The organism is Patescibacteria group bacterium, assembly GCA_041645165.1.
In the GTDB taxonomy this organism is placed as follows: domain Bacteria; phylum Patescibacteriota; class Patescibacteriia; order 2-02-FULL-49-11; family 2-02-FULL-49-11; genus 2-02-FULL-49-11.
Map to the genome: position 1 here is coordinate 1 of JBAZQN010000014.1, position 42,778 is coordinate 42,778.

A 42,778-nucleotide genomic window follows, 5' to 3' on the forward strand; every position below is an offset into this window, starting at 1 on the left:
CGCTCCTCTTGGGTAAACTGATGGTGGGACGCCATAGGTGGTTAGGTTAATGGTAAATGAGTGTTTCTCATTATACCTAACCCTAGGCGTCTTTTTGCATTTTATGCACTTGCGGTTAGAATACACCTCGGAGCCTTTGACATTTCTGCGTTTTATGGCGTAGGATAACGTAATCGCCCTTTGACAATTCACTGAAACACCTAACAGGTTTCATAAAATACGAAAGGAGAAAAACGGAAAAGAAAAAATTTTAAATCACATTTTTTTAAATCAGTGTTGCTCACTTAATGTATAAGGAGAACAAGATGAGCAAGTACAAATTTCAACCACAACTACAGCTTCTCGTTGGGAGCTGGCATCTTCTGAAGCAGGTAATGGGGTTTGGAAACCCTAGTGCTGGAGGTGCTCTGACAATGAATGCAGCATTGGCAAGTGTTGCCGAGATGAACAAAGATTTAATGAGACTGTATGGACTGGAATTTGCAGTTTCTGGCCACCAGTGGCACGAAATTGTTGTGCCCTCAACTGAGGAGGAAATAGGGTATAGCGCGCAATGGAATAACCCTCGTGCAATCGAACTTCCTGAATGGATGGCTGGTGTGAAAACTGGGATTTTCCCACCAATAGGGAGAATAATTCCCCCAGGTTTTGGTATTGATGGGGCGGATGACGGCGCTTTCATACACCCTGATAAGGAACGCAGAAAGCTTATGCACGACATAATGGTTTACAGCTTTCGAAAATCACGTGAGGTAAAAGTAAGTTCCCCTCGAAATCAGGGTGACGTTATTTATTGGACCGGACCTGACGGCTTGAGGTGGCAGCGCATTGTTCGGGGTGATGATGTGCTGCTCGGATATGATTTGAACCCAGAACTCGAGGAGTGGAAATTAATTACACATGGAGTGGGATCCGCAGTTAAAGATGCCCTTGGTCTTGGTTATATTGTCCCTGGAGTTGATTCGCTTCTTGCTGAGTTCAAGGCCGCTGGAGATCCATGCTACCTCGATCCATTCACAGACCCTCATTTGGAGGTAAGAGGTATTGATGAAATGAACGAAATAGCAGGATCGAAGGTAGTGAGATGGCAGGGCGAATTATGTCATGAAAGGGGAGCCGGTTGGAAGTTTCATAAAGCCATGAAGGTTGCAGACCAAGGAGAGGTTTTTGATGGTGAGATCCATTTTAACGCCGGTGGGCTTGCGGCAGTAAACTTTAGTAAGTTACTTGCTAAACCCGGTGGTACAAAAATGTCATTATTCCCACAGTACGTCGACAATGATTACCTCCCCGGTGAAGGCCCGGAGGAATGGCTGGATGACCAGAAGGAGTCGATTGCGTATGGCGTAAGGTGGTCTGCAAGAACGGGCAAGCCCTTCAAAGTGGAATTTGATGCTCGGTTCTGTAGATACCATGACATGATCGAGCGGCTTTGGAAATCAGCAGTCTGGACGATCGAAGTGTTTGAGAGATATGCTGAAGCTCTGATGAATTAGTCGGCAAAGTTAGCCAATAATCAACAGCTAAAATCACAAAATCACCTATTAACCAAAAAAGCCCTCGTGAAATCCTGCGGCGGCTTTGAATTTATGGAGCGGGTTTATCACTATGAGAATATTTGCGTCTTCTGTCATTCTGACCCGCTATGCGGGGGAATCTCCGGCGAATGCCGGCCCGCATACGCGGGAGATGCTTCGGCAGGCTCACCCTGACATTGCTCAGGATGACATAGTATATTGTTGTATTTATCATCATTTTGAATATGTGCTAAGATATAGTACCAATTGTGGAACTTATCCACACCCTCTTATTATATATCCTTCCCTCATCGCGTAACTTCATAAAACCGTATTATATTCGCGAAATTCTGCTTAAGAATAGCGAATGTACGCGAAATATGAAGTCACGCGAAAATGCGCGAAGGTGTTAACAATTAATCATATGCCTAGACTCAATTATTATATAAAGAATACTACGATGGTCTTCGTTGCCGCACTGGCGCTCGCATTATTTGCCAAACCCGCGCTGGCGGCCGAGATCATCGTTGACGACGGCGATGCGGGATATGCGGACACGGGATGGAGCGTTGCCACGGATCAAGGATATCCCTTGGGTCCGGGGATGGATGTCCACTTTACCGCGGCTGGCGACGGATCGCAGACTGCCACCTCAACACCCACCATCCCTACGACAGGTAATTATCATGTGTATGTGAGTTGGACTACGCATCTGAACCGCGCGACCAATGCTCCGTACACGGTAAACTACTCCGGCGGCTCGCAGACATTTACGGTCAATCAAGAATTGCTGAATGATCAAGCCACTGTGGGCGGCCAATTTGGAGAATGGTCAGGCTGGTATCTCCTTGGCACGTTCGCGTTTGACGCGGGCACCACGGGCAATGTGGTTTTGAAAAATAATGCAAATGAATACGTGATCGCGGACGCGGTGAGATTTGTTTCCTCTACGCTCACTGTCCCCGGAGACTATCCTACCATTCAGGCTGCCATTGATGCCGCACTTCCCGGGGACACTATCCTTGTTGATACAGGAATTTATGCTGGCGATATTAATCTCAATAAAAACGTAATTCTCGCAGCAAGTTCTAGTCCTGTAATTGATTGCGGATCCACGCCAGTCAGTGGTATCACCGTCTCGTCCGATGGTGTTACGGTAGATGGGTTTGAAATCAAAAACTGCAACAACGGTATTTCGGGAGAGACCTCAAACTCCACATTGAAAAACAATACTATCCACGATAATTTAAATTTCACTGGTTCTGCAGGAGTCGGCATTCTCCTCTGGGGTGATAATGATGACAACCAGATTCTTAATAATGTGATCTATAACAACGATCGGCAAGGTATCTTTATTGGACACTGCGATTTCGCTGATCCCTCAGGAGGCTGCAGCGCCGCGACATCAGTGAGCATCAACAACGTGATAAAAGGGAATACGATCCATGATAATGGTCTCTACACGCAGGCAAATGGCCCAGACGCTTCCCAATATGGCATCCAGTTATGGAATGCGCAGAATAACACCATTGAAGAAAACGAAATATATAATCACAATACCTGGCTGTGGACACCTACCTACCCATTTGGTCAAGGTATCTACCTTTGTGCCGCGGGTGGAAATACAATCCAAAACAACAATATTCACGATAACCATTATAACATCGCGATCTGGGGCATGAACTGTGGGCCAAGCGCCACCTCGGGCGCGGGCAACCAAATTTTAGATAACGACATCAAGACTGCGACTGGCGTGGGGATCTATGGAGGACGGGGCGTGCAAATTTTTGGTTCTGCGCTTGAAGCTGGATACGCAGCTACGCAAGAAATACACAATAACGATATAGTAGGCAATGCGAACTATGGCGTGAGAAATACAGATTCTGGCATTGCTGATGCCGAAAATAACTGGTGGGGCGCGTGTGATGGGCCATCAGGAGCGGGATTGGGAAGCGGCGATGCGGTATCGGCGAATGTGGATTATGACCCGTGGACAGGATGCTTGGCGCGGGTGTCAGGGATGAAATTTGACGATGTAAACGGCAATGGCGTGAATGACACTGAACCTGGACTTGAAGGCTGGACCATCTATGGCGCAGAGGAGGTCGAAACCTTGAGTGTGGATTCGAGCAATGGCGCAGGCATGACTACCAGTAATATTCTGGGAATCGGTGAGTCTTACCTTGTGCGCGTGTCAGGTACGTATACCGCCGGAGATTCCATAACCGCGGACGCGAAATATTCTGTGAGACCGCCGAATGCGCTATGGACTGATTCAGTACAGAATTATGAAGTCTATGGCCCTGCGCTTCTTGATCTTCAGATTGACGGCGCATCACCGAACTGGGGATCATATAACGCGAACCATGTCTATTGGTATCCCCTGACCGGCGCGGGTGCTACGTTAAATTTCAAAGTGAATGACATTTATTATCCCGGCAATAGCGGCTTCTTCACGGTGACACTTTATAAGGTCTTAGGGCAGACGCTCACCGGCAGCGACGGCACGTATTCGTTCTCATTCACTTCTTACGTGAATCAGATTATCGTTGCGGAAGAAACGCAAATGGGATGGACCCAAACCGCGCCTATGCCAGACGGCTACTATACACTCACTCCTCCGGGTTCATTCCCTGACCTTAACTTCGGCAACTTCCGCTATGGCACGATTGAGGGAATGAAATATGAAGATATGAACAATAATGGTGTTCATGATGAAGATGAGCCGGGCTTGGAAGGATGGAATATCAAACTTACACCCACCAATCCTGTCGGGCCAGCGATGACTTATCTTACAAATCTTGACGGCACCTACTCATTTGTGAACCTTGTTCCCGGCGAGTACTTCGTGGAAGAGACTCCGCAGACGAATTGGTTCAAGAGTGAGCCATCAGCGGCAGGCTATACCGTGACGATCTCAACCTCTGGGCAGATAGAGCAGCTCAATTTCGGCAATTACCGCTTAGGCGCGCTCTACGGCGTGAAGTTCAAAGATGTGAACGGCAATGGTGTGAAAGACGTAGGCGAGCCGGGCATGTCTGGCTGGACGATCACACTTAATCCTGGCAATCTCACGACTACTACAGGCGCGGGCGGCGCATATGCGTTTACCGATCTTACCCCGGGCATTTATGAGCTCACAGAGATTATGCAGCCGGGATGGTGGCAGACGCTGCCCGGCGATACCGGCATCCAGGAAGTATTTGTGCACTCGGGAGAGAATTTGGGAAGCGTGGATTTCGGCAATTTCCAGCTGGGGAAGATCGTGGGAGCGAAATACAACGACCGCAATAAAAACAAACGGTATGATCTTGGCGAACCAGGGTTACCCGGGTGGAGAATCCAGCTCATAAATCTGCAAAACGGCCAGCAGCAGTATACGACGACTGGCGCGGGCGGACTGTATCAATTTGCTGATTTGAAACCCGGAAGATATATACTCCGTGAAATTCTACAGCCCAAGTGGATTCCCACGTTTCCTGCCGGGGGTATCTATAATCCAGTCATCATTTCTGTCAGCGGTGACGTGCAAACGAGAAATTTCCTGAATTATGAGCTAGTGCCGCCTGTGTTCCGAAGACGCTAAATTGAGACCTCCTCTTCCGCGATCTGCAAATTTAATCTCATACTCAAGAATGCCCCCTAAATTGGGGGTATTCTTATTATCCACTCCTTTTCCACAAGTAGCTCATTTTCTCTCATTGTGCCCTCACCAAGGGAGTGGTAAGGTTATCTTTCCTTAAAATTCTCTTTATTCAATGCTAACCGCAAAAAATATGCATAAAACCACTCTTTGGCGCGGCATTTTTGTCGTTGCTTTTTTGATTATTTCCCTACTTGGTTACCCCGCCCGTACGCCTGTATTTTCAGCAGTGAATTTGCCGTACCAGGACAGTTTTGTTGATACAGATGGCAATGATCTTACCGTCGATGGATGGGTAGATTCAGACGGAATAGGTTCTAATGCAAGACTGAGGACCACATCATCCTTGCCAGGTTCATTAACTCCTGAACACGTTCGTCTCCGATTAAGCCAATCTATTACTCAAACTATCGATACATCAGGTTTTGATGCTATTACACTTTCCTATTATTGGCGCGGTACAAGCGATGCAGATGCTGAAGACTATTTGAAAGTACTTTGGCGCGTTGCCGATACCGGGAACCCGAATTATAATGTGAACTTTACAGAACTTGCGAGCCGTTCTCTTAACACTACGAGTTGGGCCCAAGCGACAAGTACACTACCAATTTCTGCGTCACATACATTAATTGAGATTAGGTTTCTCGGGCAAAGCGACCATGTAACACAATTAGAAGAAGCATTAGTAGATGACGTATCTGTTACCGGCACCGCGTTTACTCCCGGTTCTGTTTCCATAGATAAAATTACCAATCCTTCCGGCGTTCCGCAGTCGTTTGATTTTACGCTCACAGGACCAGTTTCCATCGATATAACTTCGTTGGCGGATACGACACCAACTTCTACTATTTCCAACCTTCTTCCCGGTACCTATACGCTCGTAGAAACCGTACCCGCGGGTTGGGATTTCATGAGCCTGAATTGCACGGGTGCCGCAAGCGGATTTACCCAAACTGATAATTCCGTATCATTTACCCTTGCACAGGGTGAACAAGTTTCGTGTTCATTCACGAACACCAAAAAAGGGTCTATTACAGTAACCAAAGACATACTTTCATATAGCAGCATGATAAACCCAACAAATGATGTGACGCCATTCACCGTTAGATTAGATAACGGCTCTGCTATTGATCGAGATGTTGCAGAAGGAGCTCCCGTGACGTATCAAAATTTAATTCCCGGCAGTTATACGCTCACTGAAATATTGCCCACCGGTTACACCATTACTTCATTCTTGCCAGATAATGATCAAAATCCCAACAATGGTACACAGCTTATCGTGAACCCCGGGGAAGACGTTCAAATACTCATCACAAATACCCAGCTGCCCGGAACTATCACAGTGGACAAAAACGTGTTTGCATCCAACGGCACAACTGACGTAATTGATCCTCATCAATTTAACGTTACGCTCCATGGAGACAACGGGCACGAGGTGTCCGGCACGGTGATTGAAGGGCAAGGCACGCCATTCCCCGTGGACCCTTATGTGTATTACACAGTCACAGAGACTATAGATACGGCCTATGCCTTTGCGGGTTGCGATGCAGGACATCCGATATGCCAGGTAGTTACATCTCCTTTAAGCCAAGACAATGTAGTCCTTATCAATAATCAAAAGAATGGATCCATTACTGTAATAAAGAATGTGCTCAATCCGGACGGAGGAGAGGTCAGTGATAATCAGATGTTCACCGTTTTAATGAACAGTGAACAGAGGACAATAGCCGAGGGCCAGACAGGCATCTATGCCAATCTCACGCCGGGTACTTATACCATTGAAGAAATAAATATTCCTTCAGGATATACGTTTGGTGCGTTTTCTATTGATGAGGATCAAAATTCAAGCAATGGTTCACAAATCACGCTTACCTCAGGCCAGGTGATCACTTTGACGGCCACCAACAGGCAGCAGAAGGGGACGATTACTGTTCATAAGAATGTGATGAGTTATGAAGGCGTGGACATTTCAGATAACGCGCCGTTTATCGCTACGGTTATAGGGCAACCAAACCAGCAGTTTTCAGAAAATACACCAGCAGTTTTCAGTGTGAATCCTGGATGCTATGCAGTGGGAGAACTAGATCATCCGAACTATGACTTTGTTTCGATTGATCCATCCGGTGAAGTTTGCGTCACACCCGGCGGTTCTGTGAGTGTGACAATAACTAACAGACCTTCATCTGCGACTATTACGATTCATAAAGTAGTACAGAATCCTTTAGGGCAGTCGGTAGCAGATGATCCGAAAGAATTTAATGCAACCGTTACAGGCCAGACACCACAGCCACTTTCCATTAACCAAAATGCTGTCTTTGTGGTTGGTCCCGGCACGTATACGATAGGCGAACAGGATGCGCCCGGCTATGACCTTATAAGTATCACTGCTACGCAAGTGACGCTTTCATCCGGCAGTAGTGTGGATATCACTATCACCAACCGCCAGCGTTGGGGGACGATTATAGTACAAAAAAATGTGCTTAATCCAGACGGCGGCGAGGTGGATGATGATACTTCGTTCCCTGTCAACACGGACAACGGCCAAAACGGCATAGTCACAGAACTATTACAGCTCACGCTCACGGGTGTGACCCCGCGCGTACCGGTTACGGTGAGCGAGGGATCTGTACCACATTATGATGGTGCATTACCACAAACAGTTACCATTGCGCCAGGAGGCACCACAACCCCTCCACTCATATTTGTGAACAGACAACATAAAGCAACCATCACCGTTTTGAAAGACGTAAAAAATCCCCTTGGCGAGGAGACTGCGGATAATCATCAGTTCACGGCGAATATTTGCGGTCAGCAAATAACTATTGCTGAAAATTCGATTGGGATCGTGCAAGTGAATCCCGGCACCTGTGCGGTCGAAGAGCTGCCAGACCCGGACTATGACCAAGATCCCAATAACCCCACCTCCATTACCGTTGTGTCCGGAGAAGAAAAAACAATAACGTTTGTGAATCTTCAAAAGCGCGGGAAAATTGAAATCATCAAAGATGTGGTGAATCCTGATCTGGGGCCTGCCGAAGATGCCACGTTGTTTACTGTCACCATTGATGGTGTTGGCTCGCAGCCATTAGTCGAAGGGGCCACGACCACTTTTGATAACCTGCTCCCCGGTACCTATACGATTTCAGAAACAGCGCCCTCTACACATGATTTAGTTGATTTTTCACCAAGTAATACTATTACGATAGGTTCGCATGAAACTAAACCTGTTACCATCCGCAATCGCCAGCATCCAGCCACGATTATTGTGCATAAAGAAATTGTAGGTCCGGACGGCGATCCCGGCGTTGAAGATCCGCACACGTTCACTGCTTCTGTGGACACTGATCCGATAAACAGGCAAATATCCGAAGGGAACCCCGCCACATTCACCGTATATCCCGGGTTGCGTACGGTCACTGAACAGCCTAATTCTAATTATGAATTGGTTGATATCACTCCGAGCGCGCAGGTAGCGGTGGCACCTGATCAAATCGTAGAGGTGACGATTACGAACAAGCCCAAGTTGGTGATGATAAAAATCAATAAAATCGTGCAGGACGTGGATGGTGTCACCACCAATGACCCTCATGTATTTTATGTCACGGTTGGCAGTGAAACGAAGCCGTTAGAGCAGAGTACGACAACGGTATTCATGCTTCCTGCTGGCACGTATACCATCACGGAAATGGAAGACCTCGGTTATAGCGTCATCAGCGGGTCTCCGCAGACAGTGCAACTGAGCGCGGGACAAAGCACCACAAAAACAATCACCAACCGCCAGCGGACGGGGAAGATTGTCGTGGTGAAAGATGTCATCGGGCCTCATGGTGAGGATGTGCATGATACGACTCCATTCCAGATCCAATTCAATGGCGGCGCTGATCAGCCGATTGCGGAAAGTGCGACCACGACGTTTGATAATCTCGTGCCCGGGACTTATGCGCTCACGGAAACGCAAGGACAAGGCTATGACGCTCCTCTATTCTCCACGACCACGCCCATCATCCTTGATCCGGGAGAAACCGTTGAAGTAAAGATTACCAATCGCCAGCAGGAAGGGTCGATTACAGGGACCAAATGGGAAGACATTAACGGTGATGGCGTGAAGGATGAAGGAGAGTCAGGAATTCCTGATGTCACCATCGCGCTTGGCCGCGTGAGCGGACCCGAAACACCTGAAGGCCGCATCCCCATTGAAATTGTTGCTTTGAGCCTCACGAGTATAAACGGAGCCTTTACTATTCCTAACGTGGTTCCGGGACAGTACACGCTGTTTGAAGAACAAAGAAACGGCTGGCAACCAACTACTCCGTGGCACGTAGATTCCTTTTTTGACATAACCTATCGGATTGACCTAATCCCCCAACAGAAACCGCTCGTGAGTGATTCATTCTTTGATGTGTTTGTATATTCGGGCGAATCAGTCAGCACGGGAATACCCAGTGGATGCCAGCCAGCCGCGTTTGCCGGCAGCTGTGGGTTCGCGCCTCTTGAGTTTGGCAACTTCCAGTTAGGCTCCATTTCCGGCATGAAGTGGAATGACCTGAATGGCGATGGAATAAAAGATGAGAATGAGCCGGGGTTGCAAGGATGGACGATTACGCTGAACCCCGGGAACACTTCAACCACGACTGATGAGAATGGTAGCTATTCCTTTGAAAGTTTAATTGCCGGCACCTATACCGTTTCAGAAACCGTGCAATCAGGTTGGCAGCAGACTTACCCGGTAAATCCGGGCACGCATACTGTTCAAATCACGTCCGGTACGGTGGAGACTGGCAAGAATTTCGGCAATCGTTTAAGACTTGGTTCTATTATTATCAGAAAAATTACTATTGGAGATGATGGTACCTTTAACTTTAGTGGTTTGGGTGGATTTAGTATCACGACAATCAATGGAGTTAGCACTTCCACCCATGACGAAATTGAACCAGGAATATATGAAGTGTCCGAATCATTACCAAGTTTGTGGGATTTAACGAATATAGAATGCTCAGATGATAACAGTGAAATGGGCCCGGTTGGCAGCGGCATGGTATCCATCAATTTGGATCCAGGCGAATCGGTCACTTGTACATTCACGGATACTAAACGCGGTAAATTAATTGTACAGAAAACAACATATCCTGCAGGTGATCAGACTGAATTTCCAATTCAAATTCTCCGTGAATATCCCGGACAAGGAATTATTACCGATGGTCGTACCGGTATAATCACTGACACACAAGATAAAGAATTTGAAATTATTCCGGGTGGTATCTATTTTGTCAACGAAGAACCAATTCCGAACGGATGGGAAATAGTGAGTAATAATTGTGAAAATATTGTAGCTCAGCCAGGTGAGACTGTTGTGTGCGAAATTGTGAATAAAAAAGCTGCTCATATAAGTATTACGAAGACTTCAATTGGTGATTCAGGTGAGTTTTCTTTTACAGGTGATCTAGGGGAATTCAACATTGAAACCACGCAACCTGATACGCCCTCTACGACCTCCTTTGATGTATTTGTACCAATCGCCGGACAGACTATTACCATAACTGAAACCGTACCTTCAGGGTGGAGCGCAGACCAGCAATCGTGCGTCCTTGAGAATGTTATGCCGGGTGGATTGCAGCAATGTGCGTTCACCAATACCAAACAAGGCAGGATTATCGTTGATAAAGTAACAAACCCATCGGGTGATCCACAGTTATTCACCTTCACCCCCAGCTGGGGCGAACCGTTTACGCTCACCGACACAGATCTTCCGCACGACAGCGGTTATCTCACACCTGGATCGTATTCAGTGGATGAAACCGTACCTCTAGGTTGGGACCTCACGTCTGCAACCTGCGACGATGGAAGCAATTCCAATGCCATCCAATTGGATGCCGGAGAAACAGTGACGTGCACGTTTACAAATACTAAACGAAGTTCGTTGACGATTGTTAAAGCTACCATTGGAGGTGATGATGAATTCGGATTTAACGCTAATCTTTGTGAGCCTGTCATACAAACCTATCCAACTTTTTCTTTAATCACAGAAAATGGTAGTGCATCAGTTACTTATGAATTGCCCGGAAATTGTAACTATAGTATATCCGAGGATGTTATTCCCCAAGGTTGGGGTTTAACTACTGACCCACAATGCAGCGGAATACTTCAGCCGGGTGAAGAAAAAATATGCGAATTCATAAATACGAAACGCCCGACGTTAACCGTGAATAAGATTATTACGAATGATAATGGCGGCATCGTGACCATCCCTGATTTCACACTTCGCATTGATGGCAATCAAGTCACAAGCGGCCAGACCGTGGAGCTTGCATCGGGTATCCACACGGTCAGTGAAGACCCATTTAATGGTTACACAGGTGTCATAGGAGGCGATTGCGCACCGGATGGAACGATTACGCTCGCGCCTGGAGATACTAAGATCTGCACAGTGACCAATGATGACATTACGCCGCAGCTTACCGTTATCAAACAGGTAATCAAAGATAATGGCGGACAACTGGATCCTAACAACTTCACCATTCAGGTCACGGGAATTGACGTATCACAGCTGTCGTTCCCCGGTAGTGCCACTGGTACCATAGTCACCCTTGACGCAGGGTCGTATAGCGTGGATGAAATCGAAATTAGCGGTTACACAAAAACCTTGAGTGCTGATTGCAGCGGTACGATCGGATTGGGTGAACATAAAATTTGTACAATAACCAACAATGATGAACAAGGCGCTCTTCATGTTGAAAAAAATCTCCCGAATGATAATGGAGGCACCGCTACACCGGATCAGTTCTCATTTTCGGTTAACGGCGGCGAACCTATCCCATTTGAACCAGACGGGACGAATAACTTTACCGTGAATGCAGGGGAGTACCATATCGTTGAAGTGAATCCCTTATCAGGATATGCCGTGGGTTACCAGAATTGCGAAAACGCGACAGTATCCAACAGCGGCGAGGCGACGTGTATCATTACAAATGACGATCAGCAAGCGACGATTACCGTCACGAAAGTCATGGTCAATGACCACGGCGGCACGAAGCAGATAGACGATTTCCCTCTCTTCATTGACGGTAATCCGACCACTTCGAGCACCACAGTCCCAGTCTTGCCGGGCACTCATCTTATTACTGAAACAAACCAAATCGGTTATGCCGCATCATTCTCGGGTGACTGCGATGTGCAGGGGAATATCACGGTAGCATTGGGTGATCATAAAACATGTATCATCACCAATGACGATCTGCAAGCGACAATTACCGTTACGAAAGTTGTAATTAACGATAATGGTGGCACGAAACTGGTGGTAGATTTTCCACTCTTCATTGACGGCAATCCGACCACTTCGAGCACCACGGTGCCTGTCCTACCCGGCGCTCATCTTGTCACTGAAACCAACCAGCTTGGTTATGTCGCAACATTTACTGGCGATTGCGATGAGCAGGGGAATGTTACTGTTACGCTTGGAGAAATGAAGACCTGTACGATTACTAATGATGACATCGCACCTACATTAACGCTCATAAAAACCATAATCAATGATCATGGTGGTTCTGCAACAGGCACAGATTTCACCATTAGAATTGATGGGCAGCCTATCACGCTTCCTTCTGGCAGTAATCCTATAATTATGATTATCCAGCCGCCGTTAGACGCTGGTAATCACCAAGTAGGCGAAGATCCTTATCCTGGTTATGATGTAGTATTTAGTGGCGATTGTGCTTCTGATGGAACAATCACACTGGACATAGGAGATAATAAAACCTGCTCCATCACTAATGACGATCAGGCCGCTACCCTCACTGTTATTAAACATGTGGTAAATGACAACGGCGGTACTAAGGTAGCGTCTGACTTTACCATGAATGTTGCAGGCACGGATGTAACCAATCCATCTTTCCCCGGGGATGAACAAGGAACACAAGTTATTTTAGATGCAGGAACTTACAGTGTGGATGAGGTTGGATTGCCGGGGTATACGAAGATTATTGGAGAAAATTGCGCTGGAACTATTGTGAATGGCGAACATAAAATCTGTACCATCACGAATGACGACCAGCAAGCGACAATTACCGTTACGAAAGTTGTAATAAATGATAACGGCGGCACGAAACTGGTGGCTGATTTCCCGCTCTTTATCGACGGCAATCCGACCACTTCGAGCTCCACTGTCCCAGTTCTGCCGGGGAATCATATAATTTTCGAAACCAATCAATCAGGCTACACGGCGGCTATCAACGGTGACTGTGATGCGCAGGGGAATATCGCGGTAGCACTAGGTGAGCACAAATTGTGTGTGATAACGAACAATGACCAGCAAGCGACGATCACGGTGGTGAAGAATGTCATTAATGACAACGGTGGGACCGCGTCGACCACAGACTTTGCATTGTACGTTGGGCAAACACAGGTGGGGAATGGAGATCCGCTCACCGTGAATGCCGGAATGTATGCTATTTCGGAAAACGGACCTGCAGGTTACACAGCATCTTTCAGCGGCGACTGCACCGCAGGAGGTTGGGATATCACTGGCACGTGGTCCCTCACCTTGAATGCTGGCGCGACACCCTACGTCCACAGCATGACGGTAAATTCATTTAATCCTGCGACAGGCGCATTCTCCGGCACCGGCTTCTGGATCGCCAATCCCGCCTATACATGGAATGTGACTGGCACAGTTTCTGGAAGTACTATTTCCTACCATGTCGTCTATACCGGCATCAATGCAGGATATTCATTCGATGCGACCGGCACGATTGCGCCAGACGGCCTTTCCATGGGCGGCGCATGGGATGGAGGGACATGGACCGCAAGCGGATCTGCTGCCGCACTTCCTCCTTTTGTAGTGCTTGCACCGGGGGATATAAAAGAATGCACTATTACCAATGACGACCAACACGCGATGCTCACGGTACATAAGGTAGTAAACAATAATCATGGCGGCTTATTAACTCCTCAGGATTTTATCTTGAAGATAAATGGCAATCAAGCTACCTTCGGAGCTCCCAATACGCTTAACGCCGGCTCTTACACGGTGAGTGAAGATCAGGTATCCGGTTATCTCGGTACCATAAGCGGCGATTGCGCGGCAGACGGCAGCGTGACGCTGAATCTCGGCGACCATAAAACCTGTACGATAACGAACAATGACCAAAGCGCAACGATCACCGTGGTGAAGCAAGTAATAAACGACAACGGCGGCATAAAACTGGTGGCTGATTTCCCGCTGTTCCTTGACAGCTTACCTGTCATCAGCAGCTCAACCACTGACGTATTGCCGGGGGCCCATGTGGTATCTGAAACCAGCCAAACCGGTTATAGCGCGACATTGAGCGGCGATTGCGATGCGCAAGGGAATATCACGGTGGCACTGGGTGAACACAAAATTTGTTCAATAACCAATGATGATGCGCAAGGGATTCTTCATGTGGAAAAGATTATTACGAATGACAATGGCGGCACCGCCACCTCAACGCAATTCTTCTTTACCGTGAATGGCGGTGAACCTATCCAGTTCGAGCCAGACGGGATGAACGATCTGGCCTTGAACGCGGGTGAATATGATATCGTTGAGGTGAATCCGTTAAGCGGCTATGCAGTGAGCTATCAGAACTGCGATAACGCGATAGTATCCAATGGCGGCGAAGTGACATGTACCATTACTAACAACGATCAGCCCGCGAGTCTTACCGTAATCAAATTGATCATCAACGATAATGGCGGCAATGCTTCTACGACAGATTTTGCATTGTTCGTGGGACAGACACCAGTAGGCAATGGAGATCCGTTTGAAGTTGCGCCAGGAAATTATGTGGTGAGTGAGACAGGAGCATCTGGTTACGCGGCTTCCTATAGCGGCGATTGTGACATGCAAGGCAATGTTTCCATAGCGCTTGGCGAGCATAAGGTGTGCACGATTACGAATGACGATAGTGCCCCGTCCATCACTTTAATTAAGAATGTCATTAATGATAACGGTGGCAATGCGGAGGCTTCTGATTTTGACTTGTTAATTAGCGGCGTTGAGGTTGAGTCGGATGCCACCACAACTGTTGAAGCCAATGTGCCCATTGAAATTAATGAGCACGCACATGCCGGCTACTCATTCGTCAGTATCACCGGCGATGCAAAATGCCCTGCGGCATTGGGCGGCGTTGTGATGCTGGATGAAGGAGAGTATGTTACCTGTACCATCACCAATGATGACCAGCAAGCGACGATCACCGTGGTGAAGAAAGTGATTAATGATAATGGCGGGCAGAAGGGAGTTCAGGATTTCCCTCTCTTCATTGACAGTATAGCTACCACTTCTAGCTCCACCGTTCCGGTGTTACCCGGCACACACCTTATCACTGAAACCAACCAGACCGGTTATGCCGCCACGTTCAGCGGCGATTGCGATGCGCAAGGGAATGTCACGGTAGCGCTTGGTGAACACAAAGTTTGTTCAATAACGAATAATGATCAGCAAGCAATGATCACGGTGACGAAGCAAGTTATCAATGACAATGGCGGCTCGAAGCTCGTGGGCGATTTTCCATTATTCATTGATGGACAACCTGTGACAAGCGGTGTTCCTGTACCGGTTGATGCGGGTACGCATATGGCGACTGAATCCTCGGTCGCTGGTTACTCGCGCAGTTTCAGCGGTTCGTGCACCCTTGAGGCTTGGGATCTGAATGGGTTATGGGACCTTGATTTCACGCTCTCAAGCGACAGCTCGCATCGCTATCACGCAATGCACGTTACTTCGTTTGATCCCAATACCGGCGCATTCTCCGGCACTGGCACGACCACGGGTATCGTACCGCCTCCTGCGCCAATCCTTTATATCTGGACCGTTACTGGCACGGTATCTGGGAATAATATCACCATGACCATTGCGTATAATGAAATTCCCGGCTACACCGTGAGTATCACGGGTTTGCTCGACGGCTTAGGGCAGATGAGCGGCACGTTTACAGACAACGGGAGCGCGACTGGCACGTTCACGGGAACCGGGGCGCCCGAGCCTCTCTCAGGCAGCATTATCGTCGGGGTGGGAGAGAGCGCGACTTGTACCATTACCAACAATGACGAGCCCGCCACATTGACGATAGAAAAGACGGTACTCAATACCCATGGCGGCACGCTTAACGCTGATGCGTTTACATTGCGTATTAATGGAAATGTAGTACCGCGCAGCGTGGCACAAGCGCTTGCTCCCGGCACGTATACCGTGTCCGAGGATCAAGTGGCTGGTTATGCCGGTACCATAAGCGGCGATTGTGACGCGGACGGCAACGTGACACTGAATCTCGGCGACCATAAAACCTGTACTATAACGAACAATGATCAAGGAATAACAATCACCGTGGTGAAGAAAGTGATTAATGATAACGGCGGCACGAAGCTGGTGGCTGATTTCCCACTGTTCCTTGATAGCATACCTGTCACCAGTAGTTCAACAAATGAGGTATTGCCAGGGACCCATGTGGTATCTGAAACCAATCAGACCGGTTATGCCGCCACGTTCAGCGGCGATTGTGATGCGCAAGGGAATGTCACGGTAGCGCTTGGTGAACACAAAGTTTGTTCAATAACGAACAATGATCAAGAAGCAACGATCACCGTGGTGAAAAAAGTGATTAATGATAATGGCGGCACGAAGCTGGTGGCTGATTTCCCGTTGTTTATTGACGGCAATCCCACCACGTCAAGCACTACCGTCCCTGTATTGCCCGGCGCGCATACCATCACCGAAACCGGTCAATTAGGGTATGGCGCGACATTCACTGGCGATTGTGATGGAGACGGGCACATGACGATCGCGTTGGGTGAACACAAAAAGTGTACGATCACCAACAATGACGGGCAGGCGCAACTGACGATGGTGAAACAAGTGGTCAATAATAACTTTGGCACGGCGCAGCCGTCTGAATTTGCCTTCATGGTAGGCACGACACCTGCAGCGCATAATCAAACCGTCACCATTGATGCGGGCACTTTTGCGATTACGGAACAAGGACCTCAGGGCTATGCCGCGTCATTCTCTTCCTCCTGTGCGAACGGTTCAGTGACGCTCGCGCCCGGCGACCAAAAAACCTGCACCGTGACCAATGATGATATTCCGATCTTTGGGGAAATTTTCGGTGTGAAGTGGGATGACCTGAATCAGAATGGCGTCCGCGACCAAGGGGAACCTAGGCTACAGGGCTGGACCATTACCTTAAATCCGGGCAGCCGCGCGACCACCACGGATGAGAGCGGCAATTACCGCTTTAATCAAGTGACACCCGGCACTTACACTATTTCAGAAACAATACCGGCGAGCCTGCCTGGGCAGGCAGGCTGGGTACAAACATTCCCCGGCGGAGCAGGCACCCATGCCGTAGTGATAACGCTTGCGGGCGAAATAGTGACGGGCAAAGATTTCGGCAATTTCAAATATGGGACATTAAGCGGCTTTAAGTATGAGGACATGAATGCGAATGGCATGCGCGACGCAAATGAGCCGGGATTAGCGGGATGGACCATTACCTTAAATCCTGGCGGACAAACTACCACCACAGATGCGGACGGGCTTTATCAATTCTTAAACCTTAATGCAGGCGCATACACTATCACTGAAACCCCGCAGCCTCCCCTCTGGCACCAAAGTGAACCGGTGAGCGGCAACTATAATGTAACTGTTACATCAGGAACGAATGAAACGCATAATTTCGGCAATTACCGCTTAGGGTTAGTCTCTGGCGTAAAATTTGAAGATGTAAACGGCAATAGCGCAAAAGATACCGGTGAGCCGCTGCTCGCAGGCTGGACGATCACGCTCCTGAAAGGCACCACTACCGTGGTGACCACTATCACTGGCGCGGGCGGCGCGTACTCGTTTAATAATCTTATTCCCGGCGCGTATGAAGTGCGCGAAACACTGAAATCAGGCCTGCCTGCGCAGGCAGGCTGGGTGCAAACATTGCCGCAGAGGGGGACTCCTTATGCTGTTGATGTAGTATCCGGAACGAGAACCACTGATGTTGATTTTGGCAATTTCCGCATGGCAACGCTCAATGGCACTAAATACAACGACCGCAATAATAACAGGAGAAAAGATACGGGAGAGCCCGGCCTCGCGGGGTGGACCATCATCCTCGTGAATCTCACCACAGGAGAACAGCGCACTACGGTGACAGGGGCAAACGGCGCGTATCAATTTACCAACCTCGGGCCTGGGAAGTACTTGGTGCGGGAAGTATTGCGCTCCGGATGGCTTCCGACCTCACCCGCGAATGGCGTATATAATTCGGTCGATGTTTTCGTAAGCGGCGGCACGGTCACGCGCCACTTCGGCAACCGCCAGCTCATACTTCCGAGGAGATAAAGTTTGCAGGATAATAATCGAGGGCATCGTTGGAAAGCGATGCCCTCGTTGTGCTACAATGGGAAAAGAAGAGTATCATTAATTGCCATTTCTATGTCCTATGTAATTCACGGTCATAAGGTAGTCGTAGACAAAGGTGCCGAAAGCGGATATCGTCACCTCACGAGAGAACTCTCTGAGCCAGAATCATTAGTTTTTTTTCATGAAGCGAAGATGAGAGGACATGCTGAATTTGAAGATAGGTATAACCATAATTTCACGCTTACCCATAATCGCGCTGAGGCCACATACACCATTTCCCGCCGTTAACCATTCTCACTGTTTTCATATTGAGACGAAATTGCCGATGAATTCGTTTCATCGGTTTTTTCCGTTAAAAAAATTTACCCCCATATAGCACGATCGTGAATAATGGGGGTAAGGTTTGATGGGGGTGAAATCTAATGGAGGTGAGAGCTAATAGGGCGGGAGGGCGATGGAGGTTGGGCTATCCACATTGACCATCGAGGCGTTGAGGGAGTACTGCCCCAAATTCAAGAGGCTAAATCGCTGTTCTTTAACAGAAGGAGAAATACCATGAGCGTAATGATTGTCGTAGGGACACAATGGGGTGACGAGGGTAAGGGCAAAATCGTTGATCTGTTGAGCGAAAAAGCGAATATTGTCGCTCGCTATCAAGGAGGACCCAATGCCGGGCATACGGTGGTGATCGACGGTAAGAAAATTGTTCTGCATCAGATTCCTAGTGGGATTCTTCATCCGAATGTCGTCTGCGTCATGGGGAACGGGATGGTAATAGAGTCGGCTGCTCTCTTAGAGGAGATCAAACTCCTCGAGAACAATGGTATATCTATATCCGGTGGTCGGTTGCTGATTAGCCACCGCGCCCATTTGATCATGCCCTACCATAAGCTTTTGGATAAAGCGCGGGAGCAGGCAAGCGGCAGCAAGAAAATTGGTACAACAGGACGCGGTATTGGTCCTGCATATGTGGACAAATATGATCGTTGTGGTATACGCGTCGTCGATCTGTTGGACCGCAACAGTTTACAAGAAAAGTTGAGTAACAGGTTGAAGAAAGTTCGAAGAGAGCTTCTTAGCCTGGATTTCGATGATTTTTCGTTTGATGCGAAAGATATAATGGAGAAGTTGTTGAAGTTCTGCGCTGTAATTCAAATGACAGATATTTCTGTATGCCTCCACGAGGCTGTTAGTAACGGAAAGGAGATTCTGATTGAAGGCGCACAAGGCACGATGCTCGACGTGGATTTTGGGACTTATCCGTTTGTTACCTCCTCGAATTCGACTGTCGGCGGTGCGTGCACCGGTTTGGGAATCGGGCCGACGCAAATCAGCTCTGTACTGGGAGTTGTCAAAGCCTATACGACGCGTGTCGGAGAAGGGCCCTTCCCCACTGAACTGGATAACGCATTAGGAGATGAACTGCGTGAGGCTGGTGGAGAGTATGGCGCCACTACGGGTCGGCCACGACGTTGTGGTTGGTTCGATGCGGTGATCGCCAAACACGCTGTTCGCGTGAATGGCATCGATACACTCGCAGTGACTAAACTTGATGTGCTGGATCAATTGGCGGAGGTTAAAATCTGCACGGCATATAAAATAGGCGACACAACAATCGATACGATGCCGGCAGATTGTTCAACTCTTTCGAAGGTTGAGCCTATCTATGAGGCTCACCCCGGATGGATGACCAGCACCAAAAATGTTAAGACTTTTACCCAATTACCACAGAAGGCGTTAGATTATTTTCACAGGATAAGTGATTTAACTGAAATCCCAATTGATATCGTCTCTGTCGGTAAGGACCGTAATCAAACTATCTTTATGACTAAGTGATGTATCATAATAAAAGAGGACTATTGTTCACGTAACATTAACCCAAAGGGCGAGCTTCGGTTCGCCCTTATACTTTGTGAGCACGATTATGAGAGTTATTCCTTGTGTCTATTCTATTTCCTATCGTGAATAAGGGCGGACACAAGGAGTGACACGTATGGATATGATACGTTCAGTAAAGCAGTAAAAAGAGCAATTATTTTCACGATCGTGAAAATAATTGTCCTCAAGATAATATGTAAATTTATTGCCTTTCATGGAAGCTGTCTATATTTTTGCGGTCTACCTTTCTCTTAGTACTTATGCGAGTGCTAGAGAGGGATTCGCGCGCAGGTTTTGCCAGGGGGTGAAATCTTTTTTTTGTGCATGGAATACGGCGGCGACTGCAATCATGGCGGCGTTGTCAGTGGTGAATGAGGTATGAGGTATCAGGTAGTTGGCATCAGGTATTTGAATTGAAACTGTCTCAGCGAGCTGTTTCCGCAGTTGCGAGTTTGCAGCAACACCGCCGCCAAGGAGAATCGTTTTTGCATGATATTGCGTGGCAGCGCGGATGGTTTTCGCGACAAGGACATCAACGACCGCGGCTTGAAAAGAAGCGCACAGATTGGCTATAGTTTTTCGGTTTTTTAGTTTCTCGGTTTTCATTTTTTGTACGGTATAGAGTACGGCGGTTTTGAGGCCGGAAAAAGAGAAGTCGTAATCGCCGCTCTGCATCATGCCGCGGGGAAAGTCGAATGCGGCGGGATTCCCATGCCGCGCGAGACGGTCGATGGCAGGCCCGCCCGGGTAGGAGAGCCCTAAAAGTTTGGCTACCTTGTCATACGCCTCTCCTGCGGCGTCGTCGCGCGTGCGGCCGAGCAGTTTGTATTTAAGGTAGTCCTTTATGAGAATAAGTTCGGTGTGGCCGCCGGATACGATAAGGCCTATGGCGGGGAATTCTATCCTTGCGTTGTCATTCCGAGCGGAGCGAGGAATCCCCCGCGTATGTGGGCCCACATTCGTGGGAGATCCTTCGACAGGCTCAGGATGACGGAGTGTGCTAGTGGTTGGCAATAGCGCCGAGTAAAGGTGTCCTTCCAGGTGATTTACCGCAACGATCGGCTTGTGCCATACTGCCGCGAGCGTGCGCGCGGTTTCCACGCCGACCGAGAGCGCAATTTGCAATCCGGGTCCGACCGTGACGGCGAGAGCGTCGATGTGACGTATTACGTATTTCGTATTACGCATCATGGCAGCCGATTCCTTGATACCTGATACTTGATACTTACTACGAGACCCCTGTGAGCGATCTTGACTGTGAGATTGAATGAAAGATTGGGCAAGCGCCTTCTCTATCACAGGAATGATCAATTCCAATTGTTTTCGCGCGGCAACCTCCGGCACAACGCCGCCGAATTTTTTGTGGATATTGATTTGCGACGAGACGACGTTGGAGAGCACGGTAAAACCGCCGCGGGTATAGTCCACTACCGCAGCCGCGGTTTCATCGCAGGATGTTTCAATGCTTAAAATTTTCATGGCTATCTTATCATACCATAGGCAGAACAGATCCGTCAGCTCTTTCGTTATTTTTAGTATTCACTTACACTATACTGTATGCAACATATTATTCTTGCTTCCGCATCACCACGGCGACGCGCCTTATTGAGGCAGTTTGGGATTCCTTTTTCTGTCATCAAAAGCGCGTACCGGGAGAATTTGAAGCGGTATAAGAATCCTGTGGCATTAGTGAAGGCTTTATCTCTTGGCAAAGCGCGGGCAGTGGCAGCGCAGCATCGCGATGCCTTGGTGATCGCTGCTGATACGGTTGTGGTGGCAGGTCGCACTATATTGGGCAAGCCGCGCTCACGTGAGGAGGCGCGCCAGCAACTGCAGATGCTTAACGGTAAGGCTCATACTGTGCTGACGGGGTTTACTGTTATTGGCAAACAGGCACGTTTGATCGTGACACGGGCAGTACGCACCAAAGTGTATTTTAGGAAATTGAATCGTAAGGATATTGAGCGGTATCTCAAGAGTAATAAATGGCGTGGCTTTGCCGGCGCATATGCCATCCAAAATTATGGAGGGTTGTTTATAAAGGGCATTGAAGGAGACTATTACAATGTGGTCGGCCTTCCTCTTTGTCCGTTGGTGCAGGAACTGAAAAAGTTTGGAGTTACACTATTATAGGAAAATAATACACGCCTTTCAGCGTGTGAGAATGCTACTATAATTAGCCCCAAGGGGAATTGAACCCCTATTACCACATTGAAAGCGTGGTGTCCTAGCCATTAGACGATGGGGCCATGCAATTGATGTACCTTCACCATTGTGGGCGAAATATGCGCCATGGTCAAGGGGTATGAAATACATTATACTTATTGTATTAGAATTTCAATAATAAGCGTTAAGTAGCGTATCATGTGGCGACTGGTAGCTTCTATGCCCCAACTTATATAGAAGCCAGTGTACGCCAGCCCTACGCCAGTGTACGCCACTAACGTGCGGAGTTTATAATATTCATTTCTTCTGCGTAACGCGTATGTCCACATCGTTGATAGACCGTATCCTTGAGAAGAGCGCCTCGATGGATGATCTTTCGCAGGATTCGATGTTGGTTGCGCCGTCCCGGCCTGCGCCCGCGTCTGCGGAAAGCGTATGGATGCGCCCGGCCGAGGAAGGGGAGCTTGCGGTGGACGTCTATCAGACGCCTTCATCCATTGTCATCGTGTCTGTCATCGCCGGCGTAAAGCCGGAGGAGGTCTCCGTGGAGATCCAGAATGATATCGTGACCATACGGGGCGTGCGGCAGAAAGAGGAACAGATTCCGGACGAACACTACCTCTATCAAGAGTGCTACTGGGGCTCCTTCTCGCGCTCAATCGTATTGCCGGTGGAAGTGCACACGGAAGGAGCAAAAGCCACATTCCGCAACGGCATCCTGAAATTGGAAATCCCCAAAAATCTGAAGTCGCGGTCAACCGTGGTGGAGGTGATGGACGAGGGGGAAGAAAGTATATAAAATTTTCTCATAAGGAGTTTATGGAAATGTATGTCTGAACCTGAAGAATTAGAACGGTATTCACTACAGGCGGTGATAGACCGGTTTGAGGGAATGATGGCGGTGGTGCGTGTGGAAGGAGGGCAGGAGCTGAAATGGCCGGTGAAGAAGCTTCCTGACCATGCGAAGGAGGGCACGGTTGTGCGCCTTACCCTTTCCACGGCTGCAAGCGAAGACGTGGAGCGCGAACAGTTGGCAAGGGCAATGCTCACCGAACTGCTCAAACGCAATGAATAAGTGAGGAGTGGGATATTCGTTGTGCGGCGGTGCAGGGGATCCTTACGCTGCCTATTTTTTTACTCTATGGATGAGGTGAAAAATAAAAATGGGGATAAGCAACATACGCGATGGTCTGTCATCCTGATTAGTATGGTATGCGTCGCAGCGGTCGGGGTGGGTGGTTTAGTGTTGCTCTACCCCTCTTATTATCGGGGAAGAGTGTATCCTGGCGTATCGGTCGGCGGCATCCCCTTAGGCGGTCTTGCCCTTCAAGAAGCGAGGGGGCGGATAGAGGAGCGCGTGGAGGCCCTGAATCGGCGGGGCGTGGAGATTGAAGGCTTTGGAAAGCGCATTACCATACTTCCCACCGTATCGGCGATTGGCGATCCTGATCTCACCTATGACCTCATCGCCTATGATACCGACGCCATGGTGTCATCGGCAATGGCGCTTGGCCGTCCGTCTCGCCCCGGCGGATGGCTTACCTACTCATTGGCCGCGCTTGGCCTGCGTGTATCTCCTTTTAATATACCTGCGCGATATACGATTGACCAAGAGCGATTCATGCAGGTGGTTAGAGATGTATTCGGCGCATACGAGTCTTTGCCCCATGACGCGCAGTTGCGTGTAAATCCCGCGGGTGACGCTAATATTATTCCTGAATCATCCGGCGCGGTCATTGATATGGCGCGGGCGAGCGCGAATCTGGCCGCCATTCTCAGCCAATTCGAAAATAGCCCCATCACCCTTACTTTGGTGCCCGCTTCCCCCTCTATTACTGCTATAGAGGTGCAGCTTCTCGTCGCATCCATTCCTGCCATTCTTTCGCGTGCGCCTTTCGAAGTAATACTCCCTGCGAATGATAAAGAATCGGAAAAAGAGAACTCTTCCTCCTATATCTTTCTTGATACCTCGCTCACCAGGGAACGTGTGACAGAATGGCTCACGGCCGCGCGCGATGAACAAGGAGAGGTACGGCTTGCTTTTATACCGGAACGCATCGCGGAATTTATAAAACCTTACCAGCAAATGATTGATTCGCCTGCGGTTGACGCAAAGTTTGATATCAAGGACGGGAAGGTGGTTGAGTTTCAAGCATCGCGTGACGGGAAGGAGATAGACGTGGACGCGACCCGCAGGGCGTGGGAAGAAGGACTGCTTGCACACTCGCAGCAGAGCGTGGACGTAGTAGTGAGGGAAACGAAAGCAAAAATCAATACTGCGGAAGTCAACGAGTTGGGGATACGTGAATTATTGGGAGCAGGGCGTTCGAATTTCAGCGGGAGCCCCAAGAACCGCCGGCATAACATTGCCGTCGGCGCGGCCGCGGTCAACGGCACGCTCATCGCTCCCGGAGAAACATTTTCACTCTTGAAAACCTTAGGCAGCGTTGATGCGGAACACGGATATCTTCCCGAACTGGTCATTAAAGGCGACAGGACCGTGCCCGAATACGGGGGAGGGCTTTGCCAGATCGGCACCACCTCGTTTCGCGCGGCGCTCTCATCAGGCGTGCCTATCACCGAGAGGCAGAACCACTCGTATCGGGTCCGTTACTATGAGCCGGCAGGCACGGATGCCACGATTTATAATCCCAAACCGGATTTTGCGTTCTTCAATGATATGGCATTCCATCTTTTGTTCCAGACGCGCATCGAAGGCGATGAAGCAATTTTTGAATTATGGGGCACCCCTGACGGGAGGTTTGCCACCAGCACGACGCCGGTCATTTCCAATATCGTTGCGCCGCCTCCCACGAAACTCATCGAGACGACGGAACTCAAACCCGGAGAGAAGAAGTGCACGGAGTCACCCCATAACGGCGCGAACGCTTCTTTTACGTATACGGTGCGCTACCCCAACGGCGAGGAGAAGGTGCAAGAATTTAAAAGCCATTATCGCGCATGGCAAGAGGTGTGCTTGGTGGGGGTCGCAAAGGCGGAAACCACCGAATCTGCACCATAAAAACACCCCCGCAATTGCGGGGGGTGAAATATTCAGTATTCCTTAATCTTCCGCTGACATCTCTGTTTAAGCAGAGGAGGATTGGATCCCGCCTCATCGGCGGGAAACGTACTGCCCAAATAGGGTGTCAGCCAGAAGGTTGAGAAATATCAAACGAGTATCAGAGTGTATTTTTTAAATGAATTATCACGCAGATATACGCAGATATCAGCCGCATTACCTTTTTTCTGGAGTAGAGTTAAATGCTTATGCGGCTGAACGCAGATATTTTATTGTTAGTGAGTTTGAAGTGCCCTTCTCTCCCATGAGCCTGCAGGCAAGAAAACCGTGCGCAAGGACGTATCTTAGGATCGCTCCCGAGAATACCCTCACACAGGTCCCCATGCTCGTCGTGCCTGCAGGCTGACAAGAGAAAGGATCTATGGTTTTTAAGGCAGAAAGCTGCTTTTTCAAAACTGGCGCAGAAGTAGTTATTTTTTACCCTCTTTTACAGGTTTTTCCTAAAAACAGAGAAGTTTAGCATAGAGGGGTAAATTTGTCAACGGAAGCGGTGCAGTATAAAATGTGGGTATGGCCAAATTAACCGATAATGCACAAGAACGCGTGGTGAGCATGAAGGAGCGGCCCGAGGACCGCTCGCTTGATGCGCAGCTGCGGCCGCAAACGCTTGAGGAGTATGTGGGCCAGGAGCGCATCAAGGAGAACCTGAAAGTGTTCATGAGCGCGGCGAAGAAAAGGAAGGAGCCGCTCGAACATGTGCTGCTCTACGGGCCGCCCGGACTCGGGAAGACTTCCTTAGCCCATATCATCGCGCGGGAGATGGGAGTAAATATCCGGGTGACATCCGGTCCTGCGATCGAGCGCGCGGGAGACCTCGCGGCCATACTCACGAATTTAAGCGACGGCGACATTCTTTTTATTGACGAAATCCATCGCCTCAATAAGGTGATTGAAGAGGTGCTTTACCCGGCCATGGAGGATTACGCGCTCGACATTGTCCTTGGCAAAGGACCTTCTGCGCGCACTCTAAGGCTTGATTTGCCAAAGTTCACCCTGGTGGGCGCGACCACGCGGCTTTCGCTCCTTTCCTCGCCCTTACGGGACCGTTTCGGCTCGACATTCCGTCTCGATTTTTATACCCACGATGAAATCGAGCGCGTGGTCAGGCGGTCAGCACGCATTCTTGACGTGAGCATTGCCCTTGACGCCGCAGGAGCGCTTGCGCAGCGGGCGCGCCGGACTCCCCGGGTGGCGAACAGGCTTTTGAAACGCTTAAGGGACTTTGCCCAGGTGAAAGGTGATGGCAGCATAACTGGTGTGCTTGCGCTTGAAGCGCTTCACATGCTTGAGGTCGATGCGTTGGGGCTGGATGAGATTGACCGGCGCATCCTCGCGGTGATTATCGAAAAATTCAAAGGAGGCCCTGCGGGATTGAACGCGATTGCGGCCGCTGTCGCGGAAGAAATGGAAACTATCGAGGAAGTCTATGAGCCGTATTTGATGCAGATAGGATTTTTGCAGCGCACGCCGCGCGGCAGGAGCGTGACCGACTCCGCCTATCAGCACCTCGGCGTCGCCATACCCAAGGGCGCTTAAAAAATAACATTTCATTTTACCCATGGGCTTGTCTTATCTTTATGACGTACGGTTTTAAATGGTTGAATATGTTATTTTTACGGCGCCCAAGGGTGCGGTACAGGGCTCATCTAAAGAAATCATATGCCCAGCAATACAACATCCAAGAGGGAGGCGATACCTTTAAATAGTACAGAATATAATATGTGATAAACTCTATAAGTGTGCAGGAGAGGTATTACATGCCTCCCTCATCGATCGCCACACTCTTGTTCCTAACCTTAATATGTATTATTCCACCTTAGTCGCATTCATTCACCATAATCATACAACGCCAGCCGAGTGTGGCGTTGGATGTTGATATACTGGGTATGGAACTGCCCATTTACATATTCCTTGCCATCTACGGCGTGCTTGCGCTCGGGTTTCTCATTATGAGCTTTTTTCTCGTGTATCATGCGCTGCGGTTCGGCCAGACGACGTTTTTCAATTTCCTCACCCTTTCGCTCTATATCGTGATATCCGCATTCCTCCTCACTTCAGCGGTCCAATTTATCAATACGGTTGACTGGTCCCAGACGATCAATATATTTTCTTCACTCACGTCCGTCGTTTATTAATTTCACTTATAGGAATTTCAATAATAAGCGCAAAGTAGTGTACAATGTAGCGCAAAGTAGCTTCTACCCCATCAGTAGAAGCCACCTTACGCCAGTACAATGCTAGTTTACGCTACTAACGTGCGAAGTTTAATTTATGTTGAATATCCATCATCTCCCGAATCAGGCGCCCGATGAAGAGGTGGTACTGCTCTTGAGGAGGCACATATTCATTATTCTCCGCGAGGTGGCCATGTTCATAGTGTTTGCAGTATTGCCGCTGCTTGCGTGGTATCTTCTGCAGCGCAATCTGCCGACCTTTTTTGATGACGAAATCAGGGTGATTCTTGCTACACTATTGGTGTACATTTATGAGCTTTATGTATGGCTCTTTTTTTACCGCGCATTCATCGACTATTATCTGGACGTGTGGATTGTGACCAATAGGCGGATTATCAATATCGAACAAATGGGGCTTTTTAACCGCCGCATATCGGAACAAAAGCTTTTTCGGGTGCAGGATGTGTCTTCGTCACAGCAAGGATTTTTTGGCACCTTTCTTGACTATGGCGACGTATCCATACAGTCTGCGGCAGAAATGCAGCGGTTCCTTTTTGAGCAAGTGCCGCACCCGACCCAAGTGGCGTTGCGTATCACAGAACTGGTGGAGCATGATAAGCATGAACATCCCATGAATCCCTAAAACCCTTGACATAACCCCCACCTTCTGATAGGCTAGTGCGTTCGTAACAATTTATCCATTTTTCGTAAAGGATCGTAAGGTCCTTTTTTGTTACCCAAAATTTATGAACCATGGGCACCACAAATATATTACTGTAGTAGCCATAAGCGTATTGCTTTTTGAACTGATGGCGTTTCCGCACTCTGCGGCGGCATTTCCCGCGGACTTGCAGAAGAGCGATGAAGATGCGCTCATTGAGGCAAGTCAGATTAAAAATCCTGCATCGCTTTCGTGGGAGGAATATACTGCACGGCAAGGCTTTGAAACCTCTATTGAGGGAGTCTTGCCGCAACCCCTGCCGCAGATAGAATCTCTGGTTTTGAGCGCTCAGCACGCCGTAGTGATTACTGCCTATTCGTCCACGGTCGATCAGACTGACGGCGATCCTTGGACGACCGCATCAGGCACACGAGTGAAAGACGGCATCATAGCTGCGAACTTCCTCCCTTTTGGCACGCGTGTGCGAATCCCTGGGTTATTCGGCGATAAAGTGTTTTATGTCACGGATCGTATGCACCCGCGTTTTTCCGACCGTGTGGATGTATGGATGACTACGCGTGAAGAGGCATTGCAGTTTGGCGCAAAGGTTGCGACCATTGAGGTTTATAATTAGGAGGAGGTAACTTATTGAGCGATCATAGGCAGTCTGGTATAGTAGCAATAGTCATGCTACTATATTTTTTCGGCCTGGTAGCCAGCGGTATTATACTTACGTATTGTTAAGTATTAAGAATGGTGATATTTATATTGGGAGTACCGGCCATATACAAACTCGCCTTGGACAACATAATCGAGGAATGGTAAGGTCTACAAAAGGTTATAGACCTTGGAAGCTGCTCGAATACAAGGAGTTTAATACAAGAGCAGAGGCGGTGAGGTATGAGAGGTTTTTAAAAAATCATCAACAAAAAGAGATTATGAGGAAAAAATATGGCCTGGTAGCCAAGTGGTAAGGCATGGGTCTGCAAAACCCTTATACGGGGGTTCGATTCCCCCCCAGGCCTAGTTGTTCTCTATTGAAAAGTCTGTCTCGCTTCGCGAGATCCTGCGCAGCAGGACAAAACCGCTATTCGTGGGTGCGAATCCCACCATGGCCTAATAGGTTTCTGTTAAAAGTCTGTCTGGCTACGCCAGATCCCGCGTAGCGGGACAAAACCCTTATGCGGGGGTTCGATTTCCCCCCAGGCCTTTTATCAGCTTACAAGAATTGTATGCCAATGCCACATAATGGAGAGATTCCAGTAGAAGCTGGGGAACGTAAATATGCCGATGTCCCCAACTTGGAAGAGCTTAAAAGAGCGAGTCGTGAATTAAGTGAAAGGGGGTTATACGAAATCAGGCAGGAGACGTTTAATGCGCTAGGTGAAGTAAAGGTTTTTTTGAGAAACATCGGTTCAGATGCAGGCGTGTTAGTTGAGTTAGGTTGGACGAAGGAAGATCTTAGTAAGTTTATACACGGTTTAGATCTTATATCTAGCCTTAGGAGTAAAGAGATTCGTGAAGCAGGTGAATCTGGTTAGTTGTTACAATGGTAAATACAAAAAGGTGCTTATTCGTACGCCTTTCGCAGCGTGATGCCGGTATAGAAGTACTTGAGTATATTTTCAAAAGTTTTCCCCTCGCGCGCCATGGCGGCGGCGCCCATATTGGACATCCCCACTCCGTGGCCATAGAGCGCTCTTCCTTGATCCCAAGGGACAGGCACGGATACCAGGTGCGGTTTATTCCCCCCCAGGCCTCCGGACTAAGGTAGGTTTCGCCCCGTCATTCGACGGGGCGCCCGGTCGTATGACCGGGCGATTCCGGCCTAGGCCAAGTTTGATACCTGTTGACACGTCGTTTCCAATAGTATACTATTATAGTATACTATAAGAAATGATCTACATATTGAACATTCAGGAAATATGGCCAAAAAAAGAGACCCCCTCCTTGCTCCCCCTTCGCAAGGGGGAGACAATTACCGTATTCGTTCCAAAATCGGCCGTATCATGTCCCTCGTTAAAACGCTGCCTTACTTTAATTTTGCGCATTTAACAGGCATTGAGAAAAACAGGACCTATTTAAAAATTCTGCTTTCACGCTACGAGAAAGCTGGTAAAGTGGTGAGGATAAAAAAAGGCTTTTATGTTACGAGAGAGTATCTTGATGTCTTGGAAAAACATGGCAGACTCTCCGCGTATCTTGAATTCATCGCCCGTATCCTCTATGAGCCGTCCTATTTGAGCCTGGAATATGTGCTGGCGGAACATAATCTGTTGACGGAAATGCCGCGCAATTTCACTTTAGTAAGCAAAAATAAAACAACGCGAATAGTCAACGCATTGGGTAATTTTTTTTACCATAAAATAACGAGCCGGCTGTTCACCGGTTATACTATCATCAAATATGATAATTTAGACATCTTCAAGGCGACCAAGGCAAAGGCTTTATTTGATTATTTATATTTACGTAAAAATTTCCTGCCGGATGCATCAGCGATGGAAGCGCTGCGTTTGAATATGGGTAGTTTTAAAATAAAAGATCAGCAGGAATTGAAAAAATACATAGAACGAGAAGGATCAGAGAAAATGAAACAAATGTATCAATGGCTTACAGGAATATGGAAACGACAAAATTAATTCTCCAAAATTTATTAGACAAAACAGCCGCGCTGACCAATGTCTTCAAGAGGAATATTTTGAAAGAGTATCTGCAGGTGGTGGTTTTGGATTACCTCTATTCTCATCCCTCTTATAGTAAATTAGTTTTTTACGGCGGTTCGTGCCTTGCGCATTGCCATGGATTACCGCGCCGTTCGGAAGACCTCGACTTTGTTGATTTGGGAAAATCGGTTGTGCTGCCGGAGCTTGCGCGCGATATCGCCGATTATTTGAAAAAAAACACAGATTTGGAGGTGAAAGCCACGGTGCAGAAGTATCGGGTGTACCTTAAATTTTCCGTTTTGAGTGAATTGGGGCTGGCAACCCCGGGCGAATCCGATCTTTTATTTCTGAAGGTCGAAGTCTTCGACCGTTTCGATTATTGTAAAAATTATAAAATAGAGATGATTCCTCTTTTTAAGGAAGGGAAATCAATGATTATACGGACATTTGACTTGGCTACTTTGATGGCTACGAAAGTACAGGCGGTACTACAGCGCACATGGGAGAAGACCGACAAAGACGGACGCATTTTGATGCAGGTGAAGGGTAGAGATTATTTCGATTTGTTATGGTATTTACAGAAAGGAATCAAGCCGAATATAACGTGTATGGGAGATATCAAGACACGGGAGGAATTAAAGAAAGCGTTATTGATGAATGTGGAAAAGGTTAATGCGAGAAGTATCGTACTTGATCTTGAGCCGTTGATCGCAGATAAGGATTTCGTGAGCAACCTTAGTAAGAATATCAAGGATATTCTCCGGGCAGAAATTGCGAAATTATAGTTAGTGTAAACGACGGGAGCGCTTTGTGACCCATCGTTTCGTATGTAGAGATTTTAAGCAGAATATCACTCGTACGCCTTCCGGAGCGTGATGCCGGTGTAGAAGTACTTGAGTATTTCTTCAAAAGTTTTTCCCTCCCGCGCCATTGAAGCGGCTCCCATACTGGACATCCCCACGCCGTGGCCATAGAGCGCTCTTCCTTGATCCCAAGGGACAGACACGGATACCAGATGCGGTTTATTTCCGCCCCAGACCTCTGACCATGCGCGCGTGCGGCCATCGGATTGCGAAAAGTAAGGCGTCACTACCACGTCTTCTCCTATGGTCGCTACAATGCCGCGGGTGGCTTCTATCGCTTTCCCAAAATCAGTGAGGCGCTGTTCCGCTCCATAGCCGCGGTAGACCTGGTCGTATTTTGCGTCTACGTCAAAATGCCCGCCATGCTTATTTTTTGCGTACCAATGGTAAAGGGCATACGTGCGTGTCGCAATGGCGAGCGCTTTATGGTATTCCGGCGGCGCGCCTTGCGAGGTTTCTGCAAGACCTTTGAGATACTGCTCCATGGACAATTCATTCACTATCCAGTAGCGCTGGGTGTTGTCGGCATAGTAAAGCTCGAGGATGCCGCGGAAACGGTTGTCATTAATTTTTTTATTCCATTCTGCCCGTTGTTCAAGGCTCGGGATGTCAAGGACGCCGCCCAATGCCTCAAAGCGCAGGGAGGCATGGGTTTCCCGCGTGACGCCGTTCGGCAGGGTATAAGTGAAACGTGCGCTGTTGCCGGATATAGTTACGAGAGTGCCGGGACCAACGGTTTCGAGGAGCATCCCTCCAGAGGCGATAGACATCACGCTTTCCGCCGCAATCGTGATTGGCGCATCTGCCACAAAAAGTCCTACGCGGATGGTGGGTTCGCGGTCAAGAAGCGGTGCGGTGGATATTCCTGCGATAATGCCGCCGGAGGCGGAAGTCGTTTCATTCACAGAGGATGCCGGCTGAGGAGCAGGTTTCGGCCGCAGAATCTCCACCTGCATATCGAGTTCAATGCGGTCATGGAGTACATTTTTCTGCCCCAGGATAAGGTAGGGCGCGATCAGGTAATGGCCTTCCGCAGGAGGCGCTTGCACTGTCACCATAAAGGTTCCCACCTCGCCGGGTTTTACCGCGGTCTCTGACAACCGCGTCGGAATTTCTTGAGAAATCCAGGAAGCATGATAAAACGACGCGCCATACCCTTTAAACCGGAAACGAATAGGGGTAGCTCCGCTCGCGCGCCATGTAGTCGTGCCGGTATTTAAGAATTGGAACGCAAGTTTTTTCTCTTGTTCAGGCAGCAGGCGTATGACGCTCGCGCCCGCATTGGTCACGAGCGCGGTCGGCTGCACCGCCGCATTTGTCACGAATAAAGGAGCGGACCACAGTATTGCGAGGGTCACAATGAACCAGAATGCGTTAGAGCGATGAGTAAGCATGCGGTTTTTCCAATTTGTATCCGCGTTAATCCGCGTACTTATCTGCGTAGATCAGCGTCGGGGGGAGATGAAAAAAGACCGAATCAATCAGTCCCTGTAATGATAGTATATCATTTTTTGAAAATATTCACAATAAGAAATCCGCACGTACGGCGGATTCCTTATGAGAATAATTTTCGATATTATTTCAGCGCTTCTTTCAAATTTTTCCCTGCTTTGAATTTCGGGACCGTGACCGCAGGGATCTGGATCCTTTCTTCGGGATGTTGGGGATTGACGCCCATGCGGGCTTCGCGGCGTTTGGTCATGAAAGTGCCGAAACCAGTGAGGGTCACCTCGCCGCCGCTTTTGAGCGTGGCAATGGTAGTTTCTTCAAACGCATCGAGGACCGCTTCCACATCTTTGCGGGCAAGTGTTATTTTTTGCGTAATGGTTTCTATGAGTTCTGCTTTATTCATATACGTATAAGCTTGTTTATGCTACGTGATACGCGAGTTCACGCTATAAGTTAAGATCGACCTTTTGCGTATGATGGCGTACCGGTTACGTGAAGTCGCTTTTAGTTTACACTATCGAGATCTCTCGATCAAACCGGGTAATGGCAGTGGCGCGGCGGCTCGCGGGATCGATATCTATAAGCACGGCATTGATCTGCGCGACGCCGGATTCAAGCACTTCGAATTTTGTGGAGAGCTGGGTCAGGAATCCTTTTAAAGGGCCTTGCCGCTCAACCCCTATGACCCCGTCTCTGCCCCCTACCATGCCCACATCAGTCACGTAGGCGGTGCCATCGGTGAGTATTCGTGCATCTGCGGTGGGGATATGGGTGTGCGTGCCGAGGAGCGCCGATACGCGCCCGTCCGCGTACCATCCTAGCGCAGTTTTTTCTGACGTCGCTTCCGCATGGAAATCAACAATAATGGCATTTGATTGTTTCACCTCGGCGCTTTGGAGGAGTGTATCAAGGGTGCGGAAGGGGCAATCCAAGTTTTCTGACATAAACACGCGGCCCATAAGGTTAATAACCGTGAGTGTTCGTGATCCCACGGGGATGGTGCACATTCCCGATCCAGGCACTCCGGGAGGGTAATTTGCAGGGCGGATTACGCGGCTCTCGCGTTCGGTGAGAATGGCGGTGAACTCGTCTTTGTCGCTGATATGATTGCCGCTCGTCACTGCGTCAATGCCAAGGGTAAGGATTTCGGTCAGGGTTTTGCGCGTGATGCCCATGCCGTGCGCGAGATTTTCCCCATTCACGATAATCGCATCAGGCTGCAAGCTTTCACGCGCTTCAGGAATCACTGTGGCGAGCGCACGTCTCCCGAGCTTTCCTACAATGTCACCAAAAAATAAAATGCGCATACAACCTTAATGTAAAAATCAAAAGTCAAAAATCATGGTTCGACTCGGCTCACCATGACAAATAACGGTTGTCATCCTGAGCTTGTCGAAGGGTTGCATTTTGAGATTTGTCCCGCACATTATTATTAATCTCAGTGGTATGCGGGATCCCGCTTCTGCGGTGACATTTTGCATTTATTACCTGGCATATTCAATCACCCTTCTTTCCCGAATAAGTGTTACTCTTATCTCTCCCGGATATTTGAGCTCTGTCTCAATCTTATTGGCGACTTCGCGCGCTAGCTTCTGCGCGGCCCAATCATCAATGCGGTCAGGATTAGCAAAGACGCGTATTTCACGTCCCGCCTGGATCGCATAAGCTTTTTCAATGCCGTCAAAAGATGTCGCGATCTTCTCCAGCTCTTCAAGCCTCTGCACGTACTGTTCATAGGTGTCTTTGCGGGCTCCCGGCCTTGCGCCAGAGATGGCATCTGCCACTTTCACGATGATGCCTTCCAAAGTGGAAGGATTATCTTCATGGTGCGCGATGGCGATGTAGGATACTTCTTCAGGAAGCCCGAATTTCTTCATGATGTCCCGTCCTATTTCCGGATGGCCGCCCTGCACTTCATGATCAACTGCTTTTCCGATATCATGGAGCAGGCCTCCTTTTTTAGCGACTGACACGTTCGCGCCCAATTCTTCCGCCAGAAGCCCTGCGAGGAGCCCCACTTCTATCGAATGGGAGAGGACATTATGGCCGTAGCTGGTGCGGTATTTGAGGCGTCCTAGGATTTGGAGGAGCTTGGGGTCCAGTCCCGCCACCCCCACTTCATAGGCGGCATCTTCTCCCGCTTTTTTAATTTCTACCGAGAGCTCTTTTTTAGCTTGGTCGATTGCTTCTTCAATGCGGCCAGGGTGGATGCGGCCGTCAAGGACGAGTTTTTCAAGCGCAATTTTGGCGATCTGCCGGCGGATCATGGAGAAGCCGGAAATAACGATCGTCTGCGGCGTTTCATCGACGACGATTTCCACGCCGGTAAGCTGTTCAAAAGCTTTGATATTGCGCCCCTCGCGCCCGATGATTCTCCCCTTCAAATCATCAGAAGGGATTGAGATGACCGTGGTCGTCGTTTCCACGGCATGGGAGGACGCGCATCGCTCCATGGCGATGCTGATATAGTGCCGCGCTTTGCGCTCCCACTCTTCCGAGCTTTCGCGCTCGAGTTTCCTGACGCGGGACAGCAGTTCTTCTTTGACGGAATTTTCCGTGTTATCCAAAAGAACCCGTTTCGCATCCTCACGGGTGAGTCCCGCGACAATTTCCAGTTTCTTGAGCGTTTCCTCGCGCAAGTGGCCAAGATCCTCTTTGAGCTGGTCCACTTTTTTGCGCGCCTCGGTGAGCTGCTGCTGCTTGTCTTCAAACTCTAAGAGTTTCTTATCAAAAAGCTCTTCCCGTTTCTCCAGCCGTTTCTGCTGGTTATGAAGCTCTTGGAGATAGGTCTCTTTTTCTTTTTTTGCTTCGTCAATAATCGCGAGCGCCTTGTCTTTCGCTTCAATGAGCAATTCTTTTTGCTTTGTCCGCGTATCCTCGAGGAGCCGCTTGGTTTTTGCCTCAACAGAGGCGGCCGCTTGCTGGGCTACGAGTTTCCGTATTACGAAGCCCGCGGCACCGCTCAACAGAACGGCAATGAGCAGAATAAAAAAATCCATAAGAGTCCTTTCCTATGGAACGGTATAGGGGCGCAAAGAGCTATTGAGAAGACGATGAGGGCAGTACCACGGTCGCGTTTTTTGGAAATTACGCGGACACGACAAGAATCCTTAAAAAGGATTTATACTCGGTAATGGGTAAATCTGTATGAATTTGTGTGGTATGAATCACAGAAAATGATGTGGTAGTGGAAACTCTTCTATCCTCGATTTCTCTTAACGGTAACCGTTCCTTGTGTTATGAATAGTTAATGATTTGACCGTATACAGAAGATACCACATCATGCATAGCTTGGCAAGCAGGAGGCTTAACTTATAATTTTATCAATGACACCAAATTCTTTCGCTTCTTCCGCGGACATGAAGAAATCGCGATCAGTGTCCTTTTCGATTTTTTGGAGCGTCTGGCCAGTGTGCTTCGCCAGTATTTTATTGAGCCGGTCTTCGACCTTCAGTATGTGTTCCGCGCGGATTTTGACATCAATCGCCTGACCTTCTGCGCCGCCCATGACCTGATGGAGCAGCACCTCGCCGTTGGGGAGCGCGAACCGCTTGCCCTTCGCTCCTGCGGAGAGCAGCACCGCTGCCATACTGCCGGCGAGCCCCACGCAAATCGTGACGACATCCGGCTTGATATATTGCATGGTGTCGTAAATCGCAAGGCCTGCGCTCACCGAGCCGCCGGGGCTGTTGATATAGAGCTTGACGTCGCGTCCCTTGTCCTGGCTATCAAGGAGCAGGAGTTGCGCGATGACCGTATTTGCCACGCCGTCATCGATCGTATCGCCGAGGAATACGATGCGGTCCTTCAGCAGCCGCGAGTAGATGTCATAGGCGCGCTCGCCGTAGGACGATTTTTCTATCACGGTGGGGATGAGATAAAGGTTGCGGGGGTTTGTGGTAGCCATAAGTTTTATATATTTAATGCTTCATGAGACAGCACTAGGATATCATTACTTGGGTTTTGCTTCAACAAGGTGGCAAATATACAGTTTGTTTGCCACATGGAAACGTGTCGTACGATGAGGAGACATTCGTGATTGATGATATTTTATCCCCTGTTCATCCCAAATAGGGCGTAGTAAGATGACGTAATAGAAAAAAAGTAAAAATAATAAAAATCGTTGCTTGTTTCTTAATCAAGAGGCAAGCGTTGACAATTTAAAATGGAGGAAAATGAAAGATGGAAAAAGTAAGTTTTGGATTAATAGCTTCAGAGGGTATTAAACTACGAATGGCTCATGTTGCCCAGTGCGGTCAGCACTGCCATTCAGAGAATTTTAGACAGAAAAGGAGTTGAAAGCAGATGATAATAAAAATGTATAAAACAAGAATTGGAGATGACCCGCGTGCGACTCAGCTGCTTCGACAGTTGCAAAGAGTGGGCTATCCTGATCTCAGGGGAGTCTGTATCGAGGACGTGTTATGCATTGAAGGGGATCACCTCGATAAAGGAATAAGGGATGAAATTGTGAGGTTATTTTGTAACCCTGTCGTGGAAAAGGTCTCGTTTCAATCGAAATTACTTGAGGTAAGAGAGGTGAGATATCAGCGAGCGATAACGGATCCAGAATGGTCCTCCTTGAAGCACGCCATTGATGCCCTTGGATTAAAAGGTATCCAATGGGTACGACTCTCCACCCGATATAAGTTAGTCGGGGTTGATAAAGAGGCTGAGCAAGAAATTACTAGCAGATGGCTTTACAACCCGCAGGTGCAAACCATTATTGCACCGGGAGTAGAGTGGTCAACGCTCATGCCACAGGGACAAACTGGGGGTGTATCAGAATATGACATATCCCATATGAACCTTGCGGAAATGAAGCATCTCTCGAAGAATCGTCGTCTATTCCTCTCGCCGAAACAGCTTCTTGCGATTCATAGTTTTTTTAAAAAAGAGGGACGCATAATCCGTGATGCCGAGCTTGAGATGGTAGCCGCGGCGTGGGGAGACCATTGTAGCCATACCACTTTAAGAGCGCTCGGGCTCTTGGAATGTATCCAAGAAGCTACCCGGCGTATAAACCACCCGCTGGTAGTATCTTGTTTTAAGGACAATGCGGGGGTGATGAGATTCTACGGTGGCTGGGCTATCAATTTCAAGGGTGAAACTCATATATCCCCCACGTTCGCTGGTTCTCCTTATGGGGGGATCATGACGAAGCACGGAGGTGTTATTCGCGATGTCATCTTCACGGGACAAGGCGGATGGCCATTCGCGGGCACCACGATTATGGGTATCTGTGATCCACGGATGCCGTGGGAACAATTACCAAAAGGCGCTATCCATCCACGAACCGTGCTCTTGGAGTCAATTCGTGGGACGGGACAATACACCAATCCCATGGGTATTCCCATGGCTTGGTCGCAGTACATGATTCATTCGAACAACGTAAAGGGATTTGCGCTTGGGCATTCAATAGGCATCATCCCTGAATCGCGCGCGCAGAAAGGTGAACCGCAACCGGGCGATTTCGTGGTGCTGATTGGCGGAGACACTGGCATCGACGGGATTCATGGTGCGACAGTCAGTTCGGCTGCGTCGACCCATGAAACCACCACCGTGGACGCTGCTCACGTTCAGATAGGAATGCCGATTGAAGAGAGAAAGTGCATGGAGGTGATACCCATACTCCGTGACGCTGGTTGTATTCGCGCGTGCACTGATTGCGGCGCGGCTGGCCTAAGCTCGGCAGTGGGCGAAATGGGTGAAGGGACAGGCGTGTGGATTAACCTCGCCTGGGTACCCTTGAAGTGCGTCAGTATGCTGCCTTGGCAAGTATGGCTTTCAGAAAGCCAAGAGCGTGGTGTGTTGTGCATACCACCTGCGAAATTAGCAGAAGCGATGGGTATTCTTACTGACTATGGAGTTCCGGCAACAGCAATCGGTATTTTTACGGATACCAAACGTTGCCAGGTAATCTATAATGCAGAATTAAATCACACCCAATGGCTGTCTGATCCAATACCTGCCATGGACGGAATGATTGTGGTAGATTTACCATACTCATTCCTTACAGGATATAGTCCATTGCCGGATATTCAGGTCAAAGAGCCGATGCATCAAGATAAACCATTTTTCCCACCAGTGCCAGATAGCGAGACTCAGTGGATTGATCTGATTCAAAGACACCTGGGACATTTCAATCTGTCGGACCAATCTGGGGCTGCCCACCAATACGATCAAACCGTGCAAGGCAATACGGTTATGACGTATATGGGTGGCAAGGGCGAGCGAATGCCGGATGAATTGTTTGTGACCACACCGGTACGCGGCAGGCGTTGGGCTTGCGGCATTGCCAATGCCGTAAACCAATTCTATGGCGATATCGATCCGGCCGGGCTCGGGAAACTGATGATGGCGCAGGCAGTAACTAAATTGGTCGCAGCAGGGTTCCGTATAGATAACATTACCTATTGCGCCAATCTTTACACACCAAGCGTCCTCGATAGTCCGGAGAACGCCTGGAAACTGGTGCAGCTTGTAAAGCACGGCTATGTTCCTGCTTCTGAAGAGCTCCGTGTACCAGTGATTACCGGGAAGGACAGTTCTAGTGGGACGTTTTTCGGGAAGAATGGCGAACGTATTGATGCGCCGTTAACTCTGGACGTGCTCGCGGTTGGCAGATTGATTAATGCCTTCCAGCTGATTCCGAAGGCATTCGCTAAACCAGGAGATCAACTCGTACTCTATACACCGGGACTAAAAAAAATAAATCTCGGCGGATCAGTACTATTGGATCTTTTTGGCGCGCGAGGGGATGCACTGCCAGAAGTTGACCTGTTGAAGCTGCGATCAGGGCTCACTCGGTACCATCGGATGCTCACAAGACTACAGTGGCAGAAACAAATCCATTCCCGATCTGCCGTCGCAGAGGGCGGCCTTATCCGCCGGCTCTTTGAGATGAGCATTGGGAGCGGGCTGGGATGCACTATCTCACTTGAAAGTGATCCACTATTATGGATGTTCGGAGAACTTAACGGCGCTATATTGTTTGCCTCATCGAATGGTAACTGGCGGGATTTTCTTAGTAATGGTAACTGTCACCTTCTTGGTGAGGTCTCTGATGTGCCAATTATTGAGGTGAATCATCGAAGCAAACAGTTGTTCCGTTGCCCAACAGATCTACTTGCAACCCAATGGCTCAATACATTTAAGGAGGTGGTACTATGAGACCGATCGTATTGGTTCCGTGGTTTCCAGGGACAAATTGTCACCCGGAAATGGCGCATGCATTTGAGCTCGCAGGTGCGCGCGCTGAAGTAGTACCACTGCAGCAGCTGATTGATGGCCGTCGCGGTCTCCATGAGGCTGATTTGATTGGCATTGCAGGCGGTTTCAGTTGGGGAGACCACCTCGGTGCTGGGCGAGTCGCGGCTGTGGATCTGCAACACTTACTTCGTGCCCAGTTAGCATTGGTGATGGAACGAGGGATCCCTATTTTGGGGGTGTGTAACGGATTCCAGATCCTAGTTGCATCTGGCCTACTCCCCGGCCCTGGACAAAAGGCAATATTGGATCTCAACCTCAGCGCTCGTTTCGAACACTGGGGTGATACCAAAATCCATTTACACCAACCTAGGGGAGTGCAGTGTATATGGATAGAAGGGTTAGACGGTATGGAAATAACACTGCCGGTCGCTCATGCTGAAGGGCGGCTGGTGTACCCAGAGGGTACCATGTTAGATATCGTGGCAACCTACGGCAGTCAGAAAGGCAGTACCAAATACCCGGCTAGTCCGAGTGGCAGTCCTATCGCCGGAATTTGCGACTCAACTGGGACGATCATGGGCATGATGCCGCATCCTGAACGTCGTGTGCATCGTTTACTTGGCGATCAGGGGTGGCCCATATTCAGGGCCGGAGTTAAAGCAGTAATGTGAAAAATAGTAACGAAACATTGTTCGTAAATTTAAAGTCGCCTGACGAAAGGACAGGCGACTATTTTTGTCTAAAAAATTCTTTGTACGTTTTAGCCAATGATAATCTTCCATCCTTGTGGCGTGCGGATGAGTTTCCCTTGAATCTTAAAACCTGCGGCTTTCTTGTGCCCTCCTCCGCCTAAGGCGAGCGCAAGGCGGGACACGTCAATGTCGGGGTGCACCGTGCGCAGGCTTCCCTTGACGGTGCCGCCTTCCTGTTCCTTGAGGACCAGGATGACGTCCGCTTCTTTAAGGTTGGCGAGGAAGTTGGCAATCCCTTCGGTGGGGTCCCCTTCTACGCGCGCCGTCCGGAAATCTTCGAGCGTGAGTATGGTAGAAGCGAGGCGGTAGCGGGGGGAGTACTGCAAGCGCGCGAGCGCCTTTCCCCACAAGTGGAGTGTGCCGATCTCGCGATTTTGCCACGTCGCCGCGGTGATTTGGCGGAACCGGGCGCCGTGCATTAAGAGCTCCGCGCCCACCGCAAGCGCAACCTCATTCGTTGCGGGGTTGGAGAAGTGCCCGGTGTCGGTGAGCAGGCCCGTGAGCAGCGAGGTGGCAAGCGGCGCGTCGATGAGGTGCCGGTGCTCGGCGGCGATGAGGCGGTAGAGGACGGTGGTGGTGGACGGCGCCGCAGGGTCGATGAGGTGGAATTCTCCGAAGTACACGTTTGACGCATGGTGGTCGATGTTCACGAGGGGAGGGAGCGGCTCTTTCCTTGAATGCAAAAGCTCTTCAATGCCCGCGTAGGCAAGGTCTGAAGAGTCAAGGACAATCATGAGGTCATACCGCGGCGAGTGCACCACCGACGCGTCAGTAGTAAATTTATTCATGTGGGGAAGGAAGTGGAACATGTCCTGCGGAGGGTGTTGGCAGAACACCAAGGATTCCTTGCCAAGCTTTTCCAAGTAGCCGACCATAGCCGCAGCCGACCCGACCGCGTCGCCGTCGGGTTTTTGGTGGGTCACGACCAGGATATGGTCGGCCGCCTGAATGGCAGAGAGTACGCTTTTTGCTTGGAAGAGGAAGTCGCGCATTCCGAAAATTGTTAAATGGTTAAATTGTTATGTTGTTATATGTTGCCGTTCGGAATGCACAATTTTTCTGCGGACGCGACCTAGCATCCCTCGCGCCTAAATCCTCGAAAAATTGGCATTCCTTCGCGTCGTGTTGAAGCCTTTAAGCAGTTACCTTAAATTGCTAAATTGTTACCCTGTTCTATATTGAACAACATTATAAACTACCATACGGGTGGAAAAAATCAAGACGCAGTCTTGTACAATACAAAATGATACCTATCTTTTAACCCCATTCCACCGCATAATGATCCCCCAATCTGTGGAGAGATGAATGAACCGCGAGTGAGGGATTAAAACAAAAAGGTGTGAGCCGCCATA

General features: G+C 49.0%; 26 protein-coding genes, 2 tRNA genes and 1 pseudogene. 20 read left to right on the top strand and 9 right to left on the bottom strand.

The genetic code is table 11. The features are described 5' to 3' along the window. Positions 1 to 287 precede the first annotated feature (287 nt). The 5 genes from WC659_05545 to WC659_05565 all read left to right on the top strand — a co-directional run bounded on the left by WC659_05545 (position 288) and on the right by WC659_05565 (position 20,362). The gene (locus tag WC659_05545) at positions 288 to 1,496 is read left to right on the top strand and encodes a hypothetical protein (GenBank protein ID MFA4873371.1); all 1,209 of its coding nucleotides are present in this window, start codon (positions 288 to 290) and stop codon (positions 1,494 to 1,496) included. Positions 1,497 to 1,941: 445 nt separating this feature from the next. Beyond that, positions 1,942 to 5,103: an SdrD B-like domain-containing protein gene (locus WC659_05550; GenBank protein MFA4873372.1), complete on the top strand. Its 3,162-nt coding sequence runs from the start codon at positions 1,942 to 1,944 to the stop codon at positions 5,101 to 5,103. Between the two features lie 190 nt (positions 5,104 to 5,293). Further along, positions 5,294 to 18,505: an SdrD B-like domain-containing protein gene (locus WC659_05555; protein MFA4873373.1), complete on the top strand. Its 13,212-nt coding sequence runs from the start codon at positions 5,294 to 5,296 to the stop codon at positions 18,503 to 18,505. 93 nt (positions 18,506 to 18,598) lie between these two features. Beyond that, positions 18,599 to 18,814: a hypothetical protein gene (locus WC659_05560; GenBank protein MFA4873374.1), complete on the top strand. Its 216-nt coding sequence runs from the start codon at positions 18,599 to 18,601 to the stop codon at positions 18,812 to 18,814. Positions 18,815 to 19,081: 267 nt separating this feature from the next. Beyond that, positions 19,082 to 20,362 carry an adenylosuccinate synthase gene (locus WC659_05565; GenBank protein ID MFA4873375.1) on the top strand — a complete coding sequence of 427 codons (1,281 nt, stop codon included), beginning with the start codon at positions 19,082 to 19,084 and terminating at the stop codon, positions 20,360 to 20,362. Between the two features lie 300 nt (positions 20,363 to 20,662). Here WC659_05565 and tsaD read toward each other — a convergent pair whose 3' ends face one another. After that, positions 20,663 to 21,883, bottom strand: a complete 1,221-nt coding sequence (tsaD, locus tag WC659_05570; protein MFA4873376.1) for a tRNA (adenosine(37)-N6)-threonylcarbamoyltransferase complex transferase subunit TsaD — start codon at positions 21,881 to 21,883, stop codon at positions 20,663 to 20,665. Between the two features lie 78 nt (positions 21,884 to 21,961). Between tsaD and WC659_05575 the strand changes: the two genes are divergently transcribed. Beyond that, complete coding sequence (locus tag WC659_05575; GenBank protein MFA4873377.1) at positions 21,962 to 22,537, top strand: Maf family protein; 576 nt, start codon at positions 21,962 to 21,964, stop codon at positions 22,535 to 22,537. Between the two features lie 44 nt (positions 22,538 to 22,581). Here WC659_05575 and WC659_05580 read toward each other — a convergent pair. Then, positions 22,582 to 22,653 (bottom strand) — tRNA-Glu (locus WC659_05580). A 236-nt stretch (positions 22,654 to 22,889) separates the two neighbouring features. On the opposite strand from WC659_05580, the gene WC659_05585 reads away from it, so the two are divergent. From WC659_05585 to WC659_05630, 10 genes are all read left to right on the top strand, one after another. Next, the gene (locus WC659_05585) at positions 22,890 to 23,369 is read left to right on the top strand and encodes an Hsp20/alpha crystallin family protein (GenBank protein MFA4873378.1); all 480 of its coding nucleotides are present in this window, start codon (positions 22,890 to 22,892) and stop codon (positions 23,367 to 23,369) included. A 30-nt stretch (positions 23,370 to 23,399) separates the two neighbouring features. Then, positions 23,400 to 23,645 (top strand): DUF3006 domain-containing protein, encoded by a 246-nt coding sequence (locus WC659_05590; protein MFA4873379.1) that lies wholly within the window; start codon positions 23,400 to 23,402, stop codon positions 23,643 to 23,645. A 66-nt stretch (positions 23,646 to 23,711) separates the two neighbouring features. Beyond that, a complete protein-coding gene (locus WC659_05595; GenBank protein MFA4873380.1) occupies positions 23,712 to 25,592 on the top strand; it encodes a VanW family protein in 1,881 nt (626 codons plus the stop codon). Positions 25,593 to 25,770: 178 nt separating this feature from the next. Then, positions 25,771 to 25,998: a hypothetical protein gene (locus WC659_05600; protein ID MFA4873381.1), complete on the top strand. Its 228-nt coding sequence runs from the start codon at positions 25,771 to 25,773 to the stop codon at positions 25,996 to 25,998. Between the two features lie 164 nt (positions 25,999 to 26,162). Then, entirely contained in the window at positions 26,163 to 27,188 is a 1,026-nt protein-coding gene (gene ruvB, locus WC659_05605; GenBank protein MFA4873382.1) for a Holliday junction branch migration DNA helicase RuvB, read from the top strand. 350 nt (positions 27,189 to 27,538) lie between these two features. After that, on the top strand, positions 27,539 to 27,787 hold the full coding sequence (locus tag WC659_05610) for a hypothetical protein (protein ID MFA4873383.1): 249 nt from the start codon (positions 27,539 to 27,541) through the stop codon (positions 27,785 to 27,787). Between the two features lie 136 nt (positions 27,788 to 27,923). Next, positions 27,924 to 28,469: a PH domain-containing protein gene (locus WC659_05615; GenBank protein ID MFA4873384.1), complete on the top strand. Its 546-nt coding sequence runs from the start codon at positions 27,924 to 27,926 to the stop codon at positions 28,467 to 28,469. 103 nt (positions 28,470 to 28,572) lie between these two features. Next, the gene (locus WC659_05620; GenBank protein MFA4873385.1) at positions 28,573 to 29,121 is read left to right on the top strand and encodes a hypothetical protein; all 549 of its coding nucleotides are present in this window, start codon (positions 28,573 to 28,575) and stop codon (positions 29,119 to 29,121) included. Positions 29,122 to 29,440: 319 nt separating this feature from the next. Further along, positions 29,441 to 29,512 (top strand) — tRNA-Cys (locus WC659_05625). A gap of 207 nt (positions 29,513 to 29,719) precedes the next feature. Further along, entirely contained in the window at positions 29,720 to 30,028 is a 309-nt protein-coding gene (locus tag WC659_05630) for a hypothetical protein (protein ID MFA4873386.1), read from the top strand. A gap of 29 nt (positions 30,029 to 30,057) precedes the next feature. Here WC659_05630 and WC659_05635 read toward each other — a convergent pair. Then, positions 30,058 to 30,180: pseudogene (locus WC659_05635) on the bottom strand (stage II sporulation protein D). Positions 30,181 to 30,412: 232 nt separating this feature from the next. Here WC659_05635 and WC659_05640 point away from each other — a divergent pair. Together WC659_05640 and WC659_05645 are read left to right on the top strand one after the other, a co-directional pair. Further along, positions 30,413 to 31,126, top strand: a complete 714-nt coding sequence (locus WC659_05640; protein MFA4873387.1) for a hypothetical protein — start codon at positions 30,413 to 30,415, stop codon at positions 31,124 to 31,126. Then, positions 31,108 to 31,935, top strand: coding sequence for a nucleotidyl transferase AbiEii/AbiGii toxin family protein (locus WC659_05645; protein MFA4873388.1), 828 nt, complete (start codon positions 31,108 to 31,110; stop codon positions 31,933 to 31,935). The genes WC659_05640 and WC659_05645 overlap by 19 nt, the downstream gene beginning before the upstream one ends. Before the next feature lie 65 nt (positions 31,936 to 32,000). Here WC659_05645 and WC659_05650 read toward each other — a convergent pair whose 3' ends face one another. The 5 genes from WC659_05650 to WC659_05670 all read right to left on the bottom strand — a co-directional run bounded on the left by WC659_05650 (position 32,001) and on the right by WC659_05670 (position 37,369). Then, positions 32,001 to 33,371 carry a SpoIID/LytB domain-containing protein gene (locus tag WC659_05650; GenBank protein ID MFA4873389.1) on the bottom strand — a complete coding sequence of 457 codons (1,371 nt, stop codon included), beginning with the start codon at positions 33,369 to 33,371 and terminating at the stop codon, positions 32,001 to 32,003. A 218-nt stretch (positions 33,372 to 33,589) separates the two neighbouring features. Further along, positions 33,590 to 33,865: an HU family DNA-binding protein gene (locus tag WC659_05655; GenBank protein ID MFA4873390.1), complete on the bottom strand. Its 276-nt coding sequence runs from the start codon at positions 33,863 to 33,865 to the stop codon at positions 33,590 to 33,592. A 106-nt stretch (positions 33,866 to 33,971) separates the two neighbouring features. Further along, the gene (locus WC659_05660; protein ID MFA4873391.1) at positions 33,972 to 34,769 is read right to left on the bottom strand and encodes a TIGR00282 family metallophosphoesterase; all 798 of its coding nucleotides are present in this window, start codon (positions 34,767 to 34,769) and stop codon (positions 33,972 to 33,974) included. A gap of 177 nt (positions 34,770 to 34,946) precedes the next feature. Continuing rightward, positions 34,947 to 36,461, bottom strand: a complete 1,515-nt coding sequence (gene rny, locus WC659_05665) for a ribonuclease Y (protein ID MFA4873392.1) — start codon at positions 36,459 to 36,461, stop codon at positions 34,947 to 34,949. A gap of 308 nt (positions 36,462 to 36,769) precedes the next feature. After that, entirely contained in the window at positions 36,770 to 37,369 is a 600-nt protein-coding gene (locus tag WC659_05670) for an ATP-dependent Clp protease proteolytic subunit (GenBank protein MFA4873393.1), read from the bottom strand. Positions 37,370 to 37,779: 410 nt separating this feature from the next. Here WC659_05670 and WC659_05675 point away from each other — a divergent pair, with 410 nt between their 5' ends. Together WC659_05675 and WC659_05680 are read left to right on the top strand one after the other, a co-directional pair. After that, entirely contained in the window at positions 37,780 to 40,635 is a 2,856-nt protein-coding gene (locus WC659_05675; GenBank protein MFA4873394.1) for an AIR synthase-related protein, read from the top strand. Beyond that, positions 40,632 to 41,345 carry a phosphoribosylformylglycinamidine synthase subunit PurQ gene (locus WC659_05680; GenBank protein MFA4873395.1) on the top strand — a complete coding sequence of 238 codons (714 nt, stop codon included), beginning with the start codon at positions 40,632 to 40,634 and terminating at the stop codon, positions 41,343 to 41,345. The genes WC659_05675 and WC659_05680 overlap by 4 nt, the downstream gene beginning before the upstream one ends. Before the next feature lie 89 nt (positions 41,346 to 41,434). Here the strand turns inward: WC659_05680 and WC659_05685 are convergent, their stop codons facing one another. Continuing rightward, positions 41,435 to 42,418 carry a DHH family phosphoesterase gene (locus WC659_05685; protein ID MFA4873396.1) on the bottom strand — a complete coding sequence of 328 codons (984 nt, stop codon included), beginning with the start codon at positions 42,416 to 42,418 and terminating at the stop codon, positions 41,435 to 41,437. Positions 42,419 to 42,778: the final 360 nt, after the last annotated feature.

Excerpts from the sequence above, each read along its gene's own strand:
- WC659_05545 (MFA4873371.1), top strand. The coding sequence starts at position 288 with ATGTATAAGGAGAACAAGATGAGCAAGTACAAATTTCAACCACAACTA.
- WC659_05550 (MFA4873372.1), top strand. The coding sequence starts at position 1,942 with ATGCCTAGACTCAATTATTATATAAAGAATACTACGATGGTCTTCGTT.
- WC659_05555 (MFA4873373.1), top strand. The coding sequence starts at position 5,294 with ATGCATAAAACCACTCTTTGGCGCGGCATTTTTGTCGTTGCTTTTTTG.
- WC659_05560 (MFA4873374.1), top strand. The coding sequence starts at position 18,599 with ATGTCCTATGTAATTCACGGTCATAAGGTAGTCGTAGACAAAGGTGCC.
- WC659_05565 (MFA4873375.1), top strand. The coding sequence starts at position 19,082 with ATGAGCGTAATGATTGTCGTAGGGACACAATGGGGTGACGAGGGTAAG.
- tsaD (MFA4873376.1), bottom strand. The coding sequence starts at position 21,883 with ATGAAAATTTTAAGCATTGAAACATCCTGCGATGAAACCGCGGCTGCG.
- WC659_05575 (MFA4873377.1), top strand. The coding sequence starts at position 21,962 with ATGCAACATATTATTCTTGCTTCCGCATCACCACGGCGACGCGCCTTA.
- WC659_05585 (MFA4873378.1), top strand. The coding sequence starts at position 22,890 with ATGTCCACATCGTTGATAGACCGTATCCTTGAGAAGAGCGCCTCGATG.
- WC659_05590 (MFA4873379.1), top strand. The coding sequence starts at position 23,400 with ATGTCTGAACCTGAAGAATTAGAACGGTATTCACTACAGGCGGTGATA.
- WC659_05595 (MFA4873380.1), top strand. The coding sequence starts at position 23,712 with ATGGATGAGGTGAAAAATAAAAATGGGGATAAGCAACATACGCGATGG.
- WC659_05600 (MFA4873381.1), top strand. The coding sequence starts at position 25,771 with ATGAATTATCACGCAGATATACGCAGATATCAGCCGCATTACCTTTTT.
- ruvB (MFA4873382.1), top strand. The coding sequence starts at position 26,163 with ATGGCCAAATTAACCGATAATGCACAAGAACGCGTGGTGAGCATGAAG.
- WC659_05610 (MFA4873383.1), top strand. The coding sequence starts at position 27,539 with ATGGAACTGCCCATTTACATATTCCTTGCCATCTACGGCGTGCTTGCG.
- WC659_05615 (MFA4873384.1), top strand. The coding sequence starts at position 27,924 with ATGTTGAATATCCATCATCTCCCGAATCAGGCGCCCGATGAAGAGGTG.
- WC659_05620 (MFA4873385.1), top strand. The coding sequence starts at position 28,573 with ATGAACCATGGGCACCACAAATATATTACTGTAGTAGCCATAAGCGTA.
- WC659_05630 (MFA4873386.1), top strand. The coding sequence starts at position 29,720 with ATGCCAATGCCACATAATGGAGAGATTCCAGTAGAAGCTGGGGAACGT.
- WC659_05640 (MFA4873387.1), top strand. The coding sequence starts at position 30,413 with ATGGCCAAAAAAAGAGACCCCCTCCTTGCTCCCCCTTCGCAAGGGGGA.
- WC659_05645 (MFA4873388.1), top strand. The coding sequence starts at position 31,108 with ATGGAAACGACAAAATTAATTCTCCAAAATTTATTAGACAAAACAGCC.
- WC659_05655 (MFA4873390.1), bottom strand. The coding sequence starts at position 33,865 with ATGAATAAAGCAGAACTCATAGAAACCATTACGCAAAAAATAACACTT.
- WC659_05660 (MFA4873391.1), bottom strand. The coding sequence starts at position 34,769 with ATGCGCATTTTATTTTTTGGTGACATTGTAGGAAAGCTCGGGAGACGT.
- rny (MFA4873392.1), bottom strand. The coding sequence starts at position 36,461 with ATGGATTTTTTTATTCTGCTCATTGCCGTTCTGTTGAGCGGTGCCGCG.
- WC659_05670 (MFA4873393.1), bottom strand. The coding sequence starts at position 37,369 with ATGGCTACCACAAACCCCCGCAACCTTTATCTCATCCCCACCGTGATA.
- WC659_05675 (MFA4873394.1), top strand. The coding sequence starts at position 37,780 with ATGTATAAAACAAGAATTGGAGATGACCCGCGTGCGACTCAGCTGCTT.
- WC659_05680 (MFA4873395.1), top strand. The coding sequence starts at position 40,632 with ATGAGACCGATCGTATTGGTTCCGTGGTTTCCAGGGACAAATTGTCAC.
- WC659_05685 (MFA4873396.1), bottom strand. The coding sequence starts at position 42,418 with ATGCGCGACTTCCTCTTCCAAGCAAAAAGCGTACTCTCTGCCATTCAG.